51 protein-coding genes and 2 pseudogenes are annotated in these 48,172 nt (G+C 66.0%); 32 read left to right on the plus strand and 21 right to left on the minus strand.

Features of this window, described 5'->3' with window-relative positions:
• From VE759_RS07990 to VE759_RS08000, 3 genes and pseudogenes are all read right to left on the minus strand, one after another.
• Positions 1–278, minus strand: a pseudogene (locus tag VE759_RS07990) (haloacid dehalogenase-like hydrolase); the annotation flags it as partial.
• The gene (locus VE759_RS07995; RefSeq protein ID WP_324930017.1) at positions 279–1,829 is read right to left on the minus strand and encodes an arylsulfatase; all 1,551 of its coding nucleotides are present in this window, start codon (positions 1,827–1,829) and stop codon (positions 279–281) included.
• Positions 1,830–1,908: 79 nt separating this feature from the next.
• The gene (locus tag VE759_RS08000) at positions 1,909–2,568 is read right to left on the minus strand and encodes an endonuclease (protein ID WP_324930020.1); all 660 of its coding nucleotides are present in this window, start codon (positions 2,566–2,568) and stop codon (positions 1,909–1,911) included.
• Positions 2,569–2,664: 96 nt separating this feature from the next.
• On the opposite strand from VE759_RS08000, the gene VE759_RS08005 reads away from it, so the two are divergent.
• Complete coding sequence (locus VE759_RS08005) at positions 2,665–2,943, plus strand: DUF1876 domain-containing protein (RefSeq protein WP_324930023.1); 279 nt, start codon at positions 2,665–2,667, stop codon at positions 2,941–2,943.
• Between the two features lie 8 nt (positions 2,944–2,951).
• Positions 2,952–3,476, plus strand: coding sequence for a 2'-5' RNA ligase family protein (locus VE759_RS08010; protein WP_324930026.1), 525 nt, complete (start codon positions 2,952–2,954; stop codon positions 3,474–3,476).
• Here the strand turns inward: VE759_RS08010 and VE759_RS08015 are convergent.
• From VE759_RS08015 to VE759_RS08025, 3 genes are read right to left on the minus strand one after another with little or no spacing between them, the layout of a single operon-like run.
• Positions 3,468–4,700 (minus strand): alpha-hydroxy acid oxidase, encoded by a 1,233-nt coding sequence (locus VE759_RS08015; RefSeq protein WP_324930029.1) that lies wholly within the window; start codon positions 4,698–4,700, stop codon positions 3,468–3,470. The two genes, VE759_RS08010 and VE759_RS08015, sit on opposite strands and share 9 nt — an antisense overlap.
• A 16-nt stretch (positions 4,701–4,716) precedes the next feature.
• A complete protein-coding gene (locus VE759_RS08020; RefSeq protein ID WP_324930154.1) occupies positions 4,717–6,120 on the minus strand; it encodes a mechanosensitive ion channel family protein in 1,404 nt (467 codons plus the stop codon).
• A complete protein-coding gene (locus VE759_RS08025; protein ID WP_414687859.1) occupies positions 6,117–8,336 on the minus strand; it encodes an adenylate/guanylate cyclase domain-containing protein in 2,220 nt (739 codons plus the stop codon). The genes VE759_RS08020 and VE759_RS08025 overlap by 4 nt, the downstream gene beginning before the upstream one ends.
• 120 nt (positions 8,337–8,456) lie before the next feature.
• Here VE759_RS08025 and VE759_RS08030 point away from each other — a divergent pair, with 120 nt between their 5' ends.
• Both VE759_RS08030 and VE759_RS08035 read left to right on the plus strand, forming a co-directional pair.
• Entirely contained in the window at positions 8,457–10,022 is a 1,566-nt protein-coding gene (locus VE759_RS08030) for an acetolactate synthase large subunit (RefSeq protein WP_324930036.1), read from the plus strand.
• 1 nt (position 10,023) lies between these two features.
• The gene (locus VE759_RS08035) at positions 10,024–10,461 is read left to right on the plus strand and encodes a DUF1810 domain-containing protein (protein WP_324930039.1); all 438 of its coding nucleotides are present in this window, start codon (positions 10,024–10,026) and stop codon (positions 10,459–10,461) included.
• Here the strand turns inward: VE759_RS08035 and VE759_RS08040 are convergent.
• A complete protein-coding gene (locus tag VE759_RS08040) occupies positions 10,441–11,751 on the minus strand; it encodes an alpha-amylase family protein (RefSeq protein ID WP_324930042.1) in 1,311 nt (436 codons plus the stop codon). The genes VE759_RS08035 and VE759_RS08040 overlap by 21 nt on opposite strands.
• Positions 11,752–11,957: 206 nt before the next feature.
• On the opposite strand from VE759_RS08040, the gene VE759_RS08045 reads away from it, so the two are divergent.
• The 5 genes from VE759_RS08045 to VE759_RS08065 all read left to right on the plus strand — a co-directional run bounded on the left by VE759_RS08045 (position 11,958) and on the right by VE759_RS08065 (position 15,013).
• Positions 11,958–12,581, plus strand: coding sequence for a PaaI family thioesterase (locus tag VE759_RS08045; RefSeq protein WP_324930045.1), 624 nt, complete (start codon positions 11,958–11,960; stop codon positions 12,579–12,581).
• A gap of 230 nt (positions 12,582–12,811) precedes the next feature.
• Positions 12,812–13,606: a maleylpyruvate isomerase family mycothiol-dependent enzyme gene (locus VE759_RS08050; protein WP_324930048.1), complete on the plus strand. Its 795-nt coding sequence runs from the start codon at positions 12,812–12,814 to the stop codon at positions 13,604–13,606.
• An 87-nt stretch (positions 13,607–13,693) separates the two neighbouring features.
• A complete protein-coding gene (locus VE759_RS08055) occupies positions 13,694–14,188 on the plus strand; it encodes an SRPBCC family protein (protein ID WP_324930051.1) in 495 nt (164 codons plus the stop codon).
• A complete protein-coding gene (locus tag VE759_RS08060) occupies positions 14,185–14,550 on the plus strand; it encodes a metalloregulator ArsR/SmtB family transcription factor (protein WP_324930054.1) in 366 nt (121 codons plus the stop codon). Before VE759_RS08055 ends, VE759_RS08060 begins: the two co-directional genes overlap by 4 nt.
• A gap of 19 nt (positions 14,551–14,569) precedes the next feature.
• On the plus strand, positions 14,570–15,013 hold the full coding sequence (locus VE759_RS08065) for a TIGR03618 family F420-dependent PPOX class oxidoreductase (protein WP_324930057.1): 444 nt from the start codon (positions 14,570–14,572) through the stop codon (positions 15,011–15,013).
• Between the two features lie 29 nt (positions 15,014–15,042).
• Here VE759_RS08065 and VE759_RS08070 read toward each other — a convergent pair whose 3' ends face one another.
• Entirely contained in the window at positions 15,043–15,222 is a 180-nt protein-coding gene (locus VE759_RS08070; RefSeq protein WP_324930061.1) for a (2Fe-2S)-binding protein, read from the minus strand.
• 103 nt (positions 15,223–15,325) lie between these two features.
• Here VE759_RS08070 and bfr point away from each other — a divergent pair, with 103 nt between their 5' ends.
• Positions 15,326–15,805, plus strand: a complete 480-nt coding sequence (gene bfr, locus VE759_RS08075) for a bacterioferritin (RefSeq protein ID WP_324930064.1) — start codon at positions 15,326–15,328, stop codon at positions 15,803–15,805.
• 214 nt (positions 15,806–16,019) lie between these two features.
• Here bfr and VE759_RS08080 read toward each other — a convergent pair whose 3' ends face one another.
• A complete protein-coding gene (locus VE759_RS08080; RefSeq protein WP_324930067.1) occupies positions 16,020–18,080 on the minus strand; it encodes an MDR family MFS transporter in 2,061 nt (686 codons plus the stop codon).
• Positions 18,081–18,115: 35 nt separating this feature from the next.
• Positions 18,116–18,790, minus strand: a complete 675-nt coding sequence (locus VE759_RS08085; RefSeq protein WP_324930070.1) for a TetR family transcriptional regulator — start codon at positions 18,788–18,790, stop codon at positions 18,116–18,118.
• Between the two features lie 69 nt (positions 18,791–18,859).
• Between VE759_RS08085 and VE759_RS08090 the strand changes: the two genes are divergently transcribed.
• The 3 genes from VE759_RS08090 to VE759_RS08100 all read left to right on the plus strand — a co-directional run bounded on the left by VE759_RS08090 (position 18,860) and on the right by VE759_RS08100 (position 21,644).
• Positions 18,860–19,915, plus strand: a complete 1,056-nt coding sequence (locus VE759_RS08090) for an iron-sulfur cluster-binding domain-containing protein (protein ID WP_324930073.1) — start codon at positions 18,860–18,862, stop codon at positions 19,913–19,915.
• Between the two features lie 31 nt (positions 19,916–19,946).
• Positions 19,947–21,074 (plus strand): acyl-CoA desaturase, encoded by a 1,128-nt coding sequence (locus VE759_RS08095; protein ID WP_324930076.1) that lies wholly within the window; start codon positions 19,947–19,949, stop codon positions 21,072–21,074.
• An 87-nt stretch (positions 21,075–21,161) separates the two neighbouring features.
• Positions 21,162–21,644, plus strand: coding sequence for a carboxymuconolactone decarboxylase family protein (locus tag VE759_RS08100; protein WP_324930079.1), 483 nt, complete (start codon positions 21,162–21,164; stop codon positions 21,642–21,644).
• An 11-nt stretch (positions 21,645–21,655) separates the two neighbouring features.
• On the opposite strand, the gene VE759_RS08105 is transcribed toward VE759_RS08100, so the two are convergent.
• The gene (locus tag VE759_RS08105) at positions 21,656–22,021 is read right to left on the minus strand and encodes a hypothetical protein (protein ID WP_414687860.1); all 366 of its coding nucleotides are present in this window, start codon (positions 22,019–22,021) and stop codon (positions 21,656–21,658) included.
• A gap of 35 nt (positions 22,022–22,056) precedes the next feature.
• Here VE759_RS08105 and VE759_RS08110 point away from each other — a divergent pair.
• A pseudogene (locus VE759_RS08110) lies at positions 22,057–22,374 on the plus strand (enoyl-CoA hydratase-related protein); the annotation flags it as partial.
• Between the two features lie 24 nt (positions 22,375–22,398).
• Here the strand turns inward: VE759_RS08110 and VE759_RS08115 are convergent.
• Positions 22,399–24,300, minus strand: a complete 1,902-nt coding sequence (locus VE759_RS08115) for a helix-turn-helix domain-containing protein (RefSeq protein ID WP_324930082.1) — start codon at positions 24,298–24,300, stop codon at positions 22,399–22,401.
• A gap of 175 nt (positions 24,301–24,475) precedes the next feature.
• On the opposite strand from VE759_RS08115, the gene VE759_RS08120 reads away from it, so the two are divergent.
• Positions 24,476–25,642 carry an alpha-hydroxy-acid oxidizing protein gene (locus tag VE759_RS08120; protein ID WP_324930085.1) on the plus strand — a complete coding sequence of 389 codons (1,167 nt, stop codon included), beginning with the start codon at positions 24,476–24,478 and terminating at the stop codon, positions 25,640–25,642.
• A gap of 262 nt (positions 25,643–25,904) precedes the next feature.
• On the plus strand, positions 25,905–27,050 hold the full coding sequence (locus VE759_RS08125; RefSeq protein ID WP_324930160.1) for a GAF domain-containing sensor histidine kinase: 1,146 nt from the start codon (positions 25,905–25,907) through the stop codon (positions 27,048–27,050).
• A gap of 141 nt (positions 27,051–27,191) precedes the next feature.
• Here the strand turns inward: VE759_RS08125 and VE759_RS08130 are convergent, their stop codons facing one another.
• Positions 27,192–28,358, minus strand: coding sequence for a hypothetical protein (locus tag VE759_RS08130; RefSeq protein WP_324930088.1), 1,167 nt, complete (start codon positions 28,356–28,358; stop codon positions 27,192–27,194).
• 91 nt (positions 28,359–28,449) lie between these two features.
• On the minus strand, positions 28,450–28,959 hold the full coding sequence (locus tag VE759_RS08135) for a flavin reductase family protein (RefSeq protein WP_324930091.1): 510 nt from the start codon (positions 28,957–28,959) through the stop codon (positions 28,450–28,452).
• Positions 28,960–29,046: 87 nt separating this feature from the next.
• Between VE759_RS08135 and VE759_RS08140 the strand changes: the two genes are divergently transcribed.
• The 10 genes from VE759_RS08140 (at position 29,047) to VE759_RS08185 (ending at position 38,772) form a co-directional block, all read left to right on the plus strand.
• Positions 29,047–30,189, plus strand: coding sequence for a glycosyltransferase (locus VE759_RS08140; RefSeq protein WP_324930094.1), 1,143 nt, complete (start codon positions 29,047–29,049; stop codon positions 30,187–30,189).
• 38 nt (positions 30,190–30,227) lie between these two features.
• Positions 30,228–31,598: a glutamine synthetase family protein gene (locus VE759_RS08145; protein WP_324930097.1), complete on the plus strand. Its 1,371-nt coding sequence runs from the start codon at positions 30,228–30,230 to the stop codon at positions 31,596–31,598.
• Positions 31,599–31,654: 56 nt separating this feature from the next.
• Positions 31,655–32,716 (plus strand): amidohydrolase family protein, encoded by a 1,062-nt coding sequence (locus VE759_RS08150; protein WP_414687861.1) that lies wholly within the window; start codon positions 31,655–31,657, stop codon positions 32,714–32,716.
• Positions 32,717–32,745: 29 nt separating this feature from the next.
• Positions 32,746–33,393: a YoaK family protein gene (locus VE759_RS08155; RefSeq protein ID WP_324930100.1), complete on the plus strand. Its 648-nt coding sequence runs from the start codon at positions 32,746–32,748 to the stop codon at positions 33,391–33,393.
• A 114-nt stretch (positions 33,394–33,507) separates the two neighbouring features.
• Positions 33,508–35,361 (plus strand): hypothetical protein, encoded by a 1,854-nt coding sequence (locus tag VE759_RS08160; protein WP_324930103.1) that lies wholly within the window; start codon positions 33,508–33,510, stop codon positions 35,359–35,361.
• Positions 35,358–35,528 (plus strand): hypothetical protein, encoded by a 171-nt coding sequence (locus VE759_RS08165; RefSeq protein ID WP_324930171.1) that lies wholly within the window; start codon positions 35,358–35,360, stop codon positions 35,526–35,528. The genes VE759_RS08160 and VE759_RS08165 overlap by 4 nt, the downstream gene beginning before the upstream one ends.
• Positions 35,525–35,929, plus strand: coding sequence for a lipoprotein (locus VE759_RS08170; protein WP_324930106.1), 405 nt, complete (start codon positions 35,525–35,527; stop codon positions 35,927–35,929). Before VE759_RS08165 ends, VE759_RS08170 begins: the two co-directional genes overlap by 4 nt.
• Positions 35,926–37,281 carry a hypothetical protein gene (locus VE759_RS08175; RefSeq protein WP_324930110.1) on the plus strand — a complete coding sequence of 452 codons (1,356 nt, stop codon included), beginning with the start codon at positions 35,926–35,928 and terminating at the stop codon, positions 37,279–37,281. Before VE759_RS08170 ends, VE759_RS08175 begins: the two co-directional genes overlap by 4 nt.
• 1 nt (position 37,282) lies before the next feature.
• Entirely contained in the window at positions 37,283–38,095 is an 813-nt protein-coding gene (locus tag VE759_RS08180; RefSeq protein WP_324930113.1) for an adenylate/guanylate cyclase domain-containing protein, read from the plus strand.
• Positions 38,092–38,772, plus strand: a complete 681-nt coding sequence (locus tag VE759_RS08185; RefSeq protein WP_324930116.1) for an HAD family hydrolase — start codon at positions 38,092–38,094, stop codon at positions 38,770–38,772. The genes VE759_RS08180 and VE759_RS08185 overlap by 4 nt, the downstream gene beginning before the upstream one ends.
• A 10-nt stretch (positions 38,773–38,782) precedes the next feature.
• Here VE759_RS08185 and VE759_RS08190 read toward each other — a convergent pair whose 3' ends face one another.
• Positions 38,783–38,926, minus strand: coding sequence for a DUF2795 domain-containing protein (locus tag VE759_RS08190; RefSeq protein ID WP_324930118.1), 144 nt, complete (start codon positions 38,924–38,926; stop codon positions 38,783–38,785).
• A gap of 339 nt (positions 38,927–39,265) precedes the next feature.
• Here VE759_RS08190 and VE759_RS08195 point away from each other — a divergent pair, with 339 nt between their 5' ends.
• Positions 39,266–39,706 carry a hypothetical protein gene (locus VE759_RS08195; protein ID WP_324930121.1) on the plus strand — a complete coding sequence of 147 codons (441 nt, stop codon included), beginning with the start codon at positions 39,266–39,268 and terminating at the stop codon, positions 39,704–39,706.
• Between the two features lie 87 nt (positions 39,707–39,793).
• Here the strand turns inward: VE759_RS08195 and VE759_RS08200 are convergent, their stop codons facing one another.
• Positions 39,794–40,297: a nuclear transport factor 2 family protein gene (locus VE759_RS08200; RefSeq protein ID WP_324930124.1), complete on the minus strand. Its 504-nt coding sequence runs from the start codon at positions 40,295–40,297 to the stop codon at positions 39,794–39,796.
• 205 nt (positions 40,298–40,502) lie between these two features.
• Between VE759_RS08200 and VE759_RS08205 the strand changes: the two genes are divergently transcribed.
• The 3 genes from VE759_RS08205 (at position 40,503) to VE759_RS08215 (ending at position 42,443) form a co-directional block, all read left to right on the plus strand.
• Positions 40,503–41,009 carry a protein disulfide oxidoreductase gene (locus VE759_RS08205; protein WP_324930127.1) on the plus strand — a complete coding sequence of 169 codons (507 nt, stop codon included), beginning with the start codon at positions 40,503–40,505 and terminating at the stop codon, positions 41,007–41,009.
• A gap of 14 nt (positions 41,010–41,023) precedes the next feature.
• On the plus strand, positions 41,024–41,878 hold the full coding sequence (locus tag VE759_RS08210) for a cytochrome c biogenesis CcdA family protein (RefSeq protein ID WP_324930130.1): 855 nt from the start codon (positions 41,024–41,026) through the stop codon (positions 41,876–41,878).
• A 154-nt stretch (positions 41,879–42,032) separates the two neighbouring features.
• Positions 42,033–42,443 carry a hypothetical protein gene (locus tag VE759_RS08215; protein WP_324930168.1) on the plus strand — a complete coding sequence of 137 codons (411 nt, stop codon included), beginning with the start codon at positions 42,033–42,035 and terminating at the stop codon, positions 42,441–42,443.
• Between the two features lie 38 nt (positions 42,444–42,481).
• On the opposite strand, the gene VE759_RS08220 is transcribed toward VE759_RS08215, so the two are convergent.
• Together VE759_RS08220 and VE759_RS08225 are read right to left on the minus strand one after the other, a co-directional pair.
• A complete protein-coding gene (locus tag VE759_RS08220) occupies positions 42,482–43,762 on the minus strand; it encodes a PE-PPE domain-containing protein (protein WP_324930133.1) in 1,281 nt (426 codons plus the stop codon).
• 311 nt (positions 43,763–44,073) lie between these two features.
• Positions 44,074–44,325 carry a hypothetical protein gene (locus VE759_RS08225; protein WP_324930135.1) on the minus strand — a complete coding sequence of 84 codons (252 nt, stop codon included), beginning with the start codon at positions 44,323–44,325 and terminating at the stop codon, positions 44,074–44,076.
• Positions 44,326–44,491: 166 nt separating this feature from the next.
• Here VE759_RS08225 and VE759_RS08230 point away from each other — a divergent pair, with 166 nt between their 5' ends.
• Positions 44,492–45,463 (plus strand): alpha/beta hydrolase family protein, encoded by a 972-nt coding sequence (locus VE759_RS08230; RefSeq protein ID WP_324930138.1) that lies wholly within the window; start codon positions 44,492–44,494, stop codon positions 45,461–45,463.
• A gap of 80 nt (positions 45,464–45,543) precedes the next feature.
• The gene (locus tag VE759_RS08235; protein ID WP_324930142.1) at positions 45,544–45,825 is read left to right on the plus strand and encodes a hypothetical protein; all 282 of its coding nucleotides are present in this window, start codon (positions 45,544–45,546) and stop codon (positions 45,823–45,825) included.
• On the opposite strand, the gene VE759_RS08240 is transcribed toward VE759_RS08235, so the two are convergent.
• The 3 genes from VE759_RS08240 to VE759_RS08250 all read right to left on the minus strand — a co-directional run.
• A complete protein-coding gene (locus VE759_RS08240; RefSeq protein WP_414687862.1) occupies positions 45,822–46,352 on the minus strand; it encodes a chorismate mutase in 531 nt (176 codons plus the stop codon). The two genes, VE759_RS08235 and VE759_RS08240, sit on opposite strands and share 4 nt — an antisense overlap.
• Before the next feature lie 31 nt (positions 46,353–46,383).
• Complete coding sequence (locus tag VE759_RS08245) at positions 46,384–46,653, minus strand: DUF1918 domain-containing protein (protein ID WP_324930148.1); 270 nt, start codon at positions 46,651–46,653, stop codon at positions 46,384–46,386.
• Positions 46,654–46,767: 114 nt separating this feature from the next.
• On the minus strand, positions 46,768–48,172 hold a 1,405-nt coding region (locus VE759_RS08250; RefSeq protein WP_324930151.1), incomplete at its 5' end, for an Hsp70 family protein.

Genomic DNA, 48,172 nt, shown 5'->3' on the forward strand with positions numbered 1-48,172 from the left:
ACCGCGTCGCCGAACCACTGCAGGTCGCCATCGACGGCCGCCTTGTAGGGCTGCCGATCGCGCAGTGACGCGTCGGCGTTTGCCTGTTCGGCGAACCGGCGGATCAAGAAGTCCAGCTGGATGTACGTCGGCTTCTCGCACCACAGCGTGCCGTCGTTGTCGAATACGGCGACTCGCGCCCCGGGCGCGACGAAGTCATTTGAGCCCTCGCCTGTCACGCGTTCGACGAAGCCGACGATCGCCGACTTCGTGGCAGCGTCGTTCCACGAGTCCAGCATTCAGTCCCTGGCGAGGAACTCGTGCAGCTTCTGCATGGCATGATTGATCGTGAACGACGCCGCCTCCTGCCGCGGCGGAAACTCCTTGAATGTCTCCAGGAATTGCGTCACGATCGCGCCGCCATAGAACACGAGGTAGGCGCGGTCGAGGAACCAGTCGTAGTAGGTGTTCGAGGTGACGTCGGCGCGCTCGAACGGGTCGGTGCGCAGATTGAACAGTTTCGGCGCCCGCAGCGCTGTGAATGGCTCCGCCCAGATCCGCAGCGTGCCCTCGCATCGCTGCTCCATGAACACGATCTTCCAGTTCTCGTATCGCACGCCCAGCACGTCGCCATCGTCGGAGAAGTAGATGAAGCCCCGGCGCGGACTCTGGTCTGCTTCACCGGTCAGATACGGCAGCAGGTTGAACGCGTCGAGGTGAACCTTGAACTCCCTGTCTTCTCCTCTCAGGGTCACCTTGTGACCCTTCTTGAGTTTCTCGACGATGTCCGGCTCACCGGCCGCCGCCAGGAACGTCGGGAACCAGTCGTGGTGCTGGATGATCTCGTTGGACACCACACCCGCAGAAATCTTGCCGGGCCAGCGGATCATCTCCGGGATCCGGAAGGCGCCCTCCCAGTTGGTGTTCTTCTCGCTGCGGAACGGCGTGGTCGCCCCGTCCGGCCAGGTGTTGGCGTGCGGACCGTTGTCGGTGCTGTAGATGACGATGGTGTCCTCGGCGATGCCCAGCTCGTCCAGCGCGTCGAGTAACCGCCCGACATGCTTGTCGTGGTCGATCATCGTGTCGTGATACGGCGACTGCCACCGCCCGGCCTGCCCCAGCGACTCCGGCTTGGTATGGGTCCGAAAGTGCATGTGCGTCATGTTCATCCACACGAAGAACGGCGTATTCGCCTCGGCCCGGCGCCTGATGAAGTCGATGCAGGCGGCGGTCGTCTCGTCGTCGATGGTCTCCATCCGCTTCTTGGTCAGCGCGCCGGTGTCCTCGATGCGCTGCTTGCCGACCGGTCCCCAGCGCTCCTGCACTTCGCCGGTGTCCTCCTCGGTGGCCCAGGAACGGATGACACCCCGGGGCAGGAAGGCGTTGCGCATCACGGGCGCTTCCTCGGCGGTGGGGTAGTCCGGCAGCTCGGGTTCTTCTTCGGCGTTGAGGTGATACAGGTTGCCGAAGAACTCGTCGAACCCGTGGACGGTCGGCAGGTATTTGTTCAGATCGCCGAGATGATTCTTGCCGAACTGCCCCGTGGCGTAACCGAGCGGCTTGAGGCAGTCCGCGATCGTCGGGTCCTCGGGCTGAAGCCCCGCGTCGGCCCCCGGCATGCCGACCTTGCTCAAACCGGTCCGGTACACGCTCTGCCCGGTGATGAACGCCGAGCGCCCGGCGGTGCAGCTCTGCTCGCCGTAGGCGTCGGTGAAGCGCATTCCTTCGTTGGCGATTCGGTCGATATTCGGCGTGCGGTAGCCCATCAGGCCGTCGCTGTAGCAACTGAGGTTCGTGATCCCGATGTCGTCTCCCCAAATGACCAGAATGTTGGGCTTTCCATCGGGCACCGCAGCCTCCTTCGCGCACTGACGCTGGCGATCGATGCTAGGGGCCGCGCCCGATTACGACGGCGGTTTCGCCGATGATTCAGGCGTCGGTCATCAGCTTCTTAGGCAATTCATCATCCAGCGATGCCCGCATCAGCGCCGCGGCCAACGCCGCGGTTTTGCGCGGGGCCAGGGCGGCCAGTTCCTCGGGCTTTGCCGGCAGGCCCAGCCGGCGCGCCGCCTTCACCGTGCGGTCATCGAAATAGGGGCGGGCCCATGGCCAGACATCCTGTACTTCGCGCAGGAAGATGTCGGCCCCGGTATCGCCGATGCCGTTGAACTCCTTGAGAAGTCGCTTGGCTGCACGCACGTCACGGCCGCTGACGTCGACGAGGCGGCGCAGGTCGCCGGCGTATTTGTGGTTGACGTGCCCGGCGATGCTGACCAGCCGGGTGGCGCTGCTTTCGTCGTAGCGCACGTAGTGGGCGCGGCCGAAGGCGTGGATCACGTCGGCGCGCCTGGCCTTGAGCACCGAATCGGGGCTGCGCCATCCCGCGTCGAACAACTCCTTTGCCGCCGCGACCGCGATGTCGGCCGAAATCGGCTTGCTGGCAAGCATGCACAAGATCAGCAATTGGAATAGCGGCTGCGGGGTGTCCTTCAGCGAGATGCCTGCCTGCTCGGCATACGTCGTGCCGGCCAGCTTCACCAACTGCCGGGCGACATCCCCTGGCGCAGCCTTTGTCTTCGTCGCGCTCATGGCCGACGAATACCCGCTCAGCCCGCAGGGGGAACCTTGAGCACGCACATCGTCTCAACCGTTGTGCCCACGCGCCGTGCGGCGCACTCTGGTGAGATGTATGACAGCAACTTGGACAACCCCTGGCGTGTGGAAATCATGTTCACCGAAGACGACACGCACACTCACGCGACGGTGCGCGCGCAACTGCGCGGCGGGCAGACGATGTCCACCACCGGCGACGCTTACCGCAACCCGAAGGACGCCAGCCAGCCGATGGTCGGCGAGGAGATCGCCGCCGCCAGAGGGCTGATCGCGCTGGGCACCGAGCTGTTGCAAGCCGCGTCCAGGCAGATCGAGCAGATCACGCACCGACCGGCCCACCTGCTGGGCTGACCCGAGTCGTGGCGCTTGCCGTCTGCCTGCTCTTCGACCGGCATTCCGAGCGGGCGGTTCGGGCGCTGTGGGACCGCATCGAGGCGCTCGGCGTGCCGAGCCTGCGCTCACACACCCACGGGCGGCACGTGCCGCACGTTTCCTACGCGGTGCTGCGCAGCTGGGACCACGCGGCGGTGACCGAAGCGCTCGCCGGACTCGGCGACGGCGCACCGGTCGACCTGCACTTCGACGGCATCGGGTTGTTCCGACGCGGCCGGGCCTGGCTGCTTGCCGGCGGCGGCGCCGACCTGATGGCGCGCCAACAGCGCGTGGTCGACGCGATCACAGCCACCGGCGCCGACCTGCACAAGCACTACGCTCCGGGAACGTGGCTGCCGCACTGCTCGCTCGCGCCGCGAGTGCCGCTGGCGCAGCTGCAGACGGTCGCCGCGGCGGTGTACGACGTGCTGCCGCTGCCCGCCAGGCTGGACCGCGCCGCGCTGGTCAACAGCGCGACCGGCGAACTCTGCCCGCTGCCCGCGCTACCGTGACCGCGGTGCCAGCCGGATGAGCTGGGTGACGTGGTCCGGGGTCAACTCCTCCAGGCACGTGACGCCAAGCAGCCGCATTGTCCGCACCAGCTGGCCCGCGAGCAGGTCGATCGCTCGGGTCACCCCCGATTCGCCGCCGGCCATCAACCCGTAGAGATAAGCGCGGCCGACGAGCGTGAACCGGGCCCCGAGCGCGACCGCGGCGACGATGTCGGCCCCCGACATGATGCCGGTGTCGAGCATGATCTCGGTCTGACCGCCCAGCTCGGCGGCTACCCGCGGGAGCAGGTGAAACGGCACCGGCGCCCGATCCAATTGGCGCCCACCATGGTTCGACAACACAATGCCGTCGACACCGGCATCGACGACCCGCCGGGCGTCCTCGATGGTTTGAATGCCCTTCACCACGAACTTGCCCGGCCACTGGCTCTTGATCCAGTCGAGGTTCTCGAACGTGATGGTCGGATCGAAGATGGTGTCCAGCAGTTCCCCGACCGTGCCGGGCCACCGGTCGAGCGTGGCGAATGTCAACGGTTCAGTGGTCAGGAAATCGATCCACCACCGCGGGTGGCGAGCCGCGTCGAGGATGGTCTTGGCGGTGAGCGCGGGCGGGATCGTCAGACCGTTGCGGCTGTCGCGCAGCCGGGCACCCGCGACCGGCACGTCCACGGTGACCATTAGAGTGTCGAACCCGGCCTTGGCGGCCCGCTCGACCAGATCCATCGACACGTCGCGGTCGCGCCACATGTACAGCTGGAACCAGTTGCGGCCCAGCGGGTTTGCCTCCTTCACCGCTTCGATCGGCGTAGTGCCCAGCGTGGACAACGAGAACGGAATGCCGGCCCGCGCGGCTGCCCGAGCACCTGCGATTTCGCCGTCGGTGCGCATCAGCCGGGTAAAACCCGTCGGTGCAATCCCGAACGGCAGCTCCACCGGACCACCCAGCACCTCCCAGTCGGTGCGCACCTTGGAGACGTTGCGCAGGATCGAGGGGTGGAATTCGATGTCCCGGAACGCCTGTCGCGCACGTGCCAGGGAGATCTCGGCTTCCGCGGCGCCCTCGGTGTAGTCGAAGGCCGCCCTCGGCGTGCGTCGGCGGGCGATGGTGCGCAGATCATCGATCGTCAGAGCGGCGTCGAGCCGTCGCCGCGTCGGATTCAGCCGCGGCTTGCGAACCTGCATCAGCGGTGCAAGCTCGCGAATCTTGGGAAACTGCCGTCGCATACCGTCGCCTCGAGACCTATCCGCCCACCGCGGCCAGCGCCCTTTTGACGTTGACCCGCCGCTCTTCGATGACCCGGCCGAATTCCTGCAGCAGCAACGGCTTTTGGAACACCAGGTGCTCGATGTGTTCGCGTTCGAGCTGCAGCACGATCACCTCACCGATCGCGTATGCCCCGGCCAACACCGGTTGCCGAATCAACGCTGTCTGTCCGAGGAACGAACCCGGCTCCAGGGTGCCTACCGGAATGACGGCACCGTCCTCGGTCGTCGCGGTCAGTCGAATCAGCCCAGACACCAGAAAGCTCAGCCGGTCGGGCACATCGCCGGTGCGCTGCATGATTTCCTCGGATCCGTACCGCGCCATCCTCGCATGCGCCCTGAGTTCGTCTTGCTCGCTGTCGCTCAACCGCAAGGTCGGCACCACGATCGTTGCCAGCGCATGCTCTATGCGTTCCGGCGTCGAGAACTCGTCCTCGGCCTCGTCGAGGTGAAGCCCCGCGCGCCGGGACGCATACCAAATCCAGCGCAGGAAGGTGGCCTTCGCCGGGCCGTCGTCGGCGGGGGACTTCAACGCGATGGTGGTTGTGTATTTGAGCGTGCCCTCCACGACCGATGAGGGCATGCCACCAGCCTTGCGTTGCGGCAGATCCCCGGCGACCCGGGAGAGCAGCGCGCACACCTCGTCCGGCGGATCGTCAACCGAAAACGTTGTGCTGATCGAGAGATTGTGTGCGCCGACGGGCCGGCTCAGGTTTGTAAAAGATGCGCCGGCCAGCACCGAGTTGGGTGTGATCTGCAGTCCGCTGGCGGTCTCGATGTGGACGGCGCGCCAGTTCACCTCGACGACGCGTCCACGTGCCGCCGGTGTGTCCAGCCAGTCGCCGAGCCGGAACGGCTGCTCGAACAACATCAGCAGGCCGGAGATGATCTGGCCGACGGAGTTCTGCAGCGTCAGGCCGATCACGATCGACGTGACGCCCAGCGCGGTCAGCAGTCCGCGAACGTTGGCGCCCCAGATGTAGGAGAAGATCATCGCCAGACCGAGGAAGATCAGCACGAACCTGGCGACATCGACGAAGATTGCAGGCACCCGCTTGCGCCACGTTCCCTCGGGCGCGCTCTGGAACATCGTCGCATTCACGCCCGACAGCAGCAGTACAAGCACCACAAACCCGAACAGGGTGGCCACCGCGCGTACCGACGTGTCACCCATCGGCACTTGCGTCACCTTGACCAGCAGCAACAGCAACGCCCCGATTGGCAGCAGATAATTGCGCAGCAGGCTGACCGGGCGCGCCAGGAAGCTGTGCCTGCGCACCAGCGCGTGATGCCATTCGGTGAGCACGACCAGTCCCACCGGCAGTCCCACCGCCACACCGATGGCCCAGTAGAACCACTCCGCGGTGAAAACGTTGGTCATGACGTGCGCTCCGAAAGCCGCCACGTCGGCTCCTCCGACCCGTCGACGTCGACGGTGCCCGCCGGCGTGAAGTGCCGCGTGTCGCGCATTTCCTCGTATACCCGCGCGGTGACGTAGATTCCGGTTTGCGGTGAGCCGCTTTGCACTTGATAGGCGAGGTTGACCGCGCCGCCCCACAGGTCGTAGACGATCTGTGATCGGCCGACCAATCCGCTGCTGACTCTGCCGGTGTCGATGCCGGCCCGGATACCCAGGTGGCGGCCGGTCTCGGTGTTGAACCTTTCGACGATGCGCTGCATCTGCAACGCGAAGTCGACGGTGCGGCGCACATTGTCGAGTCGGGGGACGTTCAGGCCGCAGCTGGCCAGATAGCCGTTGTGCACGGTGCGGACGCGCTCGACACCCAAATCCTCCGCCGCGGCGTCGATCTGACGAATCAGCTCATTGTTGATGGACAGCGCTTCATCGGATGTCAGCTCCGCCTGCAGCTGGTCAAGGCCGACAAAGTCGGCGAAGATGACGGTGACATCCTGATGGTCCTGTGCGATGACCTCTTCGCCCTGGCGGTAGCGCTCGACGACCGACTCGGGCATCAGCGACAGCAGCAGCCGAGTGTTCTCCCTGCGTTGCTCGTTGAGCAACTCCTCCTTGAGGGCGAGGTTCCTGCTCATCTCGTTGAAAGCTTGTGTCAGATCTCCGATCTCATCTCGAGTCTGCACCGGCACAGTGATGTCATAATCGCCGGCGCTGATCCGCTGAGCACCGGCCTCGAGCCGGCGGATCGGCCGCACCAACAGCTGGGCCAGCAGCATCGCCGCCACGCAGATCACGAAAACGATTGCGGTGCTGGTCAGCACGATTGTCTTGGTGAACGCCGACTCCGGCGCAAAGGCCTCCGAATTGTTGAGGGTCGCCAGGATCGACCAATGCAAGTTCGAATCCGGCACGTCCAGCGGGGCATAGGCTTCCAGTTCTTCAGTGCCCGTGTAGTCCCTGTCCATCAGGGTTCCGACTTCTCCCCGCTGAGCGGCGCGCAGACCCGCGCTTGCCACCGGCTGCACCAGGGTTGTGCCACCCAGCCGGATCGCCTCATCGGCAACGTCGGGATGCGTGCCGGCCGCCACCACCTCGCGCTTGTATTCAGCCGGGTTCTGCAGAAAGATCCGGGAATCCGAACGCATCAAGCTGTCTGAACCGGCCAGATACGTCTCGCCGGTGCTGCCCATCCCGGCGGCTTCCCATTTCTTGTCTGCCGTCATGAGCCGGTTGATCTTCGAGATCGGGAACGGCAGAGCCAGCACACCCTCGATCCGCCCGCCACCGCCCACCGGTGAGACGATCCAACCGGTGGGCGCGTTCAATTGCGGCTGATACTGTTCGAAGTCGGTGATCCAGACGAAGTCGATGGAATTGGCGCCCAACGCCTTTTGGTACGCGTCGCGCAGATTCGATTCGCGATACGGCCCGGTCAGGATGTTGGTACCGAGGTCGACGTCCTTGTTCGCGCAGTAGACGACGATGCCGCGGGTGTCCAGCAACAGCGCATCGCCGAAGTCGAACCGGGTCACGATCTGCCGGAAGAAGTCGTTGTAGCGCGCGTTCGCCGCCGACCATGCGCTGCCATCACGGGCGTCGTCGTTTCTGATCGATTCGTTGTCCGACTTGAACGGTGCGGTGTAGAACGCCTGAAGGTACTTCGCGGCGTTCGACGTCGGCAGCAGCGCGTTGATGTCGAGTCGGTCGCCCGTCGCCTCCTCGGTCGGTTTGATCAGTTGGCTGTTGTAGTAGTCGACGATCGCCTGCTGCTGGGCCGGGGTGATCGTCGCGTTGGCCAGTTGATCGAAACCCGCAGTGAAGGCCTCCACTGCCTCGACTGCCGTCGATCCGTGGGTGTAGATGATGACCGAATTCTTCAGGTCCGAGAACTGCGCCTGCACCGCCCGCAACTGCGACTGACGAATTTGGGTCAGCCGGTCGAACACCGAGTCGCGCAGCGCGCTACGACCCAGTTCGTAGCCGATGACGCCGACGACAACGGCTGACAGAATGCTGGAAACCAGCAGCATCACCAAAAGCTTCGACTGGATGCTGATACGTGACAGCAGCCGTCGGCGCCTGAAGCGGTCGAGTCGCGGTGCTCCAGTCGGTTCGGTGGCTGCCGTTTCACCGCTCGCCGAACCCGCCACCACAGCGTCTCGTTCAGACGTTTGCGGCATTGCTTCCCTCTTTCATGACAGCGCAGGTGAAGCGCCGATCTCGCAGCAGACTAACTTGAATTCGGTAAGAAAATGCCGACAGCGGAAAAGTTGCCGGCCGGACCGAGGAGGCCGTGACAAGTGAATGGCGCTCGCACATTAATCAGCACACTCGTCAATGGCGGGGTCGGCGTGTGTTTCGCGAATCCGGGCACATCGGAAATGCATTTCGTGGCGGCCCTTGACACGGTGCCGGATATGCGGGGCGTGCTGACCTTGTTCGAGGGCGTCGCAACCGGTGCCGCCGACGGCTATGCCCGCATCGCCGACCGGCCGGCGGCGGTGCTGCTTCACCTCGGGCCGGGCCTGGGCAATGGCCTGGCCAATCTGCACAACGCGAAGCGGGCCGGCGTCCCGGTTGTTGTCGTCGTCGGCGATCACGCGACCTATCACAAGCGCTACGACGCCCCGCTCGAGTCCGACATCGATGCGGTGGCCGCGAGTGTGTCCGGCTGGGTCAGGCGCAGCGCCCGGGTCGGGGAGGTGGGTGACGACGCCGCCGCCGCGATCCGAGCCGCCGCCGGGCCACCCGCGCGGGTCGCGACACTGATCCTTCCGGCCGACGTTTCGTGGCACGACGGCGGGCGCCCGGGCCGGATCGCCGATGCGGCCGCCGCAAAGGCCCCAGAGTATGGGGAGGAATCGGTCACGGTCGCGGCCAAGGCGTTGCGGTCGGGCCAGCCGGCGGTCCTGTTCATCGGCGGCGACGCGACCCGCGAGCGGGGACTCACCGCCGCCGCGCGGATCGCCGCGGCCACCGGCGCGAAGCTATTGTGCGAGACGTTCCCGACCCGGCTGCAGCGCGGCGCCGGGCTGCCCCACGTCGAGCGGCTGGGCTATTTCGCCGAGGCGGCCGCCGCGCAACTCGACGGCGCACGGCATCTGATCCTTGCCGGTGCGCGGTCGCCGGTCACGTTCTTCGCGTATCCGGACACGCCGAGCGACCTGGTGCCCAGCGGATGCCAGGTGCACACGCTCGCCGACGGCACGGCTTCGGCAGCCGCGGCGCTCGACGCGCTGGCCGACCTGGTCGCGCCCGGCACCACGGCGGTCACCGCCCCGGCGCACCGGCCGCCGCCGCCGACCGGGGCATTGACCCCGCACAGCATCGCCGCCGCAGTCGGGGCAGCGCTGCCGGACGGCGCCATCGTTGTCGACGAGTCCAACACCGCCGGCTTGACACTGCCCGACGCCACCGCGGGCGCGCCGCGCCACGACTGGCTGACGCTGACCGGAGGAGCAATCGGCTACGGGCTGCCCGCCGCGGCCGGTGCGGCGATTGCCGCGCCGCACCGGCCGGTGCTGTGTCTGCAGGCCGACGGCGCCGCGATGTACACGATCTCGGCGCTGTGGACACAGGCCAGGGAGAACCTCGACGTGACCACGGTGATCTACAACAACGGGGCCTACGACATTCTGCGCATCGAGCTGCAACGGGTCGGAGTGGGAAGCGAGCCGGGGCCGAAGGCACGGGCGCTGCTTGATATCGGGAATCCGGCACTTGATTTCGTTGCCCTGGCGACCGGCATGGGTGTGCCGGCGCGGCGCGCCACCACAGCCGAGCAGTTCACCGCCGCGCTCGCCCAGGCGTTCGCCGAGCCGGGGCCGCATCTCATCGATGCGGTCATACCGTCGCTGAGGGGCTGACATGACCGATCCGTTCGACCTTCAGCGCTTCGTCGATGCGCAGGCGCCGGTGTATGACACCGTCGTCGCCGAGCTGTGCGGCGGCCGCAAGCTCAGCCACTGGATCTGGTTCATCTTCCCGCAGCTGGCCGGGCTGGGCCGCAGTCCCACCGCAGTCAGGTACGCGATCTCGTCAATGGACGAGGCCCGCGCGTATCTCGCACACGATGTGCTCGGGCCGCGGTTGCGTGCGTGCACGCGCCTGGTGAACCGGATCGACGGCCGCTCAATCGACGAGATCTTCGGCTGGCCCGACACCCTGAAGGTGCGTTCATCGATGACGTTGTTCGCCCACGCCAGCGACGACAATGATGAGTTCGTCGCGCTTCTGCGGAAGTACTACCGCGGCGAGGAGGACCGGGTCACCGCCAACCGGTTATCAGGCGGGCTGCAGGATTAACCATTCGTGCGCGCCGACGGTCGCCTCATCGACAGTGTCCGGCGGCGGCGACCCGGCGCCGCCGAGCACCCGGACGGCACCGAATCCGTGATCGCGCAATGCGATGGTCAGCGGGTCATCGGAGATGTTCAGCGCGACGAGGATTTTCGCGTCGTCACGTCGGGTTTGATACACGTATTGGCGGTTATCCAGCCGAACCGCCTCCGTTGTCGCGGTGCGCAGCCACGGCAGCCGCCGCCGCAGGCCGATCAGGAATCGGTGCAGCCGCAGGACGTCCTCAGCGTGCGGATCCTGTTGTGCCGGGAGCAACCCGAACTCGGGGCGGATCGCGTCGTCGCCGCCGAAGCGCTCTTCCTTGACGCCGTGCAGACCGTATTCGTCGCCGGCGTAAATGCTTGGTGTGCCGGCGGTTGTCATCAGGATGACCACGGCGTGCGGCAGATGCCTGGGATCGTCGAGCTGGGTGGCGATGCGGGTGACGTCGTGGTTGCCGATGAAGGTCTGCGGGACGAACGACGACAGGAACTCGTTGTGCCGCTGCAGCGCCCAGTCCAGTTCGTAGAAGTTGCCGTCGTTGAGTGAACTCCAGATCGCCTTCCACAGCTCGTACTGGGTCACCGAATCGAATTTCGCGTCGCGCACGCGTGCCGCGTAGTCGCCATGAATGACCTCACCCAGGAACCACGCGTCGGGGTGAGCGGTGCGGACCGGGGCAATGACCTTGGCCCAGAACGGATCCGGGACCGCATAGGCGGCATCCAGACGCCAGCCGTCGGCGCCGCGTTCGAGCCAGTGGTCCATCACGTCGATCACGTAGGACACCACCTCGGCGCTGGAGTGGTTCAGCGTGATGAGCTCGCCGTGGCCCTCGAATGTATCGAAGTCGTTACGGCGCCGCAGGAACCAGCTGTCCGCGGTGGACGGGTCATCGCGGGCCTGTCGGTACCGCTCGAAATCCACGCCGACGTGGTTGAAGACCCCGTCCAGCAGCACCCGCAGGCCGCGCCGGTGCGCCTCGTCGACGAGGTGGTCGAAGTCGGCGTCGTCGCCGAGCCGCGCATCGATGCGGTAGTGGTCCGTGGTGTCATAGCCGTGGGTGCGGGAAGCGAAGATCGGGCCGAGTGCGATGCCCGAGGTGCCGAGTTCGATTGCATGGTCCAGCCAGTCGACGATCCGGCGCAGCCGATGTTCGGCCGGCGCGGGCGGCGATTCGGCCGGGTATGCGCCGACGAAGCCCAGTGGATAGATCTGCCACCAGATCGCGTGCTGCACCCAGCGGGGTTCGGTCATCGGCAAGACGCCTCGCGCCGCCGCGGATCGTCGTCGGTCAGCGCCACGGGTTCGCAGTGTACGCAGCAGCCCAAGCAACTGGTGCAGTCGCTCGGGATTCAGCAAGCGGACGAACCGCCATATTGCACGACCGCCGCGCTCACCGCTGCACGATCCCGGATCGGGGCGGCATCGTTGACCACGCTAGAACATGTTCTAATTCAGCCATGATCGAATTCACCATCGACGACGCCGGCTCCGAAGAACTCGACCGGCGGCGGGCCATCTACGAGCCGTTGACCCAGTCGGTGCGGGCGCTGATCGATGCGACGATCAGAAGCGAAGTCGACGGCAAGGCTGTCGCGGCCGCCAAGGCCGAAATCGATTCGGCCACCGCACGCCTGCGCAGCAAGCAGATCGACGGCACGTTCGGGGTCAGATACAACACCGAGGGCCACCGCGCGGCGTGGGGCAATGCGGTGGTCGGGCTGCGCAACCCGGTCGCGCCGCCGCTCGTGATCCAGCACGACGAGTCCGGCAAGGTGTGGGCCGACTTCGAGCTGGGCGCCGCCTACGAAGGGCCACCCGGGCATGTGCACGGCGGCGTGTGCGCGCTGATTCTCGACCATGTGCTCGGTGAGATCGCCAGCGGCGGCCTGACCAAACCGTCTTTCACCGGCACGATCAGCTGCCGCTACCTGCGCGCGACCCCACTGGGCCGGCTGCACGCACAAGCGTCGGTCGACCGGACGGAAGGCGTGAAGACATACGCGGTCGGCCATCTCGCCGACGCCGACGGTGTCACCGTCGAGGCCGAAGCCGTGTTCATCGTGCCGAAGTGGGCCCGCTGACTTCGGCGCGCCCACCATTCAGCCGGCGGCCTCGAGCCCCTCGTGGTTGAACGCATACGCCCACACCAGGCCGCGGTCGAACCACAATTGTGCTTGGGCCGACGGTGTTTCGACGCCCCCGATGGTATGAGCCGAGGTCGTGATACGGCTCGGTGTCGCCGAATGAAACCGTCGTGACGCGACGATAGTGCGCCGGTCATCGCGTGTTGGGCTAATGGCACAGTGTGGGTATGGCTCGGCTGGACTTTGACGAATACTGCTCGGAGATCGTCACGCAGACGCAGTTGTTGACCGACGCCATCGCGGCCGCCGACCTGACGGTTGCGGTGCCGTCGTGCCCGGGCTGGAATGTCGGCCAACTGCTGCGACATCTCGGCGGCGGCCAGCGCTGGGCGGCCGACATGACTCGCCGCGGGGCGACCGAACGGCTCTCCGACGAGCATTTCCGCGATCTGTCCGCGTACACCAGCGAAGACCCCGCGATCGTCGGGCCGTGGCTGCTCGAGGGAGCGGCCGAGTTGGCCGAAGCGCTGCGTACCGCGGGACCCGCCGCCCCCGTGGACACGACGCCGATCCCGCACGGCACCGCGTCGTTCTACGCGCGGCGGTTTACACATGAGACCGCAATGCATCGCGCCGACGCGATGCTGGCGCTGGGGGGCGCCTACACCCTTCGCCCCGAGGTGGCCGTCGACGGCATGGACGAGTGGATGGAGCTCGGGTCGATGCCGTTTCACTTTGACTATCACCCGTGGATGCGGGAGCTTCTCGGCCCCGGCCGCACCCTGCACTTCCATGCCACCGACACGGCGTCCGAACTGGATGCCGAGTGGCTCGTCGACCTCACCGGTGACGCCCTGGCCTGGCGCCGCGGGCACGAGAAGGCGGCGGTCGCGGTGCGCGGACCCGTGACGGACCTGCTGCTGATCGCCTATAAGCGACGGCCCGCCCGCGGCGATGGCGTCGAAGTCTTCGGCGACGAGGAGCTGTTGAACTTCTGGCTCGAGCGGGTCAGCTTCGCCTGACAGCGCGCCGGCCCGAACGCGCACCTGCGCAACTATGCAGTTGCATTTCATTCCCGACTCTGATTAGCTGCAACCAGGAGGTTGCATATGAGTACTGATCGGATTGAGAAGAAGGTGCTGCTGAAGGCGCCGCTGGACCGCGTCTGGCGCGCTATCAGCGATTCGGCCGAGTTCGGCCGGTGGTTTGGCGTCACTTTCGAGGGGCCGTTCGTCGCCGGCCAAAGCGTCCGCGGCGTGATGAGCACGACCCAGGTCGACCCCGAGGTCGCCAAGATGCAAGAACCCTATGCCGGGAAGGAAGACATCTGGCACATCGTTGCGGTGGAACCGCAGCGACGCTTCGCGTTCCGGTGGCATCCCTACGCGGCGCAGCCGGATGTCGACTACTCCCAGGAACCAACGACTTTGGTGGAGTTCACACTGACCGAGGCCGACGACGGAGTCTGGCTTCAGATCGTCGAGTCGGGCTTCGACGCGATCCCGGCCGAGCGCCGGGCGCAGGCGTTCGAGGCGAACAGCCAGGGCTGGGCGCACCAGACCGAGCTGCTGCGCAAGTATCTCGCACTCGGCGAGCGAGTGTGACGACGTCAACCGGGATCGCCGATGCGGCACCGCTTTTCGATGCGCTCGGCGATCCCAACCGGTTGAGAATCATCATCAGGCTGTGTGACAGCGGCCCGTCGTCGATCACGCGGATCACCGAGGCCGTCTCGGTGAGCCGTCAGGCCGTCACCAAACACCTGCTCGCGCTCGAGGCGGTCGGGCTGGTCGGCAGTCATCGCCAAGGGCGCGAACGGATCTGGATCATGCGGACCGAGCCGCTCGGTCAGGCCAGCGACTACCTGACGCAGCTGTCCAACAGGTGGGATCGCGTGATCGAGCGGCTGCGCGCATTCGTCGAGAGCGAAGTCGAGACCCAAGTCGAGACCCAAGACGACGGCTAGCGACGGTATCTTCGCCGACATGACCACACTCGATGACGCCGTCGCACTCGCCAAGGATGAGAGCGGCCTGGCGGTCGTATCCACCGTGCGAGCCGACGGCACCGTGCAGGCATCGCTCGTCAACGCCGGCATCCTGCCCCACCCGGCGACGAAGGAGCCCGTCCTCGGGTTCGTCACCTACGGCCCGGTGAAGCTTGCCAATCTGCGGGCCCGTCCGCGGCTGGCGGCGACATTTCGCAACGGCTGGCTGTGGGCGACCGTCGAGGGCACGGCGGAGCTCGGCGGCCCGGACGATCCGGCGCCATGGCTTGCCGACGCCGAGGCATTGCGACTGTTGCTGCGCGAGGTTTTCACGGCCGCCGGCGGAACGCACGACGATTGGGACGAATACGACCGCGTGATGGCCGAACAACGCCGCACCGTCGTGCTCGTCACGCCAACGCGCGTGTACAGCAACGGGTGACCGTCGGGCTTTAACGGTGACCGCCGCGTTTACCGGCTCGCGGTGGCGAGTCCGGCGTCGGCGATGATCGCCCGTACGGTGCGCCAGCAGCGGTTGCACTCCGAACCCGCGCCGCAGATGTCGGCGACTTCTTTCGAGCTGGCCGCCCCATTCGCCACCGCTTCGGCCACGGTGTGGCTCGTCACGCCGGCGCACAAACACACGTACATCGCCAACAGTTAATCAGGTTAGGCTAGCCTCAGTCAAGCCGACGCGCCGCACGGGGGTATCTTCCACCGTCTGGCCGCAAATCAACACGGTGTTAGGAGTGACATGCAGGCAGACCCCGACGTCTTGAAGCTGCTGAACGAACAGTTGACCAGCGAACTGACCGCGATCAATCAGTACTTCCTGCACTCCAAGATGCAGCACAACTGGGGCTTCACCGAACTGGCCGAGCACACCCGCAAGGAATCGTTCGAGGAAATGAACCACGCCGAGTGGATCACCGACCGCATTCTGATCCTCGATGGCCTGCCGAATTACCAACGGTTGTTTTCCGTGCGCATCGGCCAGACGCTGCGCGAGCAATTCCAAAGTGACCTCGCGATTGAACTGGATGTGATGGCGCGCCTGAAGCCCGGCATCGTGATGTGCCGGGAAAAGCAGGACACCACCAGCGCGACATTGCTTGAGCGGATCGTCTCCGACGAGGAAACGCACATCGATTACCTGGAGACGCAGCTCGAGCTGATGGACAAGCTGGGCGAGGAGCTGTATGCGGCCCAATGCGTTTCACGCCCGCCGAGCTGAGCCAAGCCAAGCCGGTGGCGGCGATCCCGGGCCGCGCTGTGTGCTCAACGTCGGAGTTGCGTCCCGGCCATCACCTGACAACGAGCGCAGACGCAACCAATCCCAGCCCGCCGCTGTCTGCCGAATCCCCCCACAGCGGCGTCGTCAAACCTCTCTCATGGGTTGCCGGCATGGCAGGCCGTGGCCAAGTGCCGGTGGCGCCAAGGTGTTCTGGTTACCGGCCCGCCGAGACCAGCTCGGGGCGATCCTCGGTCCAGTCGCGCTGCACCAGCACACGGTGAGCGATGCGTTCGAGCGCGGCCTCGACCTGTTCGCGGTCTGGCCGGCCGTCGAATGCCGCCGATTGTGCCAGCTTGTCGACGATCGACCCGACGATGCTCGACGACAAGTATTCGACCTGGCGGGCACCCGACTGCGTGAGCCAGAGTTGGTCCCCGGTGCGCAGCGCATAGCCGCTGTCGATCAGCCGGTCGAACGTGGGCAAGAGCACCTCGTACGGTATTCGCAGCCGCTCGGCGATGTCGGAGAGTCGGGCCGTACCGAGTACCTGTGCGTAGCGGTAGATCTGCAGCAACGCCCACATACGGGCGACGTCGAGTTCGCAGTCCGGCCGTGCCGCGATCGCGCGCAGCCGCGTACCGGGCGCGTGGCGCAACATCCGTCCGATCGCCATCTCCAGCAGCTTCTCCGGCGACTCGCTGCCGGGCATCCCGAAGCCGTCACCGAGGTCCAGGCCGACGGCCTCGGTGTCGCGCAGCGGGACCTCCTTGAGGAACAGCGCGACGACGAAACCGACGGCCGCGACCGGTGCGGCACACAGGAACACCAAATCGAGGGATTCGGCATACGCGTGCACGATCGGGGCGGCGACATCGTGCGGCAGCGCATGTAGCGCCTGCGGCGATCGCGCCGCGGCAGGGGGAGCGCCGCTCGTGATGATCGCGGGACCGATCCGATTGGCAAGGAAGTTCGCGAACAGGGAGCCGAATACCGCGGCGCCGAACGAACTGCCGATGGTCCGGAAGAAGGTCACACCCGAGGTCGCCACGCCCAGGTCGGCGAACTCCACGGTGTTCTGCACGATCAATACCAGGACCTGCATGCACATCCCGATGCCCACACCGAGCACAAACAGGTACAGCGACTGCGTCAGCGTCGACGTCGACGCGTCCATCCGGGACAGCAGCACAAATCCCACGCCCATGACGGCGGTGCCGACAACCGGGAAGATCTTGTACCGGCCCGTGCGGCCCACGATCGCGCCACTGCCGGTCGAGGTGATTAGCAGACCGGCCACCATCGGCAGCGTCCGCAATCCGGAGACGGTCGCGGACACCCCGTCGACAAACTGCATGAAAGTCGGCAGGAATGTCAGCGCCCCCAGCATCGCGAAGCCGACGACGAACGACAGCACGCAACACACCGCGAAGACCCGGTCCCGAAAAAGCCGAATCGGCAGGATCGGTTCTGGCGCACGGGATTCCACCCACACGAAGATCGCAAGTGCGGCCACCGAGCCGACGAACAGGCCGATGATCTGCGGCGACGTCCACGCATACTCGGTGCCGCCCCAGCTGGTCGCCAGGGTCAGACCAGACGCCCCGATCCCGACGAACACGATGCCGGCGTAGTCGATGATCGGCCGCCCACTCTTGGCGAGCGCCGGGATGGCGGCGCCGGCGATCACGAGGACCACGATCCCGACCGGCACGTTGATCCAGAACGCCCACCGCCACGTCAGGTGATCGGTGAAGAACCCGCCCAGCAGCGGGCCGATCACGGTGGTCACGCCGAAGACCGCGCCGAGCGCGCCCTGGTATCGGCCGCGGTCCCGCAGCGGGATGACCTCACCGATCAGGGCAGTGGCGGTGACCAGAATGGCGCCACCGCCGAACCCCTGCAGGGCCCGCGAGGCCACCAGCATCGTCATCGACTGCGACAAGCCGCACAGCACGGAGCCGACGAGGAACAACAGCACCGCGGTTTGAAAGACCGCCTTGCGCCCGAACAGATCACCCAGCTTGCCGACGATGGCGGTGACGATCGTCGACGCGAGCAGATAACTGGTCACCACCCACGACTGGTGGCCGGCCCCGCCGAGGTCGGCCACCACGGTCGGCAGCGCGGTCGCGACGATGGTCTGGTCAAGCGCGGCCAGCAGCATGCCGAAGACCACGGCCAGGAAGATGAAATTGCGCCGCTCAACAGTGATCAGCGCGCTGCCTGACGCCGGATCCGCGGAAGCTTGAATGGTCTCCCCGCGCGGCTCGGCCATGCCGTCGAGCCTACGGCGCACCCACTCGCGTCGATTCAGCCGCTGCTGCGCCAGCCGGCGACCCCGACCGCGATCATCCGCAACTGCTTGACCGCAATTCGCTTGATCTCCGCCAGCGCCCCCGGATCCTGCGCGTCCTCGATGGCCTCGGCGATGACGATCATCGAGTTGACGAACAGGCTCGCCAGGATGTTGAGGTCCTCGCTGCTCCAATTGTTCAACCCGGGAAAGCGGGCGAGGTCGATCGCGAGCTCGGAGGTGATGAGCCGAATCTCGGTGCGAATCGCATAGCGCAGCACGGTCACGCCGCTGGAGCGCTCGCGCCCGATGAACCGCCAATGCTCACGTTGTTGGTCGACGCTGGCGACGAGGATTTCCACCGACGACTCGATTACCCGGTTCGGATCGAGTTGGCCGGCGCGCGCATAGCGCAGCATGTCACGCAGCGCGCGGAACGACTCGTCGATCAGCACCAGTCCCAGCGCTTCCATGGACTCGAAGTGGCGGTAGAACGCCCCCGGCACGATGCCGGCCGCCCGGGTGACCTCGCGCAGGCTCAGCGCCGAGAAGCTTCGCTCCTCGAGCAGCTTCAGCGCCGCCGCGACTATCGCGCGGCGGGTGGCCTCCTTGCGCTCCTCCCTGGACACCCGCTGCCGGGAGGGCGACGAGTCGCCGCGCCGCTTTCGCGAACTGGGCGTACGACTGTTCACTATGTGAAAGCTACCACAACGTGCATGAATCAGTTGACAGCCTGCTACTTGACCACGCACGGTATACATATGTTCACTCAAACGCTCACCCGGCGGGTGTTGGGCTCCGGCCTGGTCGATCTCCTCACCGGGCCCCACGGCGTTGACCGCTACACCGAGCTGATGGCCCCGACCTGGACGCTGGGCGACGCCCGCGCCAGGGTGCTCGCCGCACGGCGGACGACACCGCGCAGCGTCACCCTGACACTGGAGCCCAACCTCGCATTCCGCGGTTTCCAGGCCGGACAGCACATCAACCTCACCGTCGAGATCGCCGGCCGCCGCCGCACCCGCTGCTATTCGGCCGCCAGCGCCCAGGGCGCCCCAGTCATCGAGCTGACGATCGGCCGCCACGACGGCGGGTTGGTCTCCACGTTCCTGTTCGATCAGGCCCACGCGGGAATGGTCGTCGGTCTGGACGGCGTCGGAGGCGACTTCGTGCTGCCGGCCGATCGGCCGCGGCGCATTCTGTTCGTCTCCGGCGGCAGCGGGATCACGCCGGTGATGTCCATGCTGCGCACACTGCGCGCCGAAGGTTACGACGGCGAGGCGGCGTTCATTCACTACGCTCGCTGCGCCGAGGAGGCGTGCTACCGACACGAGCTCGCCGCCATGCCGAACCTGCGAGTACTGCACGGCTTTACCCGCTCCGAGCACGCCGGCGACCTCGCCGGGCACTTCGGGCCCGATCACCTCGCCGCCGCAATCGACTCGCCCGAGGTGGTGTACGTGTGCGGCCCGCCGGCGCTGGCCGACGCCGTGCGCGAACACTGCGACAATGTCAAGTCCGAAAGCTTCGTGCCGCCCAATGTCGTCGTACCGGCCCAGTCATCCGGTGGCCGAGTCGCTTTCACCGACAGCGGCGTCACCGTCACCGATGACGGCCGGTCGCTGCTCGATCAGGCCGAGGCCGCCGGGCTGACACCGGACAGCGGATGCCGCATGGGCATCTGCCACACATGCACGCGACGCAAGACCAGCGGCGTGGTGCGAAACCTGACCACCGGCGCGACCTCGCGCACCGACGAGGAGGACGTGCAGATTTGCGTGTCCGCCCCGGTCGGCGACGTCGAACTCGCGCTGTGACACCAAAACGATTCTGGGAAAGGACCTTCAAATGTCCGAAAAGATCACTTTGACGCCGGAACAGGCCGAGGCGTTCGGCCGCGAACTGGATGCCCTCAGGGAACGCGTCGTCGCGGATCTGGGGGAGCGCGATTCGACATACATCCGGCGCATCATCAAGGCGCAGCGTGCGCTGGAGGTCGGCGGCCGGTCGATGCTGTTCGCCGGTGTTCTGCCACCCGCGTGGCTTGCGGGCACGGCCATGCTGGCCCTGTCGAAGATCCTCGACAACATGGAAATCGGCCACAACGTCATGCATGGCCAATACGACTGGATGGGCGACCCGGCGATTTCCAGTCGCGGCTTCGAGTGGGACACCGCGTGCCCCGGCGACCAGTGGCGGCATTCGCACAATTATCTGCACCACACGCACACCAACATCGTGGGCATGGACCGCGACATCGGCTACGGCGTCCTGCGGATGAGCGAGGGCCAGAAGTGGCACCCCTACTACCTCGGCAACCCGCTATATGCGTTCCTGCTGATGGTGCTGTTCCAATATGGCGTTGCCGCACACGAATTGGAGACCGAGCGCATCCGGGCGGGCGAGATCAGCTGGGCCGACAAACGCGAAATCCTCGACGGCATGTGGTGCAAGACAAAGCGCCAGATGCTCAAGGACTATGTCGCGTTCCCGCTGTTGGCCGGGCCCTTCGCGCCGTTAGTCGCCGCGGGCAACCTCAGCGCAAATCTGGTCCGCAACGTCTGGGCGTTCATGATCATCTTCTGCGGACACTTCCCGGAAGACGTCCAAGAGTTCTCCATCGAGGAGACGCAGAACGAGACCAGGGGCCAGTGGTACTTCCGTCAGATCCTCGGGTCGGCAAACCTCGCCGGGGGCAAGCTCTTCCACATCCTGTCGGGCAACCTGTCTTTCCAGATCGAGCACCATCTATTCCCCGACATCCCGGCTCACCGGCTGGCGGAGATCTCGGTCGAGGTTCGGCAGATCTGCCAGCGATACGGCATCCCGTATAACACCGGCCCGCTGCGCAAGCAGTTCGGCACCGTGGTCCGCAAGATCGTCAAGCTGGCGCTGCCGCCGCGCGACCCGGCAACCAGCACTCCGCTTCAGGCCGTCGCGGGCCTGACGCGCCGTCGCGGCCCAATGGCGGCCTAATCGCTAGTGTCGCGGTCGGCAACCGCAAATTAGAACGTGTTTCAATTTCAGACCGCAATTTCATACCGCCGGGCGTACCATCACGCCATGAGTCGAATCGGAGCGTTCGCTGACGACGATCTGGTCGGGTGGATAGCCGTGGCGCCGCAACTCGGCGCAGCGATCGGCAATTTCAGTGACGCGGTCTATCACCGCAGCCGACTGCCGTTGCGGGTACGCGAAATCGCCCGGATGGTAGTGGCGCTCGACAACGAGTGCGCGGTGTGCCGGAACACCCGGTTTGCTGACGGACCCGCCGCCGGAGTCGACGAGGACCTCTACGACCACGCCGACGAGTGGCGGACCTGGCCGGGCTACAGCGAGCAAGAGCAAATCGCGGCCGAATTCGCACACCGATTCGCCACCGACCACACGGGGCTGCGTGACGACGAAGAGTTCTGGGCACGATGCGGGCTGCACTTCTCCGACGAGCTGCTGGCCGACCTCGCGTTGTCGTGTGCGCTCTGGCTCGGGATGGGCCGCGTGCTGCGCACATTGGACGTCGGCCAGACGTGCAAGCTCACGGTCTGAGGATCGGCGGATCAGTCGGTAAGCCACACGGTGACGGTGACGCGGCCAGCCCGTGGGCCTTGGTCGTCGCGCCGCGCGACACCATGACCCGGTCGGTCTGCGCCGCCCAGCCGCAGCGTCAGCGGCGCGCCTTCGCCGAGGAAGTTCCGCCACCACGTCTTGGCGTCGGCCATCCCGACGTCGATGACGATCTCGTCGCCGCTGCGCCGGTACCCGACCGGAATGCTGAAACGCCGACCGGTGCGCCGTCCGGTGTAGCTCAGCACGGCGATGTTTCGACCGACCAGACCGCTGAAGCGCGGCGACACGGCGATGGCCGCCACCGGCGCATTGAAAAACGGCGCGGCACGAAGCAGCAGCCTGCCCAGTGTCTCCAGTTGCACAGCCCGACTGTATCCATCGGGAGTTGTCGATGAGCTACCAGACGATCCTCTACGGCTGCGAGGGCCCGATCGCGACGGTCACTCTCAATCGCCCCGCCGCGCTCAACACCATCGTCGCGCCGATGCCCGACGAGGTTGAGCATGCCGTCGAGACCGCCGTGCGCGACGAGTCCGTGAAGGTGATCATCCTGCGCGGCGCCGGCCGCGCGTTCTGCGCCGGCTACGACTTCGGCGGCGGCTTCCGTTACGGCGCAAGGCTGCTCACCGACGGGCGGCGGGATCCCGGCAAGGACATGATGCACACCACCGCGCACGCCACGTCGCCGCACCAGAAGTTCATGATTCTCCGGACTAACGGGCTGGCCGGAGATCTACTTCACCGGAGTTCGGGCGGCCAGGTCGGTGATCTCTAGCGCTAGGCGGAGGGCGAGGCTCTGCTGTGGTGTGCGCCAGAGGTCGCCAAACAGGTCGGTGATGGAGTCCAGCCGCTGGTACAGAGTGTTGACGTGGATGTGCAGGTCGTGGGCGGTGCGCTGCATGTGCTGGTTGTGGCGCAAGAAGGCTGCCATCGTTTCGCGGAGCTCGGCTGCGCGACGGGCCGGAAGCGTGGCGAGGGGACGCAGGGTCTCTTCGGCTTGCAGCAGTGCGTCGGCGTCACCGGCGGCGGCCAGCAAGAGGGTTAGCGGGCCGAGCGCTGAACTGTCGGCAACCGTTTGCCGCATGCGGAGCTTCAACAATCCGTTGGCGGTACGACGGGCCTCACGCACGGCGTTACGGAGCTCGCCGATCCGGCCAGGCACTTCGGCGGATACTCCGGCGGCGAACGTCGCGCACCCCAGCGAGGTCCGGAGAGCCCGTACGGTGCGTTCGAGGTCGGCCGCCGGGCAGATGACGACCAGGTCGTCGCCGTCGGGGAAGGACGTACCCGCGGGCAGGGCCGAGGCCACGCGTGCGGGGGCCAGCACCGGTCGGCCGCCGGTATCGGCCCGGTCGGGCCGCAGGGCGCAGTACAGGACGACGTAGGTGCGGTTCGGCCGTACGCCGGGAAGCCTGCCTGGGTCGGGCGCGTCGTCGGGTCCGGCGAGCGCGGCGCGCAGCCAGGCGCCCCGATCGCGCCAGACTTCGTTCTCGGCCGCCGCCTGTGCGGCGAGGATGAGCGCGAGCACCGGCGCGGCGCGGCGCAGCAATGCCTCGTCCTCAGCGGAGATCGGCTCACCACGGGCGAGCATCAGGGTGCCGAAGTGCTGGCCGCCGGCCGCCACCGGCAGGCGGTAGCAAAACAAACCGGCTTCGGCCGCGCCGTCGCGGATCTGCACGTCAGGATCATCGGATTGCGGGGCCGTGAGCACGGCGGCGAGTTCGGTGTCGGTGAGAACCCGCGGACCTGACCGCTGCGGCGGACCTCCCGAGGCGGGAACGAACGCAACATCGCGCTGCTCGGCGCTGAGGGCTGTGAGGATCTGCTGCACGCCGCCACCTTCGCCGACGATGTCGATCACGTCGGCGGTCCACCGCGCCTCGTCGGACAGCAGCCGGTCGCGCCGGCTGAGCTCCTGGTTGAGCTGGGTCAGTCGCTCGATGCGGTCGGCGTGCTGCTCGAGCAGCGCGGCCGTTTCCACGCAGCTCGCAGCATGGTCGGCGATGACTACGCCCATCTCGACATCCGTCGGCGAGAACTCGGTTGCTGTCCGGTGCGCGACGCAGAGCACTCCACCCAGACGGGCGCGCAGAACCAGCGGGATGGCGAGCACACTGACCATGCCCTCTGCGCGAGCGATCTCGTCGGCTTCTCCGTGGGTGAACAGTGTGCTCGAGGCGTAGTCCAGCACCTGCATCGGCTGACCTGTGCGGACGACTTCGGCGGCCAGGCCGGTGCGAGGCGCGAACGACATACCGACCAGTTCGGTCAGCGCGACTCCGGCGCAATGCCGGATCGTGAACCGGACTTCGCGGTCGCCGGTGGCGATGAAGGCGAGGTCTGCGGACAGCAGGCGCCGCGCCTCCACCACCAGACGGTCCATGATCAGCTCAGGTGCGCGCACGCCGGTGATCGCATGCGTCACTCCCCGGACCTCGAGCTGACGAGCGACCCGCGTCTGCAACGCGGTGAGCCGGCTCGCTATCCGCCGGGCCGACTCCCGCAACTCGGCACCGGACAGTTCGACGGTTCCGCGCTCGGATAGGGGCAGCGCATCGATGAACTCGTCGACGCGCGCCACCGGGTCGGCACCCAGCAGCGCTGCTTCCCACCCGGCGATGGAAAACCCGGACATGGAGAAAGCATACATATTGTTATGAATTGCCATGCCTTTCGTCCATGTCCGTCGGCGCCGTTGCCGCTTAGCCTCGGGGATGAGCCACCGGAGAGGCCAGGGGCCGCGAGGCGCTCGGCTGATCCCTCGGATCGCTGGGCCGATGAACCGACGCTCCCAGGACAGGAGACCAGTTATGCCCTCGCAGCAATACGGCGACTATCAGTTCGAAATCTACTTCGACGGCCTCGAAGGCCGGGTTCCCAAGTACCCGGTCGATTTCCCATTACTCGAGCGCAAGGCGGGTGAGGTGCTGCCATGGTGGGTGCACTCCTATGTGGCGGGCGGCTGCGGCGATGAGGGCACCCAGCGCGCAAACGTCAGCGCGTTCTCCCGCTACGGGATCGTTCCGCGCATGCTCAACGGCGCTTATGAGCGGGATTTGTCGGTGTCGCTGTTCGGCATGACGTTGCCGACCCCGTTGTTCATGGCTCCGGTCGGTGTCATCGGCCTGTGCTCGCAGGACTTCCACGGTGACATCCAGGTGGCCAAGGCGTCCGCAGTGACCGGCGTGCCCATGGTGGCCTCCACGCTCACCCAGGACCGCATGGAAGACGTGGCCGCGCACGCGGGCGACACCCCGGGGCTGTTTCAGCTGTACACGCCCAACGACCGTGAGCTGGCCGAAAGCTTCGTGTACCGGGCGGAACGCGCCGGTTACCGGGCCATCGTCGTCACTCTGGACACCTGGACCACCGGGTGGCGCCCCAGGGACCTGAACACCGGTAACTTCCCGCAGTTGCGTGGTTACGTTCTGCAGAACTACTTCACCGACAAGGTTTTCCGCAAGCGGCTCAAGGAGTCCCCGCAGGACGACCTCAAGGCGGCCACCCTGGAGTGGATCAAGGTGTGGGGCAACTCGCTGCAGTGGGCCGACCTGACCTGGCTGCGCTCGCTCACGAAGTTACCGATCCTGCTTAAGGGACTCTGCCATCCCGACGACGTCCGCCGCGCCAAGGACTACGGCATCGACGCCATCTACTGCTCTAATCACGGCGGACGCCAGGCGAACGGGGGGCTGCCTGCCCTCGACGCGCTGCCCGCCGTCGTGGAAGCCGCCGACGGCATGCCGGTGCTGTTCGATTCAGGCGTGCGCAGTGGTTCGGACGTCGCCAAAGCGCTGGCCATGGGAGCCACCGCCGTCGGCGTCGGCCGTCCCTACATCTACGCGCTGGCAGTCGGCGGCACCGACGGCGTCGTTTCTCAGCTGCGGTCCCTGCTGGCCGAGCTCGACCTGCTGATGGCAATCGACGGCTTCCCCACCGTCGCGGACCTGCGCGCAGCCGGGGTCCAGCGCCTGTAGGGGCGACCCCACACGCGGTCGGGCAATACCCGCTCGCGTGACAGCCCCCGGAATCGCTGATCACCCGCGGCCGCAGGCGATCAGTTGTGGCTGTACAGCCGCGAAGCACGGCAACCACAGGTGACAAGCGCAGGAGAAGCAAAACATGCATGACATCCAAAACCGCCGGAATGGCCATTCCCGGCTCGGCGACTGCGAGGACGACCGCGACAGGCCCGGGGAGCTCGCCAGCCAGAAGCAAGGGCTGCGGCGGGTGGCGACAATGGTGGCGCGAGGCGCGCAGCCATTGGAGGTATTCGCCGCGGTGGCTGACGAGATGGCAGGCTGGCTGCATTTGGCAAACGTTATTGTGAGCCGAATCGACGACGACGGCACGGCTGTCTACCTGGCCCGGGGGCGCTTCGAAGCCGGGCTAAGCTACCCGGCCGTCGGCCAGCGACTGTCACTGGAGGGTGACAGCCTCAGCGCACGGGTGGCGGGTACTCGTCGGCCCGCGCGCATGGACAGCTACGACTACTCGCCTGGCTCGATTGCTGAGGCGGTTCGCCAGGCGCGGATTCATAGCGCGGCCGGAGCGCCGATAATCGTGGACGGCCGCGTTTGGGGTGTCGCAGCGTTGGTGTCCACGGGGCCGGAGCCGCTGCCGGCGGGCATCGAGGAACGCATCGCCGACTTCGCCGACCTTGCCGCCACCGCGATCGCCGCCGCCACCACCCGCGCTGAATTAATCGCCTTACAGGCACGGATCGTGGCCGCCGCGGACGACGCCCGTCGCCGCATCGAACGTGACCTACACGACGGTGCGCAACAACGTCTGGTCGCGCTCGGATTGAAGGTGCGCAGCGTGCTGGACCACCCGCAGGCCGAAGTCGACGACCTCAAGGCGGAGCTGTCCGAGGTTGCGTCCGGTTTGACGGCCGTGTTAGCAGAGCTGCAAGAAATCTCACGCGGGATTCATCCGGCCATCCTGTCGAGCGGCGGCCTCGGGGCTGCACTCAAGGCACTGGCGCGCCGCTCCGCGGTCCCTGTGACCGTTGATGTCGCGATCGAGGCAGAATTGCCCGATTCGGTCGAGGTAGCCGCCTACTTTGTGACCGCCGAGGCGCTCGCTAACGCCGCTAAACATGCCCAAGCTTGCGAAGTTACGGTGTGCGCGCGAACCGCTGACGAAAACCTGTATTTGTCTATTCGCGACGACGGGATCGGTGGAGCTGACCCAGGTAAAGGCTCCGGGATCATTGGGCTTAAAGACCGCATAGACGCCCTCGGCGGCAAGATCACTGTCAACAGTCCCGCGAAAAGCGGGACGGCGATCGACGTCACTATCCCTCCCCCCAAATCGACAACCACGTCCGCGCCACGACTAGCCATACTGCCAGCCACTACGCAATACTCAACTGCCACATAAGAACTGTCCGCAGAACCGGCTCAGGCTCCTTCCCGCTCCCACCTATGGATTCCAGATCGTGTGTGCAATGGCGGCAATGCCGAGGTTGCTGGCGCTGCCTATCAAAGGGCCACCCCGCGGGTCCGTCCACTCGTGGTCGATCTACAGCCCGAAGTGCCCGTACGGGTCGGGTACTTCGGGCGGTTCAAGATGCCCATACTGCTTAAACAGGTCCCGAAGGAGTTCGCCAGCCGGCCCGGCGACAGTTTCATCATGATCTGTCGCGAGTTGTTCGAGCTGCTCCCGGGCAGTGATCCAGACGACCACCGGATCAACGCGGTGGGCGATACCACCGAGGGCGTGGACGCCTGATGAGCGGTCGGTGGCGTCCCGGCTGCGGGTGAGGTCGAGCAGGATCTCCATCGCGGAACGGCGGGTTAGCGCCAACTGTTTAGCGGCGGCGATCGCCGGGGAGTAGACATACCAGTCTTCGGTCGATGGCTTCGCCAGTTTTGCAACGAGGTCGAGGGGCACACTGCCGGGATCAACTGATGCCCTTTGCCAAAGGATCACGGCGGCGCACATTCGGTGCTGCACCACCCGTGACTCGACGAGCTGCTCGATCCAGTCCGGTTCGACGAGTGCGGCATCGATACGGGCGCACGCTTCGAGGAAGCCGCTGACAATATGGATCTCGCGACCATCGCCAGGAACGGCCAACAGGTGGTTGAAGATGTCGCGGGAAACCCGACGCTGATCCTGTTTGGTGATCGTGCCGAACAACCTGCGCAGCCTCGCTTCGGTCGCATCATGCTCTCCGAGATCAACGCCGGCGAGCAATGTGTCGAGGGCCCCATCGGGCAGGGGCTCGCGCGGGGCTGGTGTCGGAGCGCGGGTGGGAACGACGCCCCACGCGTCCAATTGCCGCATGATGACTTCAACTGCCGCATCGGGATCTTCGGGATCGAGCCGCTCATATAGCGGATTGATGTTGCTGGGGAGTTTGACGGTGTCTTGCTTCATCACGAGCATGACATCTTTCAGGCCGGCGATCCTTCGCGCCCGGCCTATCTCATCCAGAATGTTCCCGGCCGTGCCGGTCGGGCCCATCCGGTTGTCGTGCGTTGCTAGGGCGACGAAGGCATCGGACGCCTCGAGATAGCCATCGACGTTAGCCTCGGGATCGAAGGCTCCCCTGAGCATTGGTTCATCCGTCAGGATCACAGCGCGATAGCCGAGTTCGTTAAGGCGGTCCCGAATGGGCCTCGCCAGCCTGTCGGCGTAGGAATCCATACAGCTCAAGAAGACCACTTGTTTGCCGTCGAGCACGATGCCAGCGTTCAGAGTGCATGGCTGCTCCAGTTCTCGCGATGTCCCGGTTTGAGTGCCCGCGCACCGGTCGGACCAACCCTCGATCGCGTCACGCCTCGTGACCGGGGTCGAGATCGCGGACGTCGGAGAACGTCACCAGCCGGTCGAAACGCTGTGGTGCGCTGCCGTCGACGGGTTCCAGCAGGAACCCGACATGGTCGCCGACGTCGATGCGGGTGATCACCGTCCCGACGAACCAGCCGACGGCGCTGGCCAGTATTGGCATGCCGTGCGGGCCGGGGTGCCACGCACACTTGGCGAACTTGTTGACCTCGTCGCCGGTCTCGCTGCCGAACAGCCTGGCCAGCTCGCGGTGCGTGCGGGCCAGCAGATGTACCGCCAAGTGGTCGCTGCGCTGCGCCACCCGGAAGGTGTGGTTGCGCTTCGACAGGCCAACCAGGAATCGCGGCGGGCGGATGCTGACCTGGCTGGTGAACCCGACCAGGCATCCGGCGGATTCTCCGTCGGCGCTGGTCGTGACCACGAACATCGGATAATCGAGCAGCCCCGCCAGCCGCTCGAACGCCAGCTCGCCGACCACGGTCGTGTCCTTCGGCATAACCCGATCGTCGCTGTTCACGGAGTGTTCAGGCAACGGTCGTGGCGCTGTCGTTGACCGCACAGGTGTGGCGGTTGTTCTCAACTCATGCGCGTCGTACAGGTCGCCAACTTTTATGGACCCCGCTCGGGCGGCCTCCGTACCGCGGTCGACCGGCTCGGCGCGGAGTACTGCGCGGCCGGCCACGAGGTGTTCCTGATCGTGCCCGGTCCACGGGCGGCTCGAAGCAGGCTCAGGACCGGGGTGGTCCGAATCTGCGTTCCGGCCAGGCGAATTCCGTTCACAGGCGGCTATCGGGCCGTGATGCCGGGACCGGTGACGGCAGTGTTGGAGGCGCTCGTCCCGGATGCGCTTGAGGTGTCAGACCGGCTCACGCTGCGGTCGCTTGGCAGGTGGGGCCGCGAACGCGGCGTGACGACGGTCATGATCTCCCACGAGCGACTCGATCGTCTTGCCGGACAACTACTTCCCCGACGTGGGGCGCAGAGGTTCGCGGACTTCGCGAACCGGCGCACGGCCAGCGACTACGACACCGTCGTCTGCACGACGCGCTTCGCGCGCGAAGAATTCGACCGGATCGCCGCGGCCAACACATTGACCGTCCCGCTCGGCGTGGACCTGGAGACGTTTCATCCGCGCCGGCACTCGGCGGCGATACGTCAGCAGTGGGCGGCGGCAAACCAAGTGCTGCTGGTGCACTGCGGCCGGCTGTCCGTCGAGAAGCGCGCCGACCGCAGCATCGATGCGGTCGCCGCGCTGTGCGACGCGGGCGTTGATGTGCGGCTCGTCGTCGCCGGCGAAGGCCCGATGCGCGACCGGCTGGAGCGGCAAGCCGCCCAGCTGCCCGTTAAATTCGCCGGGTTCATCAACAATCGGCGCACCGTGGCCGGCCTGCTGGCCTCCGCGGACGTCGCCCTGGCACCGGGCCCCCACGAAACGTTCGGGCTCGCGGCGCTGGAGGCACTGGCGTGCGGGACACCCGCGGTCGTGTCGCGAACCTCGGCGCTGACCGAGATCATCACCACCGACAGCGGCGCATGGGCCGACAACGACCCCGCCGCGATAGCCCGTGCGGTCCGTGGGATCGTCGAGCGGCCGGAGCGGGAACGCCGCAGCGGCGCCCGCCGCCGCGCAGAGCAGTTCACCTGGCCGCGGACCGCGACGACGATGCTGACCGCGTTGAGCCGATCATCCGACGATCAACTGCCTGATTCGCAAGACACCGCATAATCCGCTGAGCGCGACCCCGCCGCTGCACAATGGCACCCATGTCGGTCAGCGCCCCAGCCACGGAAACCACCACAGCCGCGCCCGGAATTGCTCAGCTCGAGGCCAGCGGGATCGACGCGGTGATCGGCACGGTCGTCAACCCGGCCGGGCTCATCCACGCGAAGACCGTGCCGCTGCGCCGGTCCACCGCATTCGCCGATGCGGGTCTCGGCGCCAGCCCCGTCTGGCACGGCTTCACGATCGACCAGACCGGCATCGCGTTCACCGAGGGCATCGGCGTGGTAGGTGATCAGCGGGTGCGCATCGACATGACGGCACTGCGCACTGTCGGTGACGGATTGGCTTGGGCGCCGGGCCAGTTCTTCGAACAGGACGGCACACCGGTGCAGGCCTGCAGCCGTGGCACATTGCAGCGCATCGAGACGCGGCTGGCCTCGGTCGACCTCGACGCCCGGGTAGGTCACGAGCTCGAATTCGTGCTCGTCGGGGCCGACGGCGGTCGGTTGCCATCGGCGCTGTGGGCGCAATATGGGCTGGCCGGCGTGCTCGAACACGAGGGCTTCGTGCGCGACGTCACCATGGCGGCCGCCGCGTCCGGGGTCGGCATCGAGCAGTTCCACCCCGAGTACGGGCCGAACCAGTTCGAGATTTCGCTTGCGCCGCTCTCGCCGGTTGCCGCAGCCGACCAGCTCGTGCTGGCCAGGATCATCATCGGCCGGGTCGCCCGGCGCTACGGCATGCGGGCCAGCTTCTCACCGGTCCCGTTCGCGGGGAGCGTGGGATCGGGTGCTCACCAACACTTTTCACTTACCAGGGCTGGCAGATCGTTGTTCTCGGACGGGCCGGGTGTGCGCGGGATGACCGGGGACGGCGAATGCGCGGTCGGCGGCGTGCTCAGCGGGCTTGCCGACGCGCAGGGCATCCTATGCGGGTCGATCCTGTCGGGCCAGCGCATGCAGCCGGGTTTCTGGGCGGGCGCTTACGTGTGCTGGGGCACCGAGAACCGGGAGGCCGCGGTCAGGTTCCTGTTGGGCGGTCCGGCCAATCCGCGCGGCGCCAACGTCGAAGTCAAGGTCATCGATCCGTCGGCGAATCCGTATTTCGCATCGGCGGCGATTCTCGGACTAGCCCTCGACGGGATCGAGCGGCGCGCGCCGTTGCCACCGGAAACCACCGTCGATCCCGCCAACCAATCCGACCAGGAGCGTGGCCGGGCCGGAACCGTGTTGTTGTCGACCAGCCAGGCCGACGCCATTGCCGCGCTCGACGGCTCGCAGCGACTGCGCGGCATCCTCGGTGATGCGCCCGTTGACGTTGTCGTCGCGGTGCGCCGCTATGAGCACGACAATTACGGCGAGTTGCCGCCGGCCGAACTCGCCGAGAAGTTCCGCATGTCGTGGAGCGTGTGACGGTGGCCGCCGGGCTGGCGAAGCACATCGCAGAGGTCCGGCTGATCGATCACCACATGCACGGCTGCTGGGTCACGTCCGGCGACCGGGCGCGGTTCGAAAACGCGCTCAATGAGGCCAACACCGAACCAGTCGCCGACTTCGATTCGCCATTCGACACGCAGTTGGGCTTCGCGGTCCGCGCGCATTGCGCACCGCTGCTGGATTTGCCCCGGCACGCCGACCCGTCGGCATATTGGCAGCGCCGCAGCGGATTCGACGAGCAGGAGTTGGCGCGGTTGTTCCTGCCGGCCGCAGGCGTGTCCGACTGGCTGGTGGACACCGGATGGTCGGCAGGGGTGGCCGATGTGGACGCGGTGGCCAAGTACTCCGGCGGCCGTGCCCACGAGGTGATACGGCTCGAGCAGGTCGCCGAACAGGCCGCACAGGCGCCCGGCGACTATGCCCAAGCGTTCCAGGAGATTCTGCACCGCAGAGCGGCCACCGCGGTCGCGACGAAATCGATCCTGGCCTACCGCGGCGGATTCGACGCCGACCTGTCCGAGCCCACCCCGCGCGAGGTCGCCGATGCCGCCGCCCGCTGGCGCGACCGCGGCGGTGTGCGGCTGACCGACCGGGTTTTGCTGCGGTTCGGGCTGCACCAGGGTCTGCGACTCGGCAAGCCACTGCAGTTCCACGTTGGGCTCGGCGACCGCGACTGCGACCTGCACAACACCAATCCGCTGTATCTCCTTGACTTCCTCCGTCATTCCGGCGACACACCGATCCTTCTGCTGCACTGCTATCCATACGAACGAGAGGCGGGCTATCTCGCGCAGGCGTTCAACAACGTCCATCTGGACGGCGGCCTTGCGGTCAACTACCTCGGCGCGAGGGCGGCCGCGTTCATCGGCCGTCTTCTTGAGCTGGCGCCATTTCGCAAAATTCTGTACTCCTCTGACGCTTTCGGGCCGGCGGAGCTGCATTTCCTCGGTGCGACACTGTGGCGCAATGGGATTCGTGATGTGCTGCAACAGTTCATCGACGCCGACGAATGGCGGGAGAACGACGCGATCCGCCTGGTCGATTTGCTTGCACACCAAAACGCCGAACGGGTCTACCGCCTGGAGCCGTCGTGATACACACGACGTTCACGTTCAGGTTTGCGGTGTTGCTCACCCTTAGCAACGGCTTTCTGGACGCCCACACCTACCTCGCACGCGGCGGCGTGTTCGCCAACCTGCAGACAGCGAACGTGATTTTCTTCGCCATCCACCTTTTCGAGAGGAATTGGGCCCAATCCCTGTCGCGGCTGTGGCCGATCCTCGCATTCATCGCCGGGGTCGCCCTGGCGTCGCACATCAAGTCGGGCCGCGTCCACAAGGTGCTGCCACATCCGCTGCGATGGACGATGGCCATGCAGGCGGTGGTGCTCGCCGGATTCGGGTTTCTGTCCGCGTCGCTGCCGCAGAGTTATGTCACGGTGCCGATCTCATTTCTGGCCGGCATGCAGATCGGTCTGTTCCGAAACATTGGCGACCTCGCCTACCTGCCCGTCGCGACCACCGGCAATCTGATGCGCATGGTCGAAGCCGGCTACGACGGTTTCGTCGAGAAGGTGGCCAGCTCACGACGAGCCTGCGCGATCTATGCCGGGGTGATCGGCGCCTTCGCCGGCGGGGCGGTCGCGGGCGCGTCCGCGACACGCGCCTGGGGGGTGCACGCGATCTGGCTCCCCGCCGGCTTTCTCGCCGTCACGCTCATCCTGTTCGTCATCGACGAGCGAGAGGGCCGAGAAACGGGGAAGACCACATAGCGCTCGTGGCCTGATTAAACCGACTCGAAATCGGGTATGGCATATCAATCCTACTTCAGAGTAAGTTGACGTTCGGCATGGTCATGTAAAGCCCAGGGGACGGGAGGCTTGACGGTGACTTCTCAAATCGTGGCGGCGACGTCGCAAGCCGGCGGCGCGGCGCTGGACCAGGTGATCGGGCTAACGGCCGTAGCCCTCGTGATCGGCGCGGTGTTGATCTGGATCGGCTATCTGCACCGCACACGCAAGATCACCTGGGTGAACACGGTCGCGGAACGATTCGCCACTAAGTTGCCAGTGGTGCCCATCGGCGCGCGCGGCAAGCGACCACCTTGGGTCGCGCTGCCGGTCAGCATCTTCACCGCGACGCTGATCTGCGCGTTATTCGGTTTCATCTGGGATGTGAGCCTTCACATCGGCAAGGGGCGCGATCCCGGGCCGCTGGCCAACCCGGCGCACTACTTCATCATCGTTGGTCTGTTCCTCTTGTTCGTCGCCGGCATGGCCGCGGTGGTAATTCCCTACGAGAAACCGGGTCCGGCGGCCGTACGGATCACCCGCACCTGGTACGCGCCGGTGGGCGGGCTACTGATTGCCGGCTGCGGAATGTATGCGCTGATCGGTTTCCCGCTCGACGACATGTGGCATCGCATCTTCGGCCAGGATGTCACGCTGTGGGGTCCGACGCACCTGATGATGATCGGCGGCGCCGGCTTTTCGACGCTTGCGATGTTGTATCTCGAGTACGAGGGGCGGCGGTTGCGGGGCCCGGAAACCCCACCGGACGGTTTGGGCCTGAAGTCGATGCGGTACTTGGGATTCGGCGGCCTGGTCATCGGCCTGTCGGTGTTCCAGATCGAATTCGACTTCGGTGTGCCGCAATACCGCCTGGTTTTCCAGCCGATGCTGATTGCGGCCGCGGGCTCGTTCGCGCTCGTGGCAGCCCGTATCAACATGGGCCGGGGCGGCGCCATACTCGCGGTGCTGTTCGACATTTTGTTGCGCGGTCTGGTGGCCCTGACCGTCGGGCCGATACTCGGCGCGCCGATCAACTGGTTCCCGCTCTATCTCGGCCCCGCCATCGTGATCGAGCTGCTCGCGCTGACCCCACTGTTCAAGCGCCCCGTGCTATTTGGGCTCATCGGCGGTTTGGGTGTCAGCACCGTGGGCCTCTGGCTGGAGTCGTTATGGGTCGGCGCCGTCTACCACTATCGGTGGCCCACCAGCATGTGGCCCGAAGCGTTGGCGATGGCCGTCCCGGTGGCCGTGCTCACTGGCGCCTGCGGCGCGCTCGCCGGTATTGTGCTGACCGGCCAACGGCTGCCGCGGCGGCCAGTCAGCATCGGCCTGGTCGTGTTGATGGTGCTGGTGATCGGTGGGGCGACCGCGAACGGATTACGGTATACGGTTCCCGAAAACGCCAATGCGGCAATCAACTTGACCGATCTTCCCAGCGACACTGGCAAGCGAATGGTGTCCGCCGATGTGCGGATCAATCCACCGAACTTGGTAAGCGACAACCCCGAGTGGATGTCGATTCTCGCCTGGCAGGGCGGATTGGCCAACGACCGGGGGCTGGTGATTGACAACCTGGACCGGGTTGGCCCCGGGCATTACCGCTCGACGCGACCGCTCCCGGTCTACGGGAACTGGAAGACGTTGCTGCGTGTGCAAGACCGCCGGACGCTGGCCGCGGCAGCGATCTACCTCGCCCCAGACCCGGCCATCGGCATTCCCGAGACGCCGGCGCAGTCATCGATGACCCGGCCCTTCGTGCACGAGATCACCATCCTGCAGAGGGAGCGCAGTCCCGACACCCCGGCCATGCTGTGGACCGGCGGATGCCTGGTCGTGTTGGTCTGCACCTTGATCCTCGTCGCCGCGCTGGCGTGGGGCGGCGGGCGGATAAACAACACTGAAGCCCCGACGGGAGCCAAGGCCGAGACGCGGCCCAAAGTGCAGGCGTGATGGACCCATCGCACGTCGAGATCGTTGCCCACCACGGCTTGTTGCTGGCGATACCGGCGTTCCTGCCGGCCATCGCGGTGGTCGCGGTGGTGATCTACGTCGCGGTGCGGGACAGGCGCACCGCCGACACGGCCGACACCTCGCACCACAACGACGACAGGCAATGATGAAACGGTTCTTGGTTGCCCTGCTGGCGATTCTGGCACTCGCCGGCTGCGGTGGCTCCAAGAGCACCGGCGGTGGGACCGCGACGTCGGCGCCGCGGACCACTTCGGGGCAGGCCCCCAATTCGGGGCAGGCCGGCCTCGTCGTCGACGTCACGATCAACAACGGCAACGTGACACCCACCAACGCCAAATTGCAGGCCAAAGTGCACCAACCCATCGAATTTCGGGTCAGCAGTGACGCCGCCGACGAATTGCACGTGCATTCCGTGCCCGATCACATGTTCCCCATCGAGGCAAAACTCGGCCAGACTTTCCAGTTCAGCGTCGACGTTCCGGGCCAGGTGGATGTTGAACTGCACCATCTGGACAAGACGGTTGCCACCATCAGCGTTCAACCGTGACATGTGAGCCCCCCGTGGCCGTGCTCGCGCACGGCTTAGGTGGCTCCACTGATCTACCGGTCCCGTTCGAGTACGCCGTAATCGGCGCGGCCTGGGCACTGACGTTCACGTTCGCCTTAGTTGCGTTCGCGTGGCGCAAGCCCCGGTTTGACCCGGCCAAACCCGGTCGCGCCCTGCCGGTTTGGCTCACCCGGGCGGTCGACGCACCGGTCACTCGTTGGGGTGCCGCGGTGCTTTCGCTGTTGTTCACCGCGTGGGTGCTGATCGCCGGGTTGCTCGGACCCCAGGACGCCCGCAACCCGCTTCCGGGCGTGTTCTACGTGCTGCTGTGGGTGGGACTGGTGGCCGTTTCGCTGGCCATCGGACCGGTGTGGCGGATCGTCTCGCCGATGCGCACCCTGTACCGTGTCGTCGTTCCGCGGCGGTTCGGACCGCGGCGGGACTATCCGCCGCGATGGGGCTACTTTCCGGCGGCGTTCGGTTTGTTCGCCTTCGTTTGGCTGGAGCTGGCCAGCCCAGATCCCGGCTCGCTCGCGGCGGTAAAGCGCTGGCTGCTCTGCTATTTCGTGGTGATGGCGGCCGGCGCGTCGGTCTGGGGTGCTCGGTGGTTCGCCCGCGCGGACCCGTTCGAGGTGTACAGCGTCGCGGTGTCGCGGCTGTCGCCCTTTTGGCGCAACCGCGAAACGGGCCGCATCGTGATCGGCAATCCCTTCGACCACCTGCCGTCACTGCCGGTTCGGCCCGGAGTCGTCGCGGTGCTCGCGGTGCTGCTGGGTTCCACGGCGTTCGACAGCTTTTCCAGCCGACCCGGCTGGCGCAACTTCGTCGACGGCCTCGCGCGCCATGCTCCGCTGGTATCCAGCCAAGTGGCGGCGACGGTTGTCCGCACCGCGGGCTTGCTGGTGTTCGTTGTTGTTGTCGGCGTGACATTTTCGTTGGCGGCGCGGGCGACCGGCGGCGTCGATGCCGATCAACGCCGGGCACTGCCCGGGCAGATGGCGCACTCGCTGATCCCGATCGTGGTGGGCTACATCTTCGCCCACTATCTGTCGTTCCTGGTGGAGCGGGGCCAACAAACCATCATCCTGTTGGCCGACCCGCTCGGGCGCGGCTGGAACCTGCTTGGCCTCGGCCGCGCCGAAGTGTCCTACATCCTCTCGTCGCACCCGTCGGTGCTGGCGACGATCAAGGTGGCCTGCGTGGTGGCCGGCCACATCGCCGCCGTGATCGCCGCGCACGATCGGGCCCTTCGCCTGTTGCCGCAAGGACACCAAATCACCGGACAATTAGCGATGATGCTGACCATGGTTGGCTACACCTTCACCGGGCTGTACCTACTCTTCGGGGGCTGAGGTGAGCTGGTCCGTGCTTGCGGTGGCGGCCTCGGCCGTCGCGGTGGTCGAAGCGATAGCGCTCATCACGTTGTGGGTGCTCCTTGTTCGCGACCGACGCGAGTTGGGCCTATTGCGGCGCCGGGTCGACACCCGCCAACTGCTGCTCAGCGGCGGTCGAGAAGCGGTCAAGACGGTGTGGCAAACTGCAAACCTGGTGCGCAAAGAGGGATTCGGCGCCGCGATGCGCGGCTCGATCGAAGAACTGGCGGACTGGGCCGAGGTGGAACGGCCGGACTTGGCCCGTCTCGCGCCCGACGGCAACGTCGCGATCATGTTCTCCGACATCGAAGACTCCACCGCGTTGAACGAGGAACTTGGCGATCGGGCCTGGGTCCGGCTGCTCAGCCGGCACGACAAGCTCGTCCACAAGTTGGTCGACGAGCACGCGGGCCACGTCGTCAAGAGCCAAGGCGATGGATACATGGTCGCATTCTCGCGCCCGAAAGATGCGGTGGCCTGCGGCGTCGATCTGCAGCGCAGGCTCAGCAACGACAGTGGACGACCACGTCGGCCCGGCATTCGTGTCCGGATCGGGATTCACGTGGGCAAGTCGGTCCGCCGCGGTGACGACCTGTTCGGCCGCAACGTCGCGATGGCGGCGCGGGTCGCCGCGAGCGCCGACGGCGGCGAGGTGCTGGTGAGCCAGCCCGTCCACGACGCGATCGCCGACGCACCGCAGCTGCAGTTCGGTGACCCGCGCGACGTGGAACTGAAGGGGTTTCGGGGTACGCAGCGCGTATACCCCGTCGCTCTCGCGGAAGGCAGCGCATGACCTCCTCAGCCAACCGGGCCCCGGCCGTGCTGTTCGACATCGACGGCACCCTGGTCGACTCGAACTATCTGCACGTGCACACCTGGTTTCGCGCGTTTTCCGAGGTCGGGATACCGGTCGAGGCGTGGCGAATCCACCGGTCGATCGGAATGGACGGTTCCACCCTCGTCAAGTCGCTGTCCGGTAACGCCGACGATGAAACCCGGCAACAAGCGAAGAACCTGCATTCGCGTTACTACCAGCAGACAGCCTCGCTGCTTCGCCGTCTGCCTGGGGCGCGGGAGGTGCTTCAGGCGATCGTCGACCGCGGCCTGCAGGTGGTGCTGGCGACCTCGGCGCCCGAGGACGAGTTGTCGATGCTGCGAGCGGTGCTCGGCAGTGACGAGCTGGTGTCCGAGGTCACCTCGGCCGAGGACGTCGACACCGCCAAGCCAAAGCCGGACATCATCGAAGTCGCCCTCGACCGAGCCGGCGTGACGGCCGAACGCGCCGTCTATGTGGGCGACACCGTCTGGGACGCCGAGGCGTGCACACGCGCCGGGGTTCCCAGCATCGGCGTACTCACCGGCGGCGTTTCCCGCGCCGAACTCGAAAAAGCCGGAGCGAGCATGGTTTTTGAAGATGTCGGTCAGGTAGCCGAAAACCTCGCAACCACGCCCATCGCGGCGCTGTCCTAGGTGCAGGGCGTCAGAAAATCGCCTTCTGCACTCCGCTCGGGCCGTCATACTCGCGGTCCGGCATCTTCTGCAGCGCATCCAGCACGTCTTCACTTGCGCCGTTCTGTTTGGCGCGCGAGAGCAGTCTGAACCTCGATGGGACTGGGCATTCCATCACTCCTTGTCTGTTCGGGCAGCGCAGAGATACTCAATCCGTGCCCGCGAAATCCGTTCAGGCACAACAATGATCGGTGACCGCTATAGCTACGACTTCACGTTGGGCCGCCGCGGCATTTCACGGCCATGGGCGCAAATTTGCTGCTTGCCCGCCGGGAAGTAGCCGCCGAGGACGTAGGGGTCGATCGATCCGACGACCAACCGGGCACGCGAGCCCGCGGGCCGTGGGGTTGTGCGGGGTCACGGGCTTACGTTTCAGATGGTGGTACCTGCGGGAACCCAGGACTTCATCCACTAGAAGGAGTCCGGCATGACTACTAGCACTGTCATATGGATTGTGATCGCGGTCGTTGCGGCGATCGTGCTGATCGCGGTCATTGCGTTCGCGGCCCGCAAAACGAGTAACCGCCGTCGCCGGGTCGAAGCCGAGCGGATACGCGGCGAAGCGAATCAAGAGATGGAGAGAATCTCCAAGCGAGAGGCATTTGCCGAAGAGACGGCCGCCAAGGCCCGCGCCGCGCAGGCCGAAGCCGATGCTAAGGCGGCCGAAGCCTCGAGGCTGCACGAGCGTGTCGCCGCTCACCGCGACGACGTATCGAGTGCGCGTAGCGGCGTGCAGGAGCGGTTATCGCGCGCGGAGAGTATCGATCCCGCGTCGCGGAGGCGCGAGGCACAGCGCGGCGAGCACGATCAGGCAGATGGTGATCAGGCAATATCGAGGCAGCGGGAAGACGTTCCTCCGAATGCCGTTGGTCGGGAAAGCGGCGACAACCGATAGCTGAACCACCGCGGGTCGTAGTTCTACACTGGTGTTCCACGGCACGCACACCCGCCGACGCACGGGCTGCTAGCGCGGGCTTAGGGTTTATGTGAGAACCCAGTTCATGTTCTTCGCGAACTTCATCGCGTCGTCGGACATCGTGTCGAGTATTTTGCAGCGCTGGACGTACTCCTGCACCATCGCCATGAAGTTCAATGGGTTGTAGGCGTCCTCCTCGTAGCTCCACAGTCCATCGCCGGCGTACTTCAGCACGGTGATCGTGGGGCGCTGGTGGATGCTGCCGTCACCGGGGTCGCGCATGCGGTTGAGGACTTCGCAAAAGACCCAACCGCGCTCGTCATCGATGGCGTGCCAGGAGGTGGGGAACAACGGCATCTCCGAACCGGGGAACGTGTTCATCGTCGAGACGATCCACTCGCGGATATTTTCCCGGCCACGCATTGTCCCGTACACGTGCTCGACGTAGGTCGCGTCCTCGGTGAACTCGTCTGCGAATCGCGACCAGTCCCAGGTTTTCCCTATCTCGTCGACGACCTGCTCGTGTTGCCGGAAGGCCGATTCGATTTCGTCGCGTGACCACTGGCCCATCACCACTCCATTCGCCCACTGGCGCTTGCTGTTGAGCAGACGCAAAGTTACCCAAAATCGGCGGTTCTGCGGGGCCTTTGCGGCCGCTCGTGCGTAGTGCCCGGCCAAAACGGGCGTGCACTGAACCCGCCGGCGAATCGCTGCGTACTTAAGAATGTGTGCCTGGATCACGCACCGGTGTAGCTTGAGCAAAGGAGGTACCGCGATGAGATTCCTCTTTTCCAGATTCACTGGATTGCTGCTTCTTGGCCTCCTCGCCGCCGCCCTGGTCTTCGGCCTGACCCGTCCGCCCGCCGCGGTCGCCGACGACCGTCTGCAATTCACCGGCACCACACTGAGCGGTGCGCCATTCAACGGAGCGAGCTTGCAAGGGAAGCCGGCGGTGCTGTGGTTTTGGGCCCCCTGGTGCCCGTTTTGCAATATGGAAGCCCCCGGCGTGAGTCAGGTAGCCGCCGCCAACCCGAGGGTCACCTTTGTGGGTATCGCGGCGCGCTCGGACGTCGGGCAGATGCAGGCCTTCGTTGACAAGTACCACCTGAACTTCACCAATCTCAACGATGCTGACGGCTCGATCTGGGCCCGCTTTAACGTGCCGTGGCAGCCGGCGTACGTGTTTTACCGCGCCGACGGCTCGTCAACGTTCGTCAACAACCCGGTCGCGGCGATGCCCCAGCAGGAGCTGTCCGACCGCGTGACAGCGCTACGCGCGTAGCCGCGCCCCGCGACGTGCACCAAGACCTGCTGGGCTTGGCCTTCGGCGCTGGGTTGGTAGCGGCACTTAATCCCTGTGGGTTCGCGATGCTGCCGGCATACCTCACCCTGGTGGTGCGCGGCCAGGACGGCAACCAGGTCAGCGCGCTGACCCGTGCGCTCGCGGCCACCGCCGCGATGGCCGTCGGCTTCGTGATGGTGTTCGGGATTTTCGGATTGATGACGGTGTCGGTGGCGGCGGCCATTCAGCCGTACCTGCCGTTTGCCACGGTGTTGATCGGAATTGCGCTTGTTGCGCTTGGCAGCTGGCTGCTCTTAGGCCGCGAACTGACGATGCTCGTCCCAAACCCGTTGGCGCGCAGTGGTCGCTGGGCCCCAACTGCGCGTATCGAGTCGATGTTCGGTTACGGGGTTAGCTATGCGTTGGCGTCGCTATCTTGCACGATCGGCCCCTTCCTCGCCGTGACCGGAGCGAGCATTACGCATGGCTCCGTCGTCGAACGGCTGTCGATCTACTTGGCCTACGCCGCGGGCCTATCGCTGATCGTCGGCGTCCTTGCCATCGCCGCGGCGCTCGCCAGCTCGGCGGTCATCGATCGGATGCGGCGAACCCTGCCATATATCAGCCGGATCAGCGGTGCGCTGCTGATCGTGGTCGGCTTGTACGTCGGCTACTACGGGCTGTACGAGATTCGCCTGTTCCACGCCAACGGCAACCCCAACGATCCGCTGATTGCGGCCGTCGGCTGGCTGCAAGGCACGGTCGCGGGCTGGGTGCACCAGCACGGCGCGTGGCCCTGGGTTCTTGCGCTGGCGCTGCTGGTGGCCGTCGCACTCGCGTGGGCGTGGCGTTTGCGGGCGCGCGATTGATCGGGCCGGCCCGTTTGTCGGCTCGTCGCTGGCCTTGAATCGACCGTGGATAAGGGCTAGCGTTTCGGCGATATGCCAACTTGGAGGGTTGCCATGAATCTAGCGAGGTGCGGTGGCTGAGCGGGATGACGGCGAAGCTCCCGTCATCGTCGGCATGGCCGATGCGGCCATGCACATGTTCACCGCCGCCATTGATGCACTGCCGGACCCAGGCGACCCGGAATTCTCCGGGCGCGCCGGCGTGATTCTCTCCGGTCTGCGCAAACTGCAGGATTCGCTGACCCACGCGGCCGCGCGGAGCAGATCGACGCCCGCGGTCATCGTCGCGTTGAGCGGAGTGCGGCTGTGCTATGACGACCTGATGGCCCGTGCCGCGAGTTCACCCGGTGCCACGTTGGGGCAGCGGCTCTACACGGCGCGGCGCCGGGCGAAACTGTCGGCGGAGGAGACGGCAAACGGCGGCGGGCTCAGAGCGGACCTTCTCGACGAGGTCGAGGCGGAAGAGACGCCGACCGAGGACGAGGCGGCCAGGATCAAGGACTTGATCGCCGCGCTCGGTGGCTGATCGCCCGAGCTAGCCGTCGCGTCCAGCGCGACGTTGATTTACGACGCCCCGGATGTCTTGCCGGGCGTTGCCGCCCTCTGGGCAGCACCGGACAGTTTGTCGGCCGCGCCACCGAATGCTGAACTGACGCCGCCGACGACCTGCTTCACCGGGTTGGAGCCTGTGGATGAAGCCGCGCCGGCCGGGTTCGTGCCCGGCACTACCTTGTTGCCGCCGGCCATGTTCACCGTATTGAGCGGCAGAGTCGACGTCGGCAGCGACGAGGTCGCCAGGTTGTTCGTGACGATGCCGGTCGTCTTGGTGATCTCGCCGATCGGCTTCGTCACGAAGTTGGTCGGCGACGACAGATCCTGTTGGGCCGTCGTCACGCCGCCCTGCAAGCCCTTCTGCACGGAGCCGGGCAGCCCGTTCACCGTCGCCGTGGTTTCTGTCGCAGAAGGGAACAGGCCGACCGGTCTTGTCGCGGTGGGATCGTTAGGGATCGGTTGGTTGTCCTTGTATCCGGCGTTGACGAGCACCGTCGCAGTCGGCTCGATGGCATTGGCCACGATGTCCCCGCCCGGTAGCATCCGCAACGGCCGCACCAGCGGCAATCCATCGGACTGGAACGTCACATAGGTGATGTTGCCCTTCACCGGAACAGTCGTATAGGAGCCATCTGGTGCCACGATGTAGTGGTTGTGCTGGCCAGGCCCCGCAGTTTGCGCCTCGGTGATCGCGTCGTCCGGCATCGGGGCGGTCGACTGCGCGCCGTAGCCGTAGGCGTAGGCCATCAGACTGTTCGCATCGGCGAGGACGTTTATCGGGTAGGTGGGTGCGTCGGAGTTGATGTTGTACTCGTATCCGGCATCGACTACCGGCACGTCAAGGTTGTTCGGCGTCGGCGCCGCGGAGGTCAAAAACAGCGGCGCGAACATCCAATACGTCGTCCAGAAACCCCCGCCGGCGCGGTTGGTGTTGTTGTCGAGGATGACCAGCTTCACGCTTTTCCGGGTCGGGTCGTTCTGCATCATCGCCAGCGCCGTGCTGGTCTGACCCGCACCCCATCCGGAGGACAGGATGACATTGCTTTGGTTGCTGTTCTGGTGAACAGCATCGACGATGCCTTGCGGACCCAGGAAAAACGGGACGATCTGCTGCTGGCCATACCCCTCGTTCGTCCAGTCCGTCTTGTAATAGGTCGTACCCGCGAAGATCTGGGACGTCGAATTGGCGGGCGTGATAACCGCCGTCAGCTCAACGGCCGCGGTGACCGTGGTCGTCGTGCCGGTCATCAGTGCGGTGGACAGGCTGGTGGCACTGACGGCCGCCGCCGTCACGCCCGGAACCGAACGCCGCCACCCAGTAGACCGACGACGAGCCGGTTTGCGGTGCTTACCCGCCATACGAGCCTCTCCCCAATGTGTCAAATCGTGGACGTTGGGCCGCGCACGACCCGTTGGCTTCCCCCGTTGCGCACCGCCCCGACAATCCGACACGCGCGAGAGCTCACAGACCGGCAAAGGCTAACATGCAGCTTCTTGGCGGCAAAGCCTTTGGGAGACCGTGATGGTGAACATCAATAGTCGCTCCGAGGCGGGCATCAGCAACGCACCCCAAGAGACGACGTCAGGCCGGAAAGGGCGCGCGCCTAGAGCCGTTTCCGGCGCTGAATGCCCTTCGCCTCGTCGGTCTCGTCGAGGAGAAGACCGTACCCGTTCCTGCGAAGGCTGAACCTCAGCGATTGGCCGGCGGTGTTGCTCACGAGCCATTCACGGAGGGCGGCCTTCTGCTGCGCGACCGGCGCGTCGTTTGCGCCGAGAGCCCGAAGCAGCGCCGGCACTGTCGTCAACTTGTCGGAACCAACCGGTTGCTGCGATGTGTCGTCAGAAGACTTGCCCATGATTGATCTTGATGTTTGTTCGCGTGGTCCATCCATAGCCTATCCGCTTGAACGCCGCCGAATGCACCGCCCAGCGGGCCACTTAAGTTGTCACCGAATTTAGCTAGTCACCGCCACTTCGCGCGTATGCTCACGGGCAGGGTCGGGATGACGCGGGTGGGAAATGATGACCGTCATCAAAAGGATCCAAGTCAAGTGGACGCGCCGGTTCTTGGCCGCCGCAGCAGCAGCCTTCCTACTGTCGGGCCTTATCGGGGTGATCGGGCACGCGCCAACTGCCCACGCAGCCGAGACTGTGATGGTGCCGTCGCCGTCGATGGGCCGCGACATTCCGGTCCAGTTCCAGGGCGGTGGACCCAAAGCCGTCTATCTGCTCGACGGCCTGCGAGCGCGAGACGATCGCAACGGTTGGGACATCGAGACGGGGGCGTTCGGCTGGTACAACGGCTCGGGCCTTTCGGTGGTGATGCCGGTCGGCGGCATGTCGAGCTTCTACACCGACTGGTACCAGCCGGCCGTGGGCAACGGGCAAACCTACACCTACAAGTGGGAAACGTTCCTGACCTCTGAGCTCCCCGGGTGGCTGTCGGCCAACCGGGGCGTCAGTCCAACGGGCAACGCGGTGGTCGGGGTGTCGATGTCCGGCGGTTCCGCGCTGATCTTGGCGGCCTACCACCCCGGCCAATTCATCTACGCCGGCTCGCTGTCGGGTTTTCTGAACCCCTCGGAGGGCTTCTGGCCGGCGCTGATCGGCCTGGCAATGAATGACGCGGGCGGGTTCAACGCCACCGCGATGTGGGGCCCGCCCAGCGACCCGGCGTGGCGGCGCAACGACCCCATGCTGCAGATCGGCAGGCTGGTCGCCAACAACACCCGCATCTGGCTGTATTGCGGCAACGGCAACCCGTCGGACCTCGACGCCGGCCTGGGCAGCAATTTGATCCCCGCGCAGTTCCTCGAGGGCCTGACGCTGCGCACCAACAGGACGTTCCAGCAGAACTACCTCACCGCCGGCGGCCGCAACGGCGTTTTCAACTTCCCGCCCAACGGCACGCACAGCTGGGGCTATTGGGGTGGCCAGCTGCAGGCGATGAAGCCGGATCTGCAGCGGGTGCTCGGTGCGGCGTCCAGTCGTTAGCTGGCCGTTGTTTCGTACGTCACAGTTGCGGGCAGCCATAAGGACACCGTTGAGCCAGACGACTGACAAGGACGGGCATTGTGACCGCTGAACAACAAGACACCGAACAGCAAAACGCCGAGCAACAAGACAGCGACCAGCAAGACGACCGGCCCCGGAGCAAGAAGCCCGAGATCAAGGACGAGCATCGGGAAGAGGCCAAGGAAATGGCCAAGGCGTACACGGAGGAGCGCCCGACGGTCGCAATGCCCGACACCGGCGGGACGGTTTCCGGCACCGCCGTCTCCGAGTGGGTCGAAGAGGACGAGCGCAACCGGCAAGTAGAACAGATGGCCGGCGAAAACGACGTCGAGGAGTCTTAGACCCGGCAGTACGAATGCGTGGCGTACGACAACGCCTGCCGGTAGAGGACGTCGAGCCGGCGCCCGTCGGCGACGGCGCTCTTTGCGCCATCCAGTTCGCCCCCGCAACGGGGAGAGGTCAGCACATCCCCGTGCAGCGCGATCTGACCGACCATTCGGTGATCGAGCGCATCGATGGTGTCGCGCGACGCCGCCAGCCCCGGCGGGGCAGTCGGCGCCCCGGCGGGGTCCAGTTTCCATTGCGCGAATCGGCTGTATTCGATCGCGTCGGTCGCGTTGATCTGATCGCCGAAGACCTGCCGGACGTAGCCGGCATCGATGCCATGGGCGGTCGCGTCGGTGGTCACCGCGTCGAGCACCTGCTGGACCCTCGGTGGGTCCTCAATGGGCGAATCACCTCGCCACTTGTAGGCGGCAACCGGCTCGGCGGTCTGCAACCGCTGCGCCGCGGCGTCCACCAACTCGAACAATGCACCCTGGTCGTCCGCCCGTGCCTGCGGCGCCGCAGTGACCAGCGCGGCGACGATCCCCGCAACGCCGCATACCGCGGGACGGCGATTACCCGCTCGTGATGTGATGGCTCGCCGCCGTCTCCGCCGAGGCATGCCGCGACCGCGTCCGCTGATCGGCTGCCTCCTGCTCGGCGGGGGTGAGGACGATCGCGTCGGGCCCCGGATACACCGTCGCGACATGCCCGCTGGCGAGCCAGCGCACCACATATGGCGGCGAGCCGTCCGTCGAGCGCACCTCGGTAATTTCGCCGCACTGATCGGACTGATCGACTGTCGTCCCCTTGATCATCAAGAAGTCGCCTACCTTGGCCTTCATCCTCGCTCCTTATTCCGTTGCGACAGTTGCGATGATGCGCCTTCAGCAGGGGAGATGCCACCGTTCCGCACAACAAAGTCGCGGCGTGCGCCCGCCTACCCCTCCGGCGCCTGCCTATGGCTGGGGTGCGGGTTGCTGGGGTGCGGGCACGGTTATCGGTATCGGCACCGGCACGAACGGGATCGTCAGCAGCGTGGTCGACGATGACACCGTGGTGGTCGGGCTGGTGGTCGTTGTTGTGGTCGTTGTGGTCGTTGTCGTTGTGGTCGTCGTCGGGGTTGTGGTGGTTGTGGTGGTGGTCGTCGGTGCGGTCGACCGCGTTGTTGTCGCGGTGATAATCGGCGGCTGCGTGACGGTGATCGTCGACGGCGGCTCAGCCGATGGCGGCGCGGGAGGCGGCGGCGTCTCGATGACGGTGACCGTGCTGGGCGGGGGCGGGGCGACGGGCGAAACGAATTGCGGGCTGGGGCTCGCCGGCGGCGCCGGCACCGGGGCCGAGCGCGACGGCCGGCTGGGAACGTCTTCGGTCGTGCCGGTGAGCGTGTAAGCCAGGCCGCCGACGGCGACCATCGCCAATACGCCGGCAAGGCCGAGAATCAGCTGCGGGCGATACCAGTGCCTCGACTCTTTGGGCGGCAGCTGCATCGGCGGCACATACTGCACCGGTGGCCGGGCGCTGGTGATGTCGGCGTCAAAGTCGTCGACCGCATACGCGACCGGTTCGTCGCCGGCGGTGTCGTCCTCCGACCACGCCAATGCGCGAAACGTCGCCGACCCCACGCCTTCGGTCGGCACCCCGCCGGCAACTCTCGCACCGCCCATGCCGAGTCCCGCGCCCAGCGCCAGAGCGACGCCAGTCGGTGCATCCGCATCCGGACCGCGCGCAGCCAGTAGCGCGGCGCCGGCGGCCGTGTTGAGCTCCGGCCGCGGCGTGGTGACCAACGGCACCGCAAAGTGTTCCGAAAATCGTTGGCTGATCAGCGGAATACTCGCGCCGCCGCCGACGGTCGCCACCGCGGCCAGAGCTTTCGGCCCGGACTTGTTGGCATCCAGCAGCTCTTGGAGCGTGACGATGACGCCCTGCAGCGGACGCTCGATCAGGCTCTCGAGTTCTGCTCGGGTGAAATAGATTTCGGAACGGTATCCCGGAAGCTCAACCACCATTTGGGTGACCGTCTGCTCGGACAACCGTTCCTTGGCCAGCCGGCACTCCTCCCTGAGCCGACTCAGCGACGACACCGACGCGGTGCCCGCGGGATCGACCACGCCCGAACGCGCAACGCCTTCCAACACGTGGCTAAGCAACGCGTGATCGAGATCGTCACCGGAGAAGTCGGTGTAGCGGGTCGTTTCGTCGAGGTGGTCGAAGTTGGACCCCGCGTCAACGAGCGTGATGCTCGTGCCGCTGCCGCCGAAATCGACGAGTGCCACCACACCACTCGTCGGCAACCCCGGATCGACGGCCAAGGCCGTCAATGCCGCGACGGCATCCGACACCAGCGGAGCTGTCACGCCGTTG

The sequence above is a fragment of the Mycobacterium sp. genome, from assembly GCF_035640695.1.
Taxonomy (GTDB): domain Bacteria; phylum Actinomycetota; class Actinomycetes; order Mycobacteriales; family Mycobacteriaceae; genus Mycobacterium.

Excerpts from the sequence above, each read along its gene's own strand:
- VE759_RS08080 (WP_324930067.1), bottom strand. The coding sequence starts at position 18,080 with ATGGCCGAGCCGCGCGGGGAGACCATTCAAGCTTCCGCGGATCCGGCG.
- VE759_RS08070 (WP_324930061.1), bottom strand. The coding sequence starts at position 15,222 with ATGTACGTGTGTTTGTGCGCCGGCGTGACGAGCCACACCGTGGCCGAA.
- VE759_RS08095 (WP_324930076.1), top strand. The coding sequence starts at position 19,947 with ATGTCCGAAAAGATCACTTTGACGCCGGAACAGGCCGAGGCGTTCGGC.
- VE759_RS08190 (WP_324930118.1), bottom strand. The coding sequence starts at position 38,926 with ATGGAATGCCCAGTCCCATCGAGGTTCAGACTGCTCTCGCGCGCCAAA.
- VE759_RS08225 (WP_324930135.1), bottom strand. The coding sequence starts at position 44,325 with ATGGGCAAGTCTTCTGACGACACATCGCAGCAACCGGTTGGTTCCGAC.
- VE759_RS08215 (WP_324930168.1), top strand. The coding sequence starts at position 42,033 with ATGGCCGATGCGGCCATGCACATGTTCACCGCCGCCATTGATGCACTG.
- bfr (WP_324930064.1), top strand. The coding sequence starts at position 15,326 with ATGCAGGCAGACCCCGACGTCTTGAAGCTGCTGAACGAACAGTTGACC.
- VE759_RS08050 (WP_324930048.1), top strand. The coding sequence starts at position 12,812 with ATGGCTCGGCTGGACTTTGACGAATACTGCTCGGAGATCGTCACGCAG.
- VE759_RS08025 (WP_414687859.1), bottom strand. The coding sequence starts at position 8,336 with ATGCCGCAAACGTCTGAACGAGACGCTGTGGTGGCGGGTTCGGCGAGC.
- VE759_RS08055 (WP_324930051.1), top strand. The coding sequence starts at position 13,694 with ATGAGTACTGATCGGATTGAGAAGAAGGTGCTGCTGAAGGCGCCGCTG.
- VE759_RS08120 (WP_324930085.1), top strand. The coding sequence starts at position 24,476 with ATGCCCTCGCAGCAATACGGCGACTATCAGTTCGAAATCTACTTCGAC.
- VE759_RS08185 (WP_324930116.1), top strand. The coding sequence starts at position 38,092 with ATGACCTCCTCAGCCAACCGGGCCCCGGCCGTGCTGTTCGACATCGAC.
- VE759_RS08145 (WP_324930097.1), top strand. The coding sequence starts at position 30,228 with ATGTCGGTCAGCGCCCCAGCCACGGAAACCACCACAGCCGCGCCCGGA.
- VE759_RS08020 (WP_324930154.1), bottom strand. The coding sequence starts at position 6,120 with ATGACCAACGTTTTCACCGCGGAGTGGTTCTACTGGGCCATCGGTGTG.
- VE759_RS08140 (WP_324930094.1), top strand. The coding sequence starts at position 29,047 with ATGCGCGTCGTACAGGTCGCCAACTTTTATGGACCCCGCTCGGGCGGC.
- VE759_RS08150 (WP_414687861.1), top strand. The coding sequence starts at position 31,655 with ATGCACGGCTGCTGGGTCACGTCCGGCGACCGGGCGCGGTTCGAAAAC.
- VE759_RS08135 (WP_324930091.1), bottom strand. The coding sequence starts at position 28,959 with ATGCCGAAGGACACGACCGTGGTCGGCGAGCTGGCGTTCGAGCGGCTG.
- VE759_RS08040 (WP_324930042.1), bottom strand. The coding sequence starts at position 11,751 with ATGACCGAACCCCGCTGGGTGCAGCACGCGATCTGGTGGCAGATCTAT.
- VE759_RS08205 (WP_324930127.1), top strand. The coding sequence starts at position 40,503 with ATGAGATTCCTCTTTTCCAGATTCACTGGATTGCTGCTTCTTGGCCTC.
- VE759_RS08100 (WP_324930079.1), top strand. The coding sequence starts at position 21,162 with ATGAGTCGAATCGGAGCGTTCGCTGACGACGATCTGGTCGGGTGGATA.
- VE759_RS08005 (WP_324930023.1), top strand. The coding sequence starts at position 2,665 with ATGTATGACAGCAACTTGGACAACCCCTGGCGTGTGGAAATCATGTTC.
- VE759_RS08045 (WP_324930045.1), top strand. The coding sequence starts at position 11,958 with ATGATCGAATTCACCATCGACGACGCCGGCTCCGAAGAACTCGACCGG.
- VE759_RS08125 (WP_324930160.1), top strand. The coding sequence starts at position 25,905 with ATGGTGGCGCGAGGCGCGCAGCCATTGGAGGTATTCGCCGCGGTGGCT.
- VE759_RS08090 (WP_324930073.1), top strand. The coding sequence starts at position 18,860 with ATGTTCACTCAAACGCTCACCCGGCGGGTGTTGGGCTCCGGCCTGGTC.
- VE759_RS08000 (WP_324930020.1), bottom strand. The coding sequence starts at position 2,568 with ATGAGCGCGACGAAGACAAAGGCTGCGCCAGGGGATGTCGCCCGGCAG.
- VE759_RS08170 (WP_324930106.1), top strand. The coding sequence starts at position 35,525 with ATGATGAAACGGTTCTTGGTTGCCCTGCTGGCGATTCTGGCACTCGCC.
- VE759_RS08015 (WP_324930029.1), bottom strand. The coding sequence starts at position 4,700 with ATGCGACGGCAGTTTCCCAAGATTCGCGAGCTTGCACCGCTGATGCAG.
- VE759_RS08035 (WP_324930039.1), top strand. The coding sequence starts at position 10,024 with ATGACCGATCCGTTCGACCTTCAGCGCTTCGTCGATGCGCAGGCGCCG.
- VE759_RS08245 (WP_324930148.1), bottom strand. The coding sequence starts at position 46,653 with ATGAAGGCCAAGGTAGGCGACTTCTTGATGATCAAGGGGACGACAGTC.
- VE759_RS08230 (WP_324930138.1), top strand. The coding sequence starts at position 44,492 with ATGACCGTCATCAAAAGGATCCAAGTCAAGTGGACGCGCCGGTTCTTG.
- VE759_RS08115 (WP_324930082.1), bottom strand. The coding sequence starts at position 24,300 with ATGTCCGGGTTTTCCATCGCCGGGTGGGAAGCAGCGCTGCTGGGTGCC.
- VE759_RS08200 (WP_324930124.1), bottom strand. The coding sequence starts at position 40,297 with ATGGGCCAGTGGTCACGCGACGAAATCGAATCGGCCTTCCGGCAACAC.
- VE759_RS08065 (WP_324930057.1), top strand. The coding sequence starts at position 14,570 with ATGACCACACTCGATGACGCCGTCGCACTCGCCAAGGATGAGAGCGGC.